Annotated in this window: 48 protein-coding genes and 1 rRNA gene (1 of these 49 running past the window's edge); 33 read left to right on the forward strand and 16 right to left on the reverse strand. The window is 51.9% G+C overall.

What is annotated here, in order from left to right:
* Positions 1–4 precede the first annotated feature (4 nt).
* Positions 5–120 (forward strand): 5S ribosomal RNA (gene rrf / locus C0K55_RS12555).
* A gap of 125 nt (positions 121–245) precedes the next feature.
* Here rrf and C0K55_RS12560 read toward each other — a convergent pair.
* Positions 246–689 carry an acetyltransferase gene (locus C0K55_RS12560; protein ID WP_061090588.1) on the reverse strand — a complete coding sequence of 148 codons (444 nt, stop codon included), beginning with the start codon at positions 687–689 and terminating at the stop codon, positions 246–248.
* A gap of 156 nt (positions 690–845) precedes the next feature.
* Here C0K55_RS12560 and metA point away from each other — a divergent pair, with 156 nt between their 5' ends.
* From metA to aceK, 4 genes are all read left to right on the forward strand, one after another.
* Positions 846–1,775, forward strand: coding sequence for a homoserine O-acetyltransferase MetA (gene metA / locus C0K55_RS12565; RefSeq protein ID WP_001122799.1), 930 nt, complete (start codon positions 846–848; stop codon positions 1,773–1,775).
* Between the two features lie 268 nt (positions 1,776–2,043).
* Positions 2,044–3,645 (forward strand): malate synthase A, encoded by a 1,602-nt coding sequence (aceB, locus tag C0K55_RS12570; protein WP_105267017.1) that lies wholly within the window; start codon positions 2,044–2,046, stop codon positions 3,643–3,645.
* 29 nt (positions 3,646–3,674) lie between these two features.
* Complete coding sequence (gene aceA / locus C0K55_RS12575; protein ID WP_000857846.1) at positions 3,675–4,979, forward strand: isocitrate lyase; 1,305 nt, start codon at positions 3,675–3,677, stop codon at positions 4,977–4,979.
* A 676-nt stretch (positions 4,980–5,655) separates the two neighbouring features.
* Complete coding sequence (gene aceK / locus C0K55_RS12580; protein ID WP_061090589.1) at positions 5,656–7,380, forward strand: bifunctional isocitrate dehydrogenase kinase/phosphatase; 1,725 nt, start codon at positions 5,656–5,658, stop codon at positions 7,378–7,380.
* Between the two features lie 15 nt (positions 7,381–7,395).
* On the opposite strand, the gene iclR is transcribed toward aceK, so the two are convergent.
* Positions 7,396–8,220 (reverse strand): glyoxylate bypass operon transcriptional repressor IclR, encoded by an 825-nt coding sequence (gene iclR, locus C0K55_RS12585; RefSeq protein ID WP_000226393.1) that lies wholly within the window; start codon positions 8,218–8,220, stop codon positions 7,396–7,398.
* Between the two features lie 199 nt (positions 8,221–8,419).
* On the opposite strand from iclR, the gene metH reads away from it, so the two are divergent.
* Complete coding sequence (metH, locus tag C0K55_RS12590) at positions 8,420–12,103, forward strand: methionine synthase (protein ID WP_000095945.1); 3,684 nt, start codon at positions 8,420–8,422, stop codon at positions 12,101–12,103.
* Between the two features lie 158 nt (positions 12,104–12,261).
* Entirely contained in the window at positions 12,262–13,893 is a 1,632-nt protein-coding gene (locus C0K55_RS12595; RefSeq protein WP_001517548.1) for a Na/Pi cotransporter family protein, read from the forward strand.
* A 90-nt stretch (positions 13,894–13,983) separates the two neighbouring features.
* On the opposite strand, the gene pepE is transcribed toward C0K55_RS12595, so the two are convergent.
* A complete protein-coding gene (pepE, locus tag C0K55_RS12600; RefSeq protein ID WP_000421749.1) occupies positions 13,984–14,673 on the reverse strand; it encodes a dipeptidase PepE in 690 nt (229 codons plus the stop codon).
* Positions 14,674–15,006: 333 nt separating this feature from the next.
* On the opposite strand from pepE, the gene C0K55_RS27140 reads away from it, so the two are divergent.
* Positions 15,007–15,222, forward strand: coding sequence for a CcdB family protein (locus tag C0K55_RS27140; protein ID WP_372340147.1), 216 nt, complete (start codon positions 15,007–15,009; stop codon positions 15,220–15,222).
* Positions 15,223–15,310: 88 nt separating this feature from the next.
* Positions 15,311–16,183: a 23S rRNA pseudouridine(2604) synthase RluF gene (rluF, locus tag C0K55_RS12615; protein ID WP_001517551.1), complete on the forward strand. Its 873-nt coding sequence runs from the start codon at positions 15,311–15,313 to the stop codon at positions 16,181–16,183.
* Here rluF and C0K55_RS12620 read toward each other — a convergent pair whose 3' ends face one another.
* Positions 16,184–16,456 (reverse strand): DUF3811 domain-containing protein, encoded by a 273-nt coding sequence (locus C0K55_RS12620; protein ID WP_001207629.1) that lies wholly within the window; start codon positions 16,454–16,456, stop codon positions 16,184–16,186.
* Between the two features lie 304 nt (positions 16,457–16,760).
* On the opposite strand from C0K55_RS12620, the gene C0K55_RS12625 reads away from it, so the two are divergent.
* Positions 16,761–17,549, forward strand: coding sequence for a nucleotidyltransferase domain-containing protein (locus C0K55_RS12625; protein ID WP_016262764.1), 789 nt, complete (start codon positions 16,761–16,763; stop codon positions 17,547–17,549).
* Between the two features lie 37 nt (positions 17,550–17,586).
* Here the strand turns inward: C0K55_RS12625 and lysC are convergent, their stop codons facing one another.
* Entirely contained in the window at positions 17,587–18,936 is a 1,350-nt protein-coding gene (lysC, locus tag C0K55_RS12630; RefSeq protein ID WP_001517553.1) for a lysine-sensitive aspartokinase 3, read from the reverse strand.
* A 294-nt stretch (positions 18,937–19,230) separates the two neighbouring features.
* On the opposite strand from lysC, the gene pgi reads away from it, so the two are divergent.
* From pgi to C0K55_RS12655, 5 genes are all read left to right on the forward strand, one after another.
* Positions 19,231–20,880, forward strand: coding sequence for a glucose-6-phosphate isomerase (gene pgi / locus C0K55_RS12635; protein WP_105266221.1), 1,650 nt, complete (start codon positions 19,231–19,233; stop codon positions 20,878–20,880).
* Positions 20,881–21,390: 510 nt separating this feature from the next.
* Entirely contained in the window at positions 21,391–21,633 is a 243-nt protein-coding gene (gene yjbE / locus C0K55_RS12640) for an exopolysaccharide production protein YjbE (protein ID WP_000757338.1), read from the forward strand.
* A 113-nt stretch (positions 21,634–21,746) separates the two neighbouring features.
* The gene (locus C0K55_RS12645) at positions 21,747–22,385 is read left to right on the forward strand and encodes a YjbF family lipoprotein (protein ID WP_001517554.1); all 639 of its coding nucleotides are present in this window, start codon (positions 21,747–21,749) and stop codon (positions 22,383–22,385) included.
* A complete protein-coding gene (locus C0K55_RS12650; protein ID WP_061090594.1) occupies positions 22,382–23,119 on the forward strand; it encodes a capsule biosynthesis GfcC family protein in 738 nt (245 codons plus the stop codon). The genes C0K55_RS12645 and C0K55_RS12650 overlap by 4 nt, the downstream gene beginning before the upstream one ends.
* Positions 23,119–25,215, forward strand: a complete 2,097-nt coding sequence (locus tag C0K55_RS12655; RefSeq protein WP_105266222.1) for a YjbH domain-containing protein — start codon at positions 23,119–23,121, stop codon at positions 25,213–25,215. Before C0K55_RS12650 ends, C0K55_RS12655 begins: the two co-directional genes overlap by 1 nt.
* A gap of 46 nt (positions 25,216–25,261) precedes the next feature.
* Here the strand turns inward: C0K55_RS12655 and C0K55_RS12660 are convergent, their stop codons facing one another.
* Positions 25,262–25,540 carry a hypothetical protein gene (locus C0K55_RS12660; RefSeq protein ID WP_000804022.1) on the reverse strand — a complete coding sequence of 93 codons (279 nt, stop codon included), beginning with the start codon at positions 25,538–25,540 and terminating at the stop codon, positions 25,262–25,264.
* A 256-nt stretch (positions 25,541–25,796) separates the two neighbouring features.
* Here C0K55_RS12660 and psiE point away from each other — a divergent pair, with 256 nt between their 5' ends.
* On the forward strand, positions 25,797–26,207 hold the full coding sequence (gene psiE / locus C0K55_RS12665; protein ID WP_000202902.1) for a phosphate-starvation-inducible protein PsiE: 411 nt from the start codon (positions 25,797–25,799) through the stop codon (positions 26,205–26,207).
* A 94-nt stretch (positions 26,208–26,301) separates the two neighbouring features.
* Here the strand turns inward: psiE and malG are convergent, their stop codons facing one another.
* From malG to malE, 3 genes are all read right to left on the reverse strand, one after another.
* On the reverse strand, positions 26,302–27,192 hold the full coding sequence (gene malG / locus C0K55_RS12670) for a maltose ABC transporter permease MalG (protein ID WP_001252091.1): 891 nt from the start codon (positions 27,190–27,192) through the stop codon (positions 26,302–26,304).
* A 14-nt stretch (positions 27,193–27,206) separates the two neighbouring features.
* Entirely contained in the window at positions 27,207–28,751 is a 1,545-nt protein-coding gene (gene malF / locus C0K55_RS12675; RefSeq protein WP_061090595.1) for a maltose ABC transporter permease MalF, read from the reverse strand.
* Positions 28,752–29,268: 517 nt separating this feature from the next.
* Positions 29,269–30,459, reverse strand: coding sequence for a maltose/maltodextrin ABC transporter substrate-binding protein MalE (gene malE, locus C0K55_RS12680; RefSeq protein ID WP_000695404.1), 1,191 nt, complete (start codon positions 30,457–30,459; stop codon positions 29,269–29,271).
* Between the two features lie 364 nt (positions 30,460–30,823).
* Here malE and malK point away from each other — a divergent pair, with 364 nt between their 5' ends.
* From malK to ubiA, 5 genes are all read left to right on the forward strand, one after another.
* Positions 30,824–31,939, forward strand: a complete 1,116-nt coding sequence (gene malK, locus C0K55_RS12690; RefSeq protein WP_000179158.1) for a maltose/maltodextrin ABC transporter ATP-binding protein MalK — start codon at positions 30,824–30,826, stop codon at positions 31,937–31,939.
* A 71-nt stretch (positions 31,940–32,010) separates the two neighbouring features.
* A complete protein-coding gene (lamB, locus tag C0K55_RS12695; RefSeq protein WP_105266223.1) occupies positions 32,011–33,351 on the forward strand; it encodes a maltoporin LamB in 1,341 nt (446 codons plus the stop codon).
* A 242-nt stretch (positions 33,352–33,593) separates the two neighbouring features.
* Entirely contained in the window at positions 33,594–34,514 is a 921-nt protein-coding gene (gene malM, locus C0K55_RS12700; RefSeq protein WP_105266224.1) for a maltose operon protein MalM, read from the forward strand.
* A gap of 178 nt (positions 34,515–34,692) precedes the next feature.
* The gene (gene ubiC, locus C0K55_RS12710; RefSeq protein WP_000019214.1) at positions 34,693–35,190 is read left to right on the forward strand and encodes a chorismate lyase; all 498 of its coding nucleotides are present in this window, start codon (positions 34,693–34,695) and stop codon (positions 35,188–35,190) included.
* Between the two features lie 12 nt (positions 35,191–35,202).
* On the forward strand, positions 35,203–36,075 hold the full coding sequence (gene ubiA / locus C0K55_RS12715) for a 4-hydroxybenzoate octaprenyltransferase (protein WP_000455236.1): 873 nt from the start codon (positions 35,203–35,205) through the stop codon (positions 36,073–36,075).
* A gap of 212 nt (positions 36,076–36,287) precedes the next feature.
* Here the strand turns inward: ubiA and plsB are convergent, their stop codons facing one another.
* A complete protein-coding gene (plsB, locus tag C0K55_RS12720; RefSeq protein ID WP_001517568.1) occupies positions 36,288–38,711 on the reverse strand; it encodes a glycerol-3-phosphate 1-O-acyltransferase PlsB in 2,424 nt (807 codons plus the stop codon).
* Between the two features lie 170 nt (positions 38,712–38,881).
* On the opposite strand from plsB, the gene dgkA reads away from it, so the two are divergent.
* The 4 genes from dgkA (at position 38,882) to C0K55_RS12740 (ending at position 41,692) form a co-directional block, all read left to right on the forward strand.
* Positions 38,882–39,250 (forward strand): diacylglycerol kinase, encoded by a 369-nt coding sequence (gene dgkA, locus C0K55_RS12725; protein ID WP_000002905.1) that lies wholly within the window; start codon positions 38,882–38,884, stop codon positions 39,248–39,250.
* Positions 39,251–39,360: 110 nt separating this feature from the next.
* The gene (gene lexA / locus C0K55_RS12730) at positions 39,361–39,969 is read left to right on the forward strand and encodes a transcriptional repressor LexA (RefSeq protein WP_000646076.1); all 609 of its coding nucleotides are present in this window, start codon (positions 39,361–39,363) and stop codon (positions 39,967–39,969) included.
* A 72-nt stretch (positions 39,970–40,041) separates the two neighbouring features.
* Positions 40,042–41,367, forward strand: coding sequence for an MATE family efflux transporter DinF (gene dinF / locus C0K55_RS12735; protein ID WP_001517569.1), 1,326 nt, complete (start codon positions 40,042–40,044; stop codon positions 41,365–41,367).
* 115 nt (positions 41,368–41,482) lie between these two features.
* Positions 41,483–41,692: a CsbD family protein gene (locus C0K55_RS12740; protein WP_001030602.1), complete on the forward strand. Its 210-nt coding sequence runs from the start codon at positions 41,483–41,485 to the stop codon at positions 41,690–41,692.
* Positions 41,693–41,733: 41 nt separating this feature from the next.
* Here the strand turns inward: C0K55_RS12740 and zur are convergent, their stop codons facing one another.
* The gene (gene zur / locus C0K55_RS12745; RefSeq protein WP_000416265.1) at positions 41,734–42,249 is read right to left on the reverse strand and encodes a zinc uptake transcriptional repressor Zur; all 516 of its coding nucleotides are present in this window, start codon (positions 42,247–42,249) and stop codon (positions 41,734–41,736) included.
* A 153-nt stretch (positions 42,250–42,402) separates the two neighbouring features.
* Between zur and dusA the strand changes: the two genes are divergently transcribed.
* Together dusA and pspG are read left to right on the forward strand one after the other, a co-directional pair.
* On the forward strand, positions 42,403–43,398 hold the full coding sequence (gene dusA / locus C0K55_RS12750) for a tRNA dihydrouridine(20/20a) synthase DusA (RefSeq protein WP_001272039.1): 996 nt from the start codon (positions 42,403–42,405) through the stop codon (positions 43,396–43,398).
* 135 nt (positions 43,399–43,533) lie between these two features.
* On the forward strand, positions 43,534–43,776 hold the full coding sequence (pspG, locus tag C0K55_RS12755; RefSeq protein WP_000891405.1) for an envelope stress response protein PspG: 243 nt from the start codon (positions 43,534–43,536) through the stop codon (positions 43,774–43,776).
* 163 nt (positions 43,777–43,939) lie between these two features.
* On the opposite strand, the gene C0K55_RS12760 is transcribed toward pspG, so the two are convergent.
* The 5 genes from C0K55_RS12760 to C0K55_RS12780 form a co-directional block, all read right to left on the reverse strand.
* Complete coding sequence (locus C0K55_RS12760; RefSeq protein WP_000235536.1) at positions 43,940–44,923, reverse strand: quinone oxidoreductase; 984 nt, start codon at positions 44,921–44,923, stop codon at positions 43,940–43,942.
* Positions 44,924–45,006: 83 nt separating this feature from the next.
* Positions 45,007–47,076 (reverse strand): FAD-dependent oxidoreductase, encoded by a 2,070-nt coding sequence (locus C0K55_RS12765; protein ID WP_105225012.1) that lies wholly within the window; start codon positions 47,074–47,076, stop codon positions 45,007–45,009.
* Positions 47,066–48,466 carry an MFS transporter gene (locus C0K55_RS12770; protein ID WP_016249467.1) on the reverse strand — a complete coding sequence of 467 codons (1,401 nt, stop codon included), beginning with the start codon at positions 48,464–48,466 and terminating at the stop codon, positions 47,066–47,068. The genes C0K55_RS12765 and C0K55_RS12770 overlap by 11 nt, the downstream gene beginning before the upstream one ends.
* 89 nt (positions 48,467–48,555) lie before the next feature.
* The gene (locus tag C0K55_RS12775; protein ID WP_105266225.1) at positions 48,556–49,335 is read right to left on the reverse strand and encodes an enoyl-CoA hydratase/isomerase family protein; all 780 of its coding nucleotides are present in this window, start codon (positions 49,333–49,335) and stop codon (positions 48,556–48,558) included.
* Positions 49,328–50,899, reverse strand: a complete 1,572-nt coding sequence (locus C0K55_RS12780) for an acyl CoA:acetate/3-ketoacid CoA transferase (protein WP_000337274.1) — start codon at positions 50,897–50,899, stop codon at positions 49,328–49,330. Before C0K55_RS12780 ends, C0K55_RS12775 begins: the two co-directional genes overlap by 8 nt.
* A 254-nt stretch (positions 50,900–51,153) precedes the next feature.
* Here C0K55_RS12780 and C0K55_RS12785 point away from each other — a divergent pair, with 254 nt between their 5' ends.
* The 6 genes from C0K55_RS12785 to C0K55_RS12810 all read left to right on the forward strand — a co-directional run.
* Positions 51,154–52,188: a LacI family DNA-binding transcriptional regulator gene (locus tag C0K55_RS12785; protein ID WP_001129779.1), complete on the forward strand. Its 1,035-nt coding sequence runs from the start codon at positions 51,154–51,156 to the stop codon at positions 52,186–52,188.
* A 72-nt stretch (positions 52,189–52,260) separates the two neighbouring features.
* Positions 52,261–53,676 (forward strand): replicative DNA helicase, encoded by a 1,416-nt coding sequence (gene dnaB, locus C0K55_RS12790; protein WP_001517572.1) that lies wholly within the window; start codon positions 52,261–52,263, stop codon positions 53,674–53,676.
* A 52-nt stretch (positions 53,677–53,728) separates the two neighbouring features.
* Positions 53,729–54,808 carry an alanine racemase gene (gene alr, locus C0K55_RS12795; protein ID WP_001147291.1) on the forward strand — a complete coding sequence of 360 codons (1,080 nt, stop codon included), beginning with the start codon at positions 53,729–53,731 and terminating at the stop codon, positions 54,806–54,808.
* Between the two features lie 242 nt (positions 54,809–55,050).
* On the forward strand, positions 55,051–56,244 hold the full coding sequence (gene tyrB, locus C0K55_RS12800; protein ID WP_105266226.1) for an aromatic amino acid transaminase: 1,194 nt from the start codon (positions 55,051–55,053) through the stop codon (positions 56,242–56,244).
* A gap of 229 nt (positions 56,245–56,473) precedes the next feature.
* Entirely contained in the window at positions 56,474–57,187 is a 714-nt protein-coding gene (gene aphA, locus C0K55_RS12805) for an acid phosphatase AphA (RefSeq protein WP_010377498.1), read from the forward strand.
* A gap of 110 nt (positions 57,188–57,297) precedes the next feature.
* Positions 57,298–57,671: the 5' portion of a secondary thiamine-phosphate synthase enzyme YjbQ gene (locus C0K55_RS12810; protein WP_000270380.1), read on the forward strand. 43 nt of this gene lie beyond the right edge of the window; the window shows 374 of its 417 coding nt (coding positions 1–374); its start codon is at positions 57,298–57,300; its stop codon lies beyond the right edge, outside the window.

The following is a 57,671-nucleotide window of genomic DNA, read 5'->3' on the forward strand; positions in this document are numbered from 1 at the left end:
TTTGCCTGGCGGAGATAGCGCGGTGGTCCCACCTGACCCCATGCCGAACTCAGAAGTGAAACGCCGTAGCGCCGATGGTAGTGTGGGGCCTCCCCATGCGAGAGTAGGGAACTGCCAGGCATCAAATTTAGCGAAAGGCCATCCGTAAGGATGGCCTTTTTGCGCTGGTGCGGAAAAAAGGCCGGATGCGATGCTGGCGAGCCTTATCTGTCCTGCGCAGGGTTACGGTAGGGGTCAGCAGCGCATTATTCCCCCCCATACGCCAGATTCAGTAGCGGATACGGTTTCCCCAGCTCGTCGACTTCCGAACGCCCGGTAACTTTAAATCCCATCTTCTTATAGAATCCTACTGCTTGATCATTTTGCTCATTAACGTTGGTTGTCAGTTCCGTGGCCATCGAGAGCGCATGTTCCACCAGTAGTCGACCTACGCCATACCCGCGCGCATCAGAATCGACAAATAGCGCATCCATATGCTGCCCGCTTAGCAACATAAACCCAATCGGTTGATCCCGCTCATTAACCGCAACCCACAGCGGCGCTTCTGGCAGAAACGAACTCACCAGCTCTTCCAGTTCGACCCGATAGTCTGCAGACAAAAAATGGTGGGTAGCATCGACAGAACGACCCCAGATCGAAACCAGTTTTTCCCCTTCCTCATGCCGTGAACGGCGAATTCTAATAACCATTTCCACTCCTTTTATTCATGCTTATATTCTAACTCAGCCTTTTTCTTGAAACTTTCTCACCTTGAACATGCAGGCTCGACATTGGCGAATTTTCTGGTTATCTTCAGCTATCTGGATGTCTAAACGTTTGAACGTATGTAGTGAGGTAATCAGGTTATGCCGATTCGTGTGCCGGACGAGCTACCCGCCGTCAATTTCTTGCGTGAAGAAAACGTCTTTGTGATGACAACTTCGCGCGCGTCTGGTCAGGAAATTCGTCCGCTAAAGGTGCTTATCCTTAACCTGATGCCGAAGAAGATCGAAACTGAAAATCAGTTTTTACGCCTGCTTTCAAACTCTCCTTTGCAGGTCGATATTCAGTTGTTGCGCATTGATTCTCGCGAGTCGCGCAACACGCCTGCAGAGCATCTGAACAACTTCTACTGCAACTTTGAAGATATACAGGAACAGAACTTTGATGGTCTGATTGTAACTGGCGCGCCGCTGGGTCTGGTGGAGTTTAATGACGTCGCTTACTGGCCGCAGATCAAACAGGTATTGGAGTGGTCGAGAGATCACGTCACCTCGACATTATTTGTCTGTTGGGCGGTTCAGGCCGCGCTTAATATTCTCTACGGTATACCCAAGCAAACCCGCACCGATAAACTTTCGGGTGTATACGAGCACCACATTCTCCATCCTCATGCGCTTCTGACGCGTGGATTTGATGATTCATTTCTGGCACCGCATTCGCGATATGCAGACTTTCCGGCAGCGTTGATTCGTGATTACACCGATCTGGAGATTCTGGCAGAGACAGAAGAAGGGGATGCGTATTTGTTTGCCAGCAAAGACAAGCGCATTGCCTTTGTGACGGGCCATCCCGAATACGATGCGCAAACACTGGCGCAGGAATATTTCCGCGATGTAGAAGCCGGACTAACTCCGGATGTACCCTATAACTATTTCCCGCATAACGATCCGCAAAACAAACCGTGTGCGAGCTGGCGTAGTCACGGTAATTTGCTGTTTACCAACTGGCTCAACTATTACGTCTACCAGATTACGCCATACGATCTACGCCACATGAATCCAACGCTGGATTAATCTTCTGCGGCGATCGATCGTTAAGCGATTCAGCACATTACATCAGGCACCTTCGGGTGCCTTTTTTATTTCTGAAACGTCACTCATCAAGTGAATTAATTTTATTATTATTGTTATCAATAAGTTAATTGATAATTAAATTAAAAATGGAAATTGTTTTTGATTTTGCATTTTAAATGAGTAGTCTTAGTTGTGCTGAACGAAAAGCGCACAACGATCCTTCGTTCACAGTGGGGAAGTATTCGGATCCATGACGAGGAGCTGCACGATGACTCAACAGGCAACAACAACCGATGAACTGGCTTTCATAAGGCCGTATGGCGAGCAGGAGAAGCAAGTTCTCACCGCCGAAGCGGTAGAATTTCTGACTGAGCTGGTGACGCATTTTACGCCACAACGCAATAAACTTCTGGCAGCGCGCATTCAGCAACAGCAGGATATCGATAACGGGACGTTGCCTGATTTTATTTCGGAAACAACTTCCATTCGAGAAAGTAATTGGAAGATTCGCGGAATTCCTGCGGACTTACAAGATCGCCGGGTAGAGATAACCGGACCCGTTGAGCGCAAGATGGTGATTAACGCGCTAAACGCTAATGTGAAAGTCTTCATGGCTGACTTCGAGGATTCACTGGCCCCGGACTGGAACAAAGTGATCGACGGGCAAATTAACCTGCGCGATGCGGTTAACGGCACCATCAGTTACACCAACGAAGCAGGTAAAATTTATCAACTCAAGCCCAATCCGGCGGTTTTGATTTGTCGGGTACGCGGCCTGCACTTGCCGGAAAAACATGTTACCTGGCGTGGTGAAGCAATCCCTGGCAGCCTGTTTGATTTTGCTCTCTACTTCTTCCACAACTACCAGGCGCTGCTGGCAAAGGGCAGTGGTCCTTATTTTTATCTGCCAAAAACTCAGTCCTGGCAGGAAGCTGCATGGTGGAGCGAAGTCTTCACTTACGCAGAAGGTCGCTTTAACCTGCCGCGCGGCACCATCAAGGCAACGTTACTCATTGAAACCTTGCCTGCTGTATTCCAGATGGATGAAATCCTTCACGCACTGCGCGACCATATTGTCGGTCTGAACTGCGGTCGCTGGGATTACATCTTTAGCTATATCAAAACATTAAAAAACTATCCCGATCGCGTCCTGCCAGACCGCCAGGCAGTGACAATGGATAAACCGTTCCTCAGTGCCTATTCACGTCTGCTGATTAAAACCTGCCATAAACGCGGTGCATTCGCGATGGGCGGCATGGCGGCCTTTATCCCGAGTAAAGATGAAGAGCGCAATAATCAGGTGCTCAACAAGGTAAAAGCGGATAAAGCACTAGAAGCCAGCAACGGTCACGATGGTACGTGGATCGCCCATCCAGGCCTTGCTGATACCGCAATGGCGGTATTTAACGACATCCTCGGCTCTCGTAAAAACCAGTTAGAAGTCCTGCGCGAGCAAGATGCACCGGTTACTGCCGAACAACTGCTGGCTCCTTGTGACGGTGAGCGTACCGAAGAAGGCATGCGCGCCAATATTCGTGTGGCCGTGCAGTACATCGAAGCATGGATCTCCGGCAACGGCTGTGTGCCGATTTATGGTCTGATGGAAGACGCAGCAACGGCAGAGATTTCCCGCACCTCTATCTGGCAATGGATCCACCATCAAAAAACGTTGAGCAATGGCAAACCGGTGACCAAAGCACTGTTCCGCCAGATGTTGGCTGAAGAGATGAAAGAGATTGCCCATGAATTGGGCGAACAACGTTTCAATAGTGGGCACTTCGATGATGCTGCTCGCCTGATGGAACAGATCACCACTTCCGATGAGTTAATTGATTTCCTGACCCTGCCAGGCTACCGCCTGTTAGCGTAAACCACCACATAACTATGGAGCATCTGCACATGAAAACCCGTACACAACAAATTGAAGAATTACAGAAAGAGTGGACTCAACCGCGCTGGGAAGGTATTACCCGCCCATACAGCGCGGAGGACGTGGTGAAATTACGCGGCTCGGTCAATCCGGAATGCACGCTGGCACAACTGGGCGCGGCAAAAATGTGGCGACTGCTGCACGGTGAATCGAAAAAAGGCTATATCAACAGCCTCGGCGCACTGACTGGCGGTCAGGCGCTGCAACAGGCGAAAGCGGGTATTGAAGCGGTTTACCTGTCTGGCTGGCAGGTAGCGGCGGATGCTAACCTGGCGGCCAGCATGTATCCGGACCAGTCACTTTATCCGGCAAATTCAGTGCCAGCGGTAGTGGAGCGGATCAATAACACCTTCCGTCGAGCTGATCAGATCCAGTGGTCCGCAGGTATTGAGCCGGGCGATCCGCGTTATGTTGATTATTTCCTGCCGATCGTTGCCGATGCTGAAGCCGGTTTTGGTGGTGTCCTGAATGCTTTTGAACTGATGAAAGCGATGATTGAAGCCGGTGCAGCGGCAGTTCACTTCGAAGATCAGTTGGCGTCAGTGAAAAAATGCGGTCACATGGGCGGTAAAGTGCTGGTGCCAACCCAGGAAGCGATCCAGAAACTGGTCGCGGCGCGTCTGGCTGCGGATGTTACAGGAGTTCCGACCCTGTTGGTTGCTCGTACCGATGCCGATGCAGCAGACCTGATCACCTCCGATTGCGATCCGTACGACAGCGAATTCATCACTGGTGAACGCACTAATGAAGGTTTCTTCCGTACCCATGCGGGCATTGAACAAGCTATCAGCCGTGGCCTGGCTTATGCGCCATATGCTGACCTGGTTTGGTGTGAAACCTCCACGCCAGATCTGGAACTGGCGCGCCGTTTTGCCGACGCTATTCATGCGAAATATCCAGGTAAGCTGTTAGCCTACAACTGCTCGCCGTCGTTCAACTGGCAGAAAAATCTCGACGACAAAACTATTGCCAGCTTCCAGCAGCAATTGTCGGATATGGGTTACAAATTCCAGTTTATCACCCTGGCGGGTATCCACAGCATGTGGTTCAACATGTTCGACCTGGCAAACGCCTATGCGCAGGGCGAGGGGATGAAGCATTATGTTGAGAAAGTGCAGCAGCCGGAATTTGCTGCTGCGAAAGATGGCTACACCTTCGTTTCTCACCAGCAGGAAGTGGGTACGGGTTATTTCGATAAAGTGACGACCATTATTCAGGGTGGCACATCGTCGGTTACCGCACTGACCGGCTCTACCGAAGAATCGCAGTTCTAAGCAACCGACAATTGTTGTTGGCTGTAGACCGGATAATGCGTTTACGCCGCATCCGGCAATGAGCGCCTGATGCGACGCTGACGCGTCTTATCAGGCCTACAAATGTTGCAGACGCGTAGGCCGGATAAGGCGTTTACGCCGCATCCGGCAATGAGCGCCTGATGCGACGCTTGCGCGTCTTATCAGGCCTACAAATGTTGCAGACTCGTAGACCGGATAAGGCGTTTACGCCGCATCCGGCAATGAGCGCCTGATGCGACGCTGACGCGTCTTATCAGGCCTACAAATGTTGCAGACGCGTAGACCGGATAAGGCGTTTACGCCGCATCCGGCAATGAGCGCCTGATGCGACGCTTGCGCGTCTTATCAGGCCTACAAATGTTGCAGACGCGTAGACCGGATAATGCGTTTACGCCGCATCCGGCAATGAGCGCCTGATGCGACGCTTGCGCGTCTTATCAGGTCTACAAATGTTGCAGACGCGTAGGCCGGATAATGCGTTTACGCCGCATCCGGCAATGAGCGCCTGATGCGACGCTGACGCGTCTTATCAGGCCTACAAATGTTGCAGACGCGTAGGCCGGATAAGGCGTTCACGCCGCATCCGGCAATCAACGCCTGATGTGACGCTTGTGCGTCTTATCCGGCAATTCACAGCTCCCGATGAGGGCAACAAATGCCGCGTGGCCTGGAATTACTGATTGCACAAACAATTTTGCAGGGTTTCGATGCCCAGTATGGTCGATTCCTCGAAGTGACTTCCGGGGCGCAGCAGCGTTTCGAACAGGCCGACTGGCACGCTGTCCAGCAGGCGATGAAAAATCGTATCCATCTTTACGATCATCACGTGGGTCTGGTGGTGGAGCAGTTACGCTGCATTACCAACGGCCAAAGCACGAATGCGGCATTTTTACTGCACGTCAAAGAGCATTACACCCGGCTATTGCCGGACTACCCGCGCTTCGAGATTGCGGAGAGTTTTTTCAACTCCGTATACTGTCGGTTATTTGACCACCGCTCGCTTACTCCCGAGCGGCTTTTTATCTTTAGCTCCCAGCCGGAACGCCGCTTTCGTACCATTCCGCGCCCGCTGGCCAAAGACTTTTACCCCGATCACGGCTGGGAATCACTGCTGATGCGCGTTATTAGCGACTTGCCGCTACGCCTGCGCTGGCAGAATAAAAGCCGTGATATCAACTATATCATTCTTCATCTGACGGAAACGCTGGGGACAGATAACCTCGCTGAAAGTCATCTACAGGTGGCGAACGAACTGTTTTACCGTAATAAAGCCGCCTGGCTGGTGGGCAAACTGATAACGCCTTCCGGCACGTTGCCATTTTTGCTGCCGATCCACCAGACGGACGACGGCGAGTTGTTTATTGATACCTGCCTGACGACGACCGCCGAAGCGAGCATCGTCTTTGGCTTCGCGCGATCCTATTTTATGGTTTACGCGCCGCTGCCTGCCGCACTGGTCGAGTGGCTACGGGAGATTCTGCCGGGTAAAACTACCGCAGAACTGTATATGGCTATCGGTTGCCAGAAGCATGCCAAAACCGAAAGTTACCGTGAATATCTCGTTTATTTACAAGGATGTAATGAGCAGTTTATTGAAGCGCCGGGCATTCGTGGGATGGTCATGCTGGTGTTCACGCTGCCGGGCTTTGATCGGGTATTCAAAGTCATCAAAGACAAATTCGCCCCGCAGAAAGAGATGTCAGCGGCTCACGTCCGCGCCTGCTATCAACTGGTAAAAGAGCACGATCGCGTAGGAAGGATGGCGGATACCCAGGAGTTTGAAAACTTTGTACTGGAGAAGCGACATATTTCCCCGTCATTAATGGATTTGCTGCTTCAGGAAGCGCCAGAAAAAATCACCGATCTGGGCGAACAAATTGTGATTCGCCATCTCTATATCGAACGGCGGATGGTGCCTCTCAATATTTGGCTTGAACAGGTTGAGGGTCAGCAACTGCGTGATGCTATAGAAGAGTACGGCAACGCTATTCGCCAGCTTGCCGCCGCCAATATTTTCCCCGGTGATATGCTGTTTAAAAACTTTGGCGTCACCCGACACGGGCGCGTGGTGTTTTATGATTACGATGAAATTTGCTACATGACGGAAGTGAATTTCCGCGACATCCCACCGCCGCGCTACCCGGAAGACGAACTCGCCAGCGAACCGTGGTATAGCGTCTCGCCGGGCGATGTTTTCCCGGAAGAGTTCCGCCACTGGCTATGCGCCGACCCACGCATTGGTCCACTGTTCGAGGAAATGCACGCCGACCTGTTCCGCGCCGATTACTGGCGCGCTCTACAAAACCGCATCCGCGAAGGACATGTGGAAGATGTTTATGCATATCGGCGCAGACAGCGGTTTAGCGTGCGGTTTGTATAAATCAGAGGCGAAAAGTCACCGCATTCCACCATACGCCAGCGTCACTTCCTTCGCCGCTTTAATTACCATCGCGCCAAACTCAGTCACGCGGTCATCGGTAATACGTGAAATCGGCCCGGAAATTGAAATTGCGGCAAACGGTTCGCGGTGTTCATCGAAAATACACGCAGCCAGGCAACGCAGTCCCAGCGCATGTTCTTCATCATCAAATGAATAACCGCGTTTGCGTGTCTGCGCGAGGTCTTCTTTTAAATGCACAGGAGAAACCAGCGTCGCGTGGGTATAGGCATGTAACCCTTTGCGATGTAGCAGCTTTGTCACCTGTTCTTCACTCAGTTGAGCCAAAAAGGCTTTACCGGCACCGGAAGCATGCATCGGCAATTTACCGCCAATAGGGGCGGACATTCGCATCAGATGCGTACACTGCACCTGATCGATAATAATCGCCTCGTGATCGCTTTGATCGAGCACCGCCATATTGACCGTTTCGCCAGATTCTTCCATCAGATCGCGCAGTATAGGATGGACAATAGCTAACAAATTACGGCTCTGGAGAAAACTGCTACCGACCATAAATGCATGCGCGCCGATCGCCCAGTGACCCAGCTCACCGACCTGACGCACAAAGCCCTGTTGTTGCATAGTGGTTAGCAGACGGTGGGTGGTGGAATTGGGTAATCCGGCTTGCTGTGCCAGTTCGGTTAGTGCCACACTGCCATTGGATTCGGCAATCCACTCCAGTAATTTCAGGCCACGCGTTAAAGACTGAACCTGTCCAGTCGCGGGGGCGCTGGTTGCGGCAGGTTTTCTACCGCGTTTTGCGGGAATGGGTGCGACCATGACAGCCTCCTTTTTCTGTATCGTGGAAATCATTTTCATTTTTATTGTTAACTAATGCAACAGTTGCTGTACTGATCCGATGAGTTAATGTTGAACAAATCTCATGTTGCGTAGTGGTCGCTTTTACCACTGATGCGTTTGTGCCAGTATGGTTTGTTGAATTTTTATTAAATCTGGGTTGAGCGTGTCGGGAGCAAGTGTGAGCAGCAAAGTTGAACAACTGCGTGCGCAGTTAAATGAACGTATTCTGGTGCTGGACGGCGGTATGGGCACCATGATCCAGAATTATCGTCTGAACGAAGCCGATTTTCGCGGTGAGCGTTTTGCCGACTGGCCGTGCGATCTAAAAGGCAACAACGACCTGCTGGTACTCAGTAAACCTGATGTGATTGCCGCGATCCACAACGCTTACTTTGAAGCGGGCGCGGATATCATCGAAACCAACACCTTCAACTCCACGACTATTGCGATGGCGGATTACCAGATGGAATCCCTGTCAGCAGAAATCAACTTTGCAGCAGCGAAACTGGCACGTGCCTGCGCTGACGAGTGGACCGCCCGCACGCCGGGGAAACCACGCTACGTTGCTGGTGTTCTCGGCCCAACCAATCGCACAGCATCTATTTCTCCGGATGTAAACGATCCGGCATTTCGCAATATCACCTTTGACCAACTGGTGGCGGCTTATCGTGAATCCACCAAAGCGCTGGTGGAAGGCGGTGTAGACCTGATTCTGATTGAAACTGTTTTCGACACTCTTAACGCGAAAGCGGCGGTCTTTGCGGTGAAAACCGAGTTTGAAGCGCTGGGTGTGGAGTTGCCGATTATGATTTCCGGCACCATTACCGACGCCTCCGGGCGCACGCTCTCCGGTCAGACAACCGAGGCATTTTACAACTCCCTGCGGCATGCCGAAGCGCTGACCTTTGGCCTCAACTGCGCACTGGGGCCAGACGAACTGCGTCAGTACGTGCAGGAACTTTCGCGTATTGCCGAATGCTACGTCACCGCGCACCCGAATGCCGGGCTGCCAAACGCCTTTGGTGAATACGATCTCGATGCTGACACAATGGCGAAACAGATTCGCGAATGGGCTGAATCGGGTTTCCTGAATATTGTCGGCGGCTGCTGTGGCACGACGCCACAACATATTGCTGCGATGAGCCGTGCAGTTGAAGGATTAGCACCGCGCAAACTGCCTGATATCCCCGTAGCCTGCCGTTTGTCCGGACTGGAGCCGCTGAACATTGGCGACGATAGTTTGTTTGTTAACGTTGGTGAACGAACTAATGTAACCGGTTCCGCTAAGTTCAAACGCCTGATCAAAGAAGAGAAATATAGCGAGGCGCTGGACGTGGCGCGTCAGCAGGTGGAAAACGGCGCGCAGATTATCGATATCAACATGGATGAAGGGATGCTCGACGCCGAAGCGGCGATGGTGCGTTTCCTCAGTCTGATTGCTGGCGAGCCGGATATCGCTCGCGTGCCGATTATGATCGATTCTTCGAAATGGGACGTCATCGAAAAAGGACTGAAGTGTATTCAGGGCAAAGGCATTGTTAACTCTATCTCGATGAAAGAGGGCGTTGAAACCTTTATCCATCATGCCAAATTATTACGCCGTTACGGTGCGGCGGTGGTGGTAATGGCCTTTGACGAACAGGGCCAGGCCGATACCCGCGCACGGAAAATCGAGATTTGCCGTCGGGCGTACAAAATCCTCACCGAGGAAGTCGGCTTCCCGCCGGAAGATATCATTTTCGACCCGAACATCTTCGCTGTCGCCACCGGGATTGAAGAGCATAACAATTACGCGCAGGATTTCATCGGCGCGTGCGAAGACATCAAACGCGAACTGCCGCACGCACTCATCTCCGGTGGCGTCTCCAACGTTTCCTTCTCGTTCCGTGGCAACGACCCGGTGCGCGAAGCTATTCACGCGGTGTTCCTCTACTACGCCATCCGTAACGGTATGGATATGGGGATCGTCAACGCCGGACAACTGGCGATTTACGACGATCTGCCTGCGGAACTGCGCGACGCGGTGGAAGATGTGATCCTTAACCGTCGCGACGATGGTACAGAGCGTTTACTGGAACTTGCCGAAAAATATCGCGGCAGTAAAACCGACGACACCGCCAACGCCCAACAGGCGGAGTGGCGCTCGTGGGACGTGAAGAAACGCCTGGAGTACTCGTTGGTCAAAGGCATTACTGAGTTTATCGAACAGGACACCGAAGAAGCTCGTCAACAAGCCGCTCGCCCGATTGAAGTGATTGAAGGGCCGCTGATGGACGGAATGAACGTCGTCGGTGACCTGTTTGGTGAAGGGAAAATGTTTTTGCCGCAGGTGGTGAAATCGGCACGCGTTATGAAGCAGGCGGTGGCGTATCTCGAACCGTATATTGAAGCCAGCAAAGAGCAGGGTAAAACCAACGGTAAGATGGTGATCGCCACCGTGAAGGGTGACGTGCACGATATCGGTAAAAATATTGTTGGTGTGGTGCTGCAATGTAACAACTATGAAATTGTTGATCTCGGCGTGATGGTGCCAGCGGAAAAAATCCTCCGCACTGCCAAAGAGGTGAATGCTGATTTGATTGGTCTTTCGGGGCTGATCACGCCGTCGCTGGACGAAATGGTCAACGTGGCGAAAGAGATGGAGCGTCAGGGCTTCACCATTCCGCTACTGATTGGCGGCGCGACTACCTCAAAAGCGCATACAGCGGTGAAAATCGAGCAAAACTACAGCGGCCCGACGGTTTACGTGCAAAACGCCTCGCGCACCGTTGGTGTTGTGGCGGCGCTGCTTTCCGACACTCAGCGTGACGACTTTGTCGCTCGTACCCGCAAAGAGTACGAAACCGTACGTATTCAGCACGGGCGCAAGAAACCGCGCACGCCACCGGTCACGCTGGAAGCGGCGCGCGATAACGATTTCGCTTTTGACTGGCAGGCCTATACGCCGCCTGTAGCGCACCGTCTCGGCGTGCAGGAAGTCGAAGCCAGCATCGAAACGCTGCGTAACTATATCGACTGGACGCCGTTCTTTATGACCTGGTCGCTGGCCGGAAAGTATCCGCGCATTCTGGAAGATGAAGTGGTGGGCGAAGAGGCAAAACGCCTGTTTAAAGACGCTAACGACATGCTGGATAAATTAAGCGCTGAAAAATCGCTGAATCCGCGCGGCGTGGTTGGCCTGTTCCCGGCAAACCGGGTGGGTGACGACATTGAAATCTATCGTGATGAAACACGCACGCATGTGATTAATATCAGCCACCATCTGCGCCAACAGACGGAAAAAACCGGCTTTGCTAACTACTGCCTCGCTGATTTTGTGGCACCGAAACTCTCCGGCAAAGCGGATTACATCGGTGCATTTGCCGTAACTGGCGGGCTGGAAGAGGACGCGCTGGCTGATGCCTTCGAAGCGCAGCACGATGATTACAATAAAATCATGGTGAAAGCGCTTGCCGACCGTTTAGCCGAAGCCTTTGCAGAATATCTTCATGAGCGCGTGCGTAAAGTCTACTGGGGCTACGCGCCGAATGAAAATCTCAGCAACGAAGACCTGATCCGCGAAAACTATCAGGGCATCCGCCCGGCACCAGGATATCCGGCCTGCCCGGAACATACGGAAAAAGCCACCATCTGGGAGCTGCTGGAAGTGGAAAAACACACCGGCATGAAACTCACGGAATCTTTCGCTATGTGGCCTGGCGCATCAGTTTCGGGTTGGTACTTCAGCCATCCGGACAGCAAGTACTACGCAGTGGCACAAATTCAGCGCGATCAGGTTGAAGACTATGCCCGCCGTAAAGGTATGAGCGTTTCTGATGTTGAACGCTGGCTGGCGCCGAATCTGGGGTATGACGCGGACTGATTCACAAATCTGTCACTTTTCTTTACAACAAACAGGGCACTCACGGAGTGCCCTGTCTCTTTATTGATAGTAAACACATATACTGGACTTATATCAGACCGGAAAAGCGCTTCCGGAACTGTTTCAGGCACATATAACGATAAGGAGAACCTGAACTCGTGTTAACACTGCTTCACCTGCTTTCTGCCGTCGCCCTGTTGGTCTGGGGGACGCATATTGTTCGAACAGGCGTAATGCGTGTCTTTGGCGCACGACTGCGTACTGTCCTTAGCCGGAGCGTCGAAAAAAAGCCGCTCGCCTTCTGTGCGGGGATTGGCGTTACGGCACTGGTGCAGAGCAGTAATGCCACCACCATGCTGGTGACGTCGTTTGTTGCCCAGGATCTGGTTGCTCTCGCGCCTGCGCTGGTGATTGTGCTGGGGGCCGACGTCGGAACGGCGCTGATGGCGCGGGTTCTCACCTTCGATTTATCCTGGTTGTCGCCGCTACTTATTTTTATCGGCGTAATTTTTTTCCTCGGACGCAAGCAGTCGCGCGCCGGGCAACTGGGCCGCGTCGGTATTGGCCTTGGGTTGATTTTGCTGGCACTGGAGTTGATTGTGCAGGCCGTAACGCCGATCACCCAGGCGAACGGTGTTCAGGTGATCTTTGCCTCGCTGACCGGCGATATTCTGCTGGATGCGCTGATTGGCGCGATGTTCGCCATTATCAGCTACTCCAGCCTTGCCGCGGTACTGCTGACTGCGACTCTGACTGCTGCGGGCATTATCTCTTTCCCGGTGGCGCTCTGCCTGGTTATTGGCGCTAACCTTGGTTCCGGCTTGCTGGCGATGCTCAACAATAGCGCCGCTAATGCTGCCGCACGTCGTGTCGCGTTGGGCAGCCTGCTTTTTAAGCTGGTGGGGAGCCTGATTATCCTGCCGTTTGTCCACGTTCTGGCAGAATCAATGGATAAACTGCCTTTGCCGAAAGCGGAACTGGTTATCTATTTCCACGTCTTCTATAACCTTGTGCGCTGTCTGGCGATGCTGCCATTTGTCGACCCGATGGCACGGTTTTGCAAAACCATTATTCGCGATGAACCCGAACTGGATGCCCATCTGAAACCAAAACATCTGGATGTCAGCGCGCTGGATACGCCGACCCTTGCTCTGGCGAATGCCGCCCGTGAAACACTGCGCATCGGTGACGCGATGGAACAGATGATGGAAGGGCTGAATAAAGTGATGCACGGCGAACCGCGTGAAGAGAAGGAGTTGCGCAAGCTGGCGGATGATATCAACGTCCTCTACACCGCGATTAAACTTTATCTGGCGCGGATGCCAAAAGAAGAGTTGGCGGAAGAAGAATCACGTCGCTGGGCGGAGATTATCGAAATGGCGCTCAACCTTGAGCAGGCTTCCGATATTGTCGAGCGCATGGGCAGCGAAATTGCCGACAAATCACTGGCAGCACGGCGGGCGTTTTCGCTTGATGGGTTGAAGGAACTGGATGCGCTCTATGAGCAATTGCTCAGCAATTTAAAACTGGCAATGTCGGTGTTCTTCTCTGGCGATGTCACCAGCGCTCGCCGTTTACGTCGCAGTAAGCATCGCTTTCGCATTCTTAATCGCCGCTATTCCCATGCCCACGTCGATCGCCTGCATCAGCAAAACGTGCAGAGTATTGAAACCAGTTCGCTACATTTAGGTTTATTGGGAGATATGCAGCGTCTGAACTCGCTGTTTTGTTCGGTGGCTTACAGCGTACTGGAACAGCCAGATGAAGATGAGGGACGGGACGAGTATTAATATTGTGAATCCTGTAGGCCTGATAAGACGCGTTAAGCGTCGCATCAGGCACTATGTACAAGATGCCGGCTCATGCATCCGGCAATTCACTTAAAAACGGTGACCCGCTTCCAGCGGCACGGCTTCTTCACCGGCCTTAAACACATAAGTGGTATTCGGGCCGCCAAGCGTAGCGTGACCTTTACTTACGGTGATCCAGTTACCTTCCGGCAGACCAATAATCGTCAGTTCTGGCGCTACCACCAGTAATTCGCGAATACGCTGCTCGCGCGTTTCACCTTTGTGACCTTCCGGCAGCGCGTTGGTGAAGTGCGGGTTGATTTGCAGCGGGAACAGATTCAGCGCATCGAAGCCCTGCGGATCGACAATCGGCATATCGTTGGTCGTGCGAATGGTTGGGCAAGCGAGGTTAGCGCCTGCGCTCCAGCCAATATACAGCGCGCCGCGTTTCACTACGTCAACAATCGGTGCCAGCAGACCGCGCACACGGCATTCTTTCAGTAACTGGAAAGTGTTGCCACCGCCGACAATCACGATCTCCGCATTTTCAATCGCGGCAACAGGATCGGCAACGCTATGAATACCGGTGACAGAAATGCCAAGTGGGGCAAGAACTGCAGCCGTTTTGGCGGTGTAATCATCCCAGGTTTGCGTTACGCCAGCGAAAGGAATAAACACCGCGGAACGGCGACCCTGCAACTGTTCAGCAATCAGCGGCAGCGCATGTTCCAGCCAGGCTTTTCCCGGCAGCGTCGAGTTACTCAATAAAAGCAGTTCCATTACTTCTCCGGTTAGTAAGAAATCACGGAAGGCATGCTACCACTGTGGATTTAACCGCTTACTGACATGGCTCACGATGTCGCGTATTGCTTCTGGAAAGCGTCTCGCAAGTTTGAATGTTCAGGCGTGACAGGTATTCGCAACAGCGGTATTTTCCGACAAATTTTTAAGGAAACTGGAGGAAAAATGCTCGCTAATTACGCTACTTTTAGACAGAGTATGCGCATCATGATGGAGGGAATTATGCGCACAATGTCGAAGGTGAAAAAATCTGTCAATGTTTCGCTGCCCCCCGAGATTCTGGAAGAGGCACGTAAATCCTGTCGCTGATGTATTAAAGAATGCCATTGTTGTCCGGCGGTCAGACTTGCTCAGCTATCTGGCGGTAAACCACCTGTAAAAGTTTGTCCGGTGGTTTCAATTGCTGGCCTGGACCACATGGTGATGACAGGAATACCGCTAAAAGAGTTGGGAGAACGTATAGCTGATCTTAGTCAACAGCGAATCGAACTGCGTGATGCTATCGATTTTCTATTAAACGGCTATTAATGCTGGTACGTAACTTATCGTATTCCGCATAAATCCTGTTTTTCCTCGCTAAGAGGTAAGGTATATTCCGCGTTTCAGAGGAGAATTTATGCTGCCCGACTCATCAGTCCGTTTAAATAAATACATCAGCGAAAGCGGAATTTGCTCACGCCGCGAAGCGGATCGCTATATCGAGCAAGGCAATGTGTTCCTTAATGGCAAGCGTGCCACTATTGGCGATCAGGTAAAGCCCGGTGACGTTGTAAAAGTAAACGGTCAGTTGATCGAGCCGCGGGAAGCCGAAGATTTAGTGCTTATCGCCCTGAATAAGCCCGTGGGCATTGTCAGCACTACGGAAGATGGCGAGCGCGATAACATCGTCGATTTCGTCAATCACAGCAAGCGCGTGTTCCCGATTGGTCGCCTGGATAAAGACTCCCAGGGGCTGATTTTCCTCACTAATCACGGCGATCTGGTCAATAAGATCCTTCGTGCTGGCAACGACCATGAAAAAGAATATCTGGTGACGGTCGATAAACCGATTACCGAGGAGTTTATTCGCAGCATGAGTGCGGGGGTGCCAATCCTCGGGACAGTGACCAAAAAGTGCAAAGTTAAAAAAGAAGCGCCGTTTGTCTTTCGTATTACCCTGGTGCAAGGGTTGAACCGTCAGATCCGTCGTATGTGTGAACATTTTGGCTACGAAGTGAAAAAGCTGGAACGTACGCGCATTATGAACGTCAGCTTAAGCGGCATTCCGCTGGGTGAATGGCGTGATTTAACCGACGATGAGCTTATCGATCTCTTTAAACTCATTGAAAATTCCTCTTCCGAGGCGAAGCCCAAAGCGAAGGCCAAACCGAAAACGGCAGGCATCAAACGCCCGGTGGTGAAGGTGGAGAAAACAGCGGAAAAAGGTGGCCGCCCGGCATCAAACGGCAAGCGTTTCGCCTCGCCGGGGCGGAAGAAAAAAGGTCGTTAATCAGCGTTTGCCACGCGTCGACGTATTTGCCGACCAACTGAATGACGCTTCAGGATCCGGTTTATAAGCCTGCTTTTTCTTCAACTGGCGGGCTTTTTTCGCTTCAGCCTCACGCTCAACCATTAATTTATCGATGTACTCTTTCTTAATGCTGTTGGTTTCGGCGTTGGTCAGCACGCGGCCATGTGCAATACGCGCTCGATCCAGCAGCGTCTTCAGTTCGCGCTGTTCACGCTCAGTCATCTCTTTTTGAGTAATGCGGGGGAGTGCCATGATGGTGCCCTCTGTTAATCGGATAGCTCAGTGTACGGGAATTCATTTGCGAGCAGAACCGATAAGATTCATTTGCGTTCTCTTTTATTTTTATGTTTTTAGCTAATTAGCGATAAATACATATAAAAATTTAACGGAAATAATTCACTGGTAACTGTTCAAATTTAATTAATCTTTTATTATTCAATGTGTTAAATCTTAGGGTCCATTTCTGGCTCGTTTCTCGCAATAACGCTATCGCATTGATAACATTTCTGTTTTCAGTGGTCTGGCGCGGGTGAGTTAATATCAAAGGATGAGTCAAATGCCATTAAATGGAGTCAGTGCTGCGATGCGTGAACGGGTATCGCAGCAGTTAAAGGAAATTGAATGGCGGTATGGCGTGAAAGTGCTGTACGCCTGCGAATCGGGGAGTCGCGGCTGGGGATTTGCCTCGCCAGACAGCGATTACGATGTGCGTTTTTTGTATGTTCACCCGCTGGAATGGTATCTGCGGGTAGAGTCACCACGCGATGTTATCGAACTGCCCATCGACGACGAGCTGGATGTTTCAGGTTGGGAGTGGCGCAAGGCGCTGGGATTATTGAAAGGCGCGAACCCGACGCTGATTGAATGGCTGGATTCGCCGGTGGTCTATCAGCAGGATGAAGAAACGATAACGGCGCTTAAGGCGATGGTGCCGAAGTGGTTTTCTCCGCTACGTGCACGCTGGCATTACTATTCGATGGCGCAGAAAAACTTCCGAGGCTATTTGCAGGGCGACGAAGTTCGGCTGAAAAAATATTTTTACGTGCTGCGCCCGCTGCTGGCCGTGCGCTGGGTCGAAGCGGGTAAAGGCGTACCGCCAATGCGCTTTGCTGAGTTACTGGCGGGAAGTGAGTTGGATGCGGCCTTACGTGCAGAAATAGATGAATTGCTGGAACGTAAACAGCGCGCGGGAGAAGCGGAATATGGACCGCGCCGTCCATTGCTACATGTGTTTATTCGTGCGGAACTGGCGCGCGGGGAAATTCCACCAGTGTTACCGGACAGCAGGGAAGGCGATGTCAGGGAGTTGGATCGTCTGTTGATGACGACAGTGATGGGGAAATAAATACGGCCCGGGGCATATCATCCGGGCCGTACTGTTTTTACTCAAACAAATTACTATGCAGTTTCTGCACCACCTGATCGGCGTCTGCGCCTGGCACCAGGAAGCACAGGTTATGGCTGGAAGCGCCGTAGCAAATCATGCGGATGTTGAACGGTTCCAGTACGCCAAAGACCTCTTTGCCGACGCCGCAGGCTTTTGACAGGTCGTTGCCAATCAGTGCCACCAGCGCCAGGCCTTCTTCCACTTCTACCCGGCACAGTGCCGAAAGCTCCATCAGTAAGGATTGCGTCAGCAACGTATCGCCGGTAGATGTTGATCCGGTAGTGTCGAGAGTTAACGCCACGCTTACTTCTGACGTCGTAATTAAATCTACCGAAATATTATGTCGCGCGAGGATGCCGAAAACCTCCGCGAGAAAGCCGCGGGAATGCAGCATATTCAGGCTATGTAGGGTTAATAGCGTTTGTTTACGGCGCAGGGCCAGTGCGCGAAATAGCGGTGGATTTTCGGTGGTATTACACACCAGCGTACCGCCAGCGCGCGGATCTTTGCTGGAGCCGACAAATACCGGAATATCGCTGCGTACTGCAGGCAACAACGTTGCCGGATGCAGCACTTTCGCGCCAAAGGTCGCCATTTCAGCGGCCTCTTCAAAAGCAATTTCATCTATGCGTTTTGCTGCGGGCACCACGCGCGGATCGGTGGTGTAGATGCCGGGGACGTCAGTCCAGATATCCACACGAGATGCGTGTAAAGCTTCCGCCAGCAAGGCTGCCGTATAATCGCTGCCGCCACGACCAAGTGTTGTGGTACGGCCTTTACTTTCTCTGCCAATAAATCCCTGAGTGATGATTAAACTTTCACTGAGTCGTGGGGCCAACTGCAACGCAGCCAGTTCCGCCAGTGCAGTAACATCCGGCTCCGCACGGCCAAATCGGTCATTGGTACGCATCACTTTACGCACATCAAACCACTGTGCCTGAACATTGCGTTCGCGCAGGATCTCAACAAACAGCAGAGTAGACATCAGCTCGCCGTGGCTGACCAGTTCATCTGTTAACGCCGGAGAGGTTGCCAGTGCCGCTGCTTCGGCCAGAATGGTAATGTTCTCCAGTAGACGTTCAATCTCTTCACGGACGACGTTCGGGTAACGCAGGCGTTCCAGAATAGCGAACTGAATATTGCGAATGGCATCGAGTTTTTCGAAACGCTCAGCCGGTTCCAGACCTTCGGCTAGTGCTACCAGCAGATTGGTGATCCCTGCGGAAGCGGAAAGCACAACTAAACGCACATTCACATCAGAAAGCACAATGTCGGCGCTGCGGTTCATGGCGTCGAAATCAGCCACGCTAGTACCACCAAATTTGGAGACAACAATATCGGGCATAACAACCTCGTGTCAGGGAATGAAAGAAGCGACCATGGCACAAAGGCAAAACAGAAACCGGTGCAGGCGCAGACCGTATTTATAAATAAAAGGTGTAGCGGAGTGTGTCAACGCTGGGATTATGCGGATTATTCATGCAGCGCTGGTGGCCAGAAATTGTGCTTATAACAGCTATACTGTTTTATCCATTTCGGCGGTTGAACGAGCTAAAGACACTAAAACCATCACATTTTTCTGTGACTGGCGCTACAATCTTCCACAGTCACAATTCTCAATATCAGAAGAGTATTGCTAATGAAAAATATCAATCCAACGCAGACCGCTGCCTGGCAGGCACTACAGAAACACTTCGATGAAATGAAAGACGTTACGATCGCTGAGCTTTTTGCTAAAGACGGCGATCGTTTTTCTAAGTTCTCCGCAACCTTCGACGATCAGATGCTGGTGGATTACTCCAAAAACCGCATCACCGAAGAAACGCTGGCGAAATTACAGGATCTGGCGAAAGAGTGCGATCTGGCTGGCGCGATTAAGTCGATGTTCTCTGGCGAGAAGATCAACCGTACCGAAAACCGCGCTGTACTGCACGTGGCGCTGCGTAACCGTAGCAATACGCCGATTCTGGTTGATGGCAAAGACGTGATGCCGGAAGTCAACGCGGTGCTGGAGAAGATGAAAACCTTCTCGGAAGCGATTATTTCTGGTGAGTGGAAAGGTTATACCGGCAAGGCAATCACTGACGTGGTAAACATCGGTATCGGTGGGTCTGACCTTGGTCCGTACATGGTGACTGAAGCGCTGCGCCCGTACAAAAACCACCTGAACATGCACTTCGTTTCTAACGTCGATGGGACTCACATCGCAGAAGTACTGAAAAAAGTGAATCCGGAAACCACCCTGTTCCTGGTGGCGTCTAAAACCTTCACTACTCAGGAAACTATGACCAACGCCCACAGTGCGCGTGACTGGTTCCTGAAAGCGGCTGGCGATGAGAAGCACGTTGCGAAACACTTTGCGGCGCTCTCCACCAACGCGAAAGCTGTTGGCGAGTTTGGTATTGATACCGCTAACATGTTCGAGTTCTGGGATTGGGTCGGCGGTCGTTACTCTCTGTGGTCAGCGATTGGTCTGTCGATTGTTCTCTCCATCGGTTTTGATAACTTCGTTGAACTGCTTTCCGGTGCACACGCCATGGACAAGCATTTCTCCACTACTCCGGCAGAGAAAAACCTGCCTGTACTGCTGGCGCTGATCGGCATCTGGTACAACAATTTCTTTGGCGCGGAAACTGAAGCGATTCTGCCATACGACCAGTATATGCACCGTTTTTCGGCGTACTTCCAGCAGGGCAATATGGAATCCAACGGTAAGTACGTTGACCGTAACGGTAACGTGGTGGATTACCAGACTGGCCCGATTATTTGGGGTGAACCAGGTACGAACGGTCAGCACGCGTTCTACCAGTTGATTCACCAGGGAACCAAAATGGTGCCGTGCGATTTCATCGCCCCGGCTATCACCCATAACCCGCTCTCTGATCACCACCAGAAACTGCTGTCTAACTTCTTCGCTCAGACCGAAGCTCTGGCGTTTGGTAAATCCCGCGAAGTGGTTGAGCAGGAATACCGTGATCAGGGTAAAGATCCGGCGACGCTCGATTATGTTGTGCCGTTCAAAGTGTTCGAAGGCAACCGCCCGACCAACTCCATTCTGCTGCGCGAAATCACCCCGTTCAGTCTGGGTGCCTTGATTGCGCTGTATGAGCACAAAATCTTTACTCAGGGCGTGATCCTGAACATCTTCACCTTTGACCAGTGGGGCGTAGAGCTGGGTAAACAACTGGCGAACCGCATTCTGCCGGAGCTGAAAGATGATAAAGAAATCAGCAGCCACGATAGCTCGACCAATGGTCTGATTAACCGCTATAAAGCGTGGCGCGGTTAATCATCGTGCATTTCTGATGCCGATATGTAGGCCGGATAAGGCGTTCACGCCGCATCCGGCAACCGGTGCCTGATGCGACGCGGTCGCGTCTTATCAGGCCTACAGGTCGATGCCGATATGTACATCGCATTCGGCAATTAATACATAGCTCGATTGACTAAATAGCCTTAAAAACAATGTCGACTATAAGTCGGCATTGTTTTATCAGATAAATCCCCTTGCCGATGATTTAACGAAAATCATACCGTGAGGTTAATCCTAAAATATATTTTTAGTCTGTGTTAATTTCAGAAAATACGCAGGGAATTTATTTTTATATTTATTTTAACTGAATGATTTAACTGACTGTTTTCATATTATAAAAATATATAGTTGATATTCATTCCAATTATCCTAAAACCCCTTCACTAATTCCCCGCGGCGTAATTCGTATGCTTTAGTTGTGTATACTCGATCCCGCCCGAAATGTTTTTGGGTAAATCTCCATTCATTCAATGAAGGGAAATTATTATGAAAAAAGTTCTGTATGGCATTTTTGCCATATCTGCGCTTGCGGTGACTTCTGCGTGGGCTGCACCTGTACAGGTGGGCGAAGCGGCAGGGTCAGCAGCAACGTCGGTTTCAGCGGGTAGTTCCTCTGCGACCAGCGTCAGCACCGTAAGCTCGGCGGTGGGCGTCGCGCTCGCGGCAACCGGTGGCGGTGATGGTTCTAATACCGGGACCACAACAACCACGACCACCAGTACTCAGTAATAAAGTATGTATCCCCAAAATAATTCGAGTCATCGCATCTGTGGCTTGAGGTATGAAGGGATTTACCATAACCACACTCCGGTGTGGTTATTCTGCCCCTCTGGAGAAGAGTCGTGAAGCGACCTGCACTCATTCTTATCTGCCTGTTATTACAGGCCTGTTCAGCCACTACTCAAGAACTGGGCAACTCACTGTGGGACAGCCTGTTCGGTACGCCGGGCGTTCAGCTTACGGACGATGATATTCAAAATATGCCCTACGCCAGCCAGTATATGCAGCTTAATGGCGGTCCACAGTTATTTGTCGTTTTGGCCTTCGCTGAAGACGGACAACAAAAATGGGTTACTCAGGATCAGGCCACCCTCGTTACGCAACATGGTCGTCTGGTGAAAACCCTGCTCGGTGGCGACAACCTGATTGAAGTAAATAATCTTGCTGCCGATCCGCTGACCAAACCCGCACAAATCGTTGATGGCACAACCTGGACTCGCACGATGGGCTGGACCGAGTATCAGCAGGTGCGCTACGCCACAGCTCGTTCAGTCTTTAAATGGGATGGTACTGACACCGTCAAAGTCGGCAGCGATGAAACCCCGGTTCGCGTGCTGGATGAAGAAGTCTCCACCGATCAGGCGTGCTGGCATAACCGTTACTGGATCGACAGCGAAGGACAAATTCGCCAGTCGGAACAGTATCTCGGTGCAGATTATTTCCCGGTGAAAACCACGCTCATCAAGGCAGCAAAACAATGATTAAACAAACAATTGCAGCGTTGCTTTTGAGCGTAGGGATGTCATCGGTCTTGGCGGCGGGAACCGTCAAGGTGTTTAGCAATGGTAGTCGCGAGGCAAAAACGCTGACGGGCGCAGAGTATTTAATCGATCTGGTGGGGCAACCACGACTGGCAAATAGCTGGTGGCCCGGTGCGGTGATTAGCGAAGAGCTGGCAACGGCGGCGGCATTGCGTCAACAGCAGGCGTTGCTGGCACGACTGGCGGCGTTGGCCGCAGATTCCAGCGGTGATGATGCCGCCGCCATTAACACCTTACGCCAGCAAATTCAGGCGTTGAAAGTGACGGGCAGGCAAAAAATCAATCTTGATCCCGATATGGTGCGCGTTGCCGAACGCGGTAACCCGCCGTTGCAGGGCAACTACACGCTGTGGGTCGGATCTCCGCCGTCAACGGTCACGTTGTTTGGGCTTATTAGTCGTCCAGGCAATCAGCCATTTACCCCAGGTCGTGACGTGGCGAGTTACCTCTCCGGTCAGAACCTGCTTAGTGGTGCGGATCGCAGCTACGCATGGGTTATTTATCCAGACGGTCACACGCAAAAAGCGCCGGTGGCTTACTGGAACAAGCGTCACGTAGAGCCGATGCCCGGCAGCATTATTTATGTTGGCCTGGCGGACTCCGTTTGGAGTAAGACGCCAGACGCCCTGAACGCCGACATTCTTCAGATTCTGACGCAGCGGATACCCCAATAATGAAAAAAAGACATCTGCTTAGCGTACTGGCGCTGGGCATTAGCGCGGCCTGCTACGGCGAAACGTATCCTGCGCCTATCGGGCCGTCGCAATCAGATTTCGGCGGCGTCGGTTTGTTGCAAACGCCCACCGCCCGTATGGCGCGGGAAGGGGAGCTTAGTCTCAACTACCGCGATAACGATCAGTACCGTTATTACTCAGCTTCAGTGCAACTCTTCCCGTGGCTGGAAACGACGCTGCGCTATACCGACGTGCGTACCAGACAGTACAGCAGCGTCGAAGCGTTCTCTGGCGACCAAACGTATAAAGATAAAGCCTTCGATCTTAAACTGCGTTTGTGGGAAGAGAGTTACTGGATGCCGCAGGTGGCTGTTGGCGCGCGGGATATCGGCGGTACGGGGCTGTTTGATGCGGAATATCTGGTCGCCAGCAAAGCCTGGGGGCCGTTCGATTTCACGCTCGGCCTGGGGTGGGGATATCTGGGCACCAGCGGTAACGTGAAAAATCCGCTCTGTTCAGCCAGTGACAAATATTGCTATCGCGATAACAGCTATAAACAGGCGGGTTCTATCGACGGCAGCCAGATGTTCCACGGCCCGGCCTCGCTGTTTGGGGGAGTGGAATACCAGACGCCCTGGCAGCCGCTGCGCCTGAAACTGGAGTATGAAGGCAATAATTATCAGCAGGATTTTGCTGGGAAGCTGGAGCAAAAAAGTAAGTTTAACGTCGGGGCGATTTATCGCGTTACCGATTGGGCCGACGTTAACCTTAGCTATGAACGTGGCAACACCTTTATGTTTGGCGTCACGCTGCGCACCAACTTTAACGATCTGCGCCCGTCGTACAACGATAACGCCCGACCGCAATACCAGCCGCAGCCGCAGGATGCCATTTTGCAGCATTCGGTGGTGGCGAATCAGTTAACGCTGTTGAAATACAACGCCGGGCTTGCTGATCCGCAGATCCAGGTGAAAGGCGATACGCTGTATGTTACCGGCGAGCAGGTGAAATATCGCGATTCGCGCGAAGGGATCATTCGTGCCAATCGGATCGTGATGAACGATCTGCCGGATGGGATCCGCATGATCCGTATAACGGAAAATCGGCTTCATATGCCGCAGGTGACCACTGAAACGGATGTCGCCAGCCTGAAAAATCATCTTGCCGGAGAGCCGCTGGGTCATGAAACAACGTTGGCACAAAAACGCGTCGAACCGGTGGTGCCGAAGTCCACTGAACAAGGCTGGTATTTTGACAAATCGCGCTTTGATTTCCATATCGATCCAGTACTGAATCAGTCAGTTGGTGGCCCGGAAAATTTCTATATGTACCAGCTTGGCGTGATGGGGACGGCGGATTTGTGGCTAACGGATCATCTGCTGACTACCGGCAGCCTGTTTGCTAACCTGGCGAATAACTACGACAAGTTTAACTACACTAACCCGCCGCAGGACTCCCATCTGCCGCGTGTGCGTACTCATGTTCGTGAATATGTGCAGAACGATGTTTACGTCAATAACCTGCAAGCCAACTACTTCCAGCATCTGGGCAACGGCTTCTATGGCCAGGTCTACGGCGGCTATCTCGAAACCATGTTTGGCGGTGCGGGGGCAGAAGTGTTGTATCGTCCGCTGGATAGCAACTGGGCGTTTGGGCTGGATGCTAACTATGTGAAACAGCGCGACTGGCGTAGCGCGAAAGATATGATGAAGTTTACCGATTACAGCGTGAAAACCGGACATCTGACCGCGTACTGGACGCCATCTTTCGCCCAGGATGTGTTAGTCAAAGCGAGCGTCGGGCAGTATCTGGCAGGGGATAAAGGCGGTACGCTGGAGATTGCCAAACGTTTTGATAGCGGCGTGGTGGTGGGTGGTTATGCCACGATCACTAACGTTTCGAAAGAGGAGTACGGGGAAGGGGATTTCACCAAAGGCGTGTATGTCTCTGTACCGCTGGATCTCTTCTCGTCCGGCCCGACCCGCAGTCGTGCGGCAATTGGTTGGACACCGCTGACGCGCGACGGTGGTCAGCAACTTGGGCGTAAGTTCCAGTTGTATGATATGACCAGCGATCGTAGCGTAAATTTCCGTTAAGTCATGGGAAAGGTGCCAGCTTTCGCAATCACTGGCACCCTCATTCTTAATGGCCTGTCGAGCCATCAGGAACGCAGTTCACCCCCGGTTTACGATCTGGTGTGTAAAGGCGAAAACATTCTGTCTTCCTGTCCGTCGATATAGGTTGCAGGTCTGGTTGCCTGAGCGACTGAGCCATCATTGGGCTGGAGACATTGCTTTGCGGAAGGTCGGCTTTATCAGCAGTACCGAGCGGACCGGCAAAAGCAGGAAGAACAGAGACTGATAACAACAAAGCAGCAAAATAAGGCTTCATTTTTACCACCTTTATCAGGTTAGGTTTTATTTGTTCCAGAGGAACATTGTCGATTTTTCGCGCTTTGTTGGTGGCTGGGAATCACCTGAATGGGTGATTTTTTGGGGGCGCGTGTCTTGCCGGAGGCACAGTCAGGCGCGGTTTATCCGGCCTACGGGGAGCCGCATCCGGCGCTGGCGGGAGGAGCCATCTAAATCCAGGTTGAACAAAACATACACAAAAAATATAGATCTCCGTCACATTTTTACGTTATACAGGAAGCTCGCCACTGAGTTGGAGGGCTGTTATGACGTCGCTATCTCGTCCCCGCGTGGAGTTTATCTCCACTATTTTGCAGACCGTACTCAATCTTGGCCTGTTGTGCCTGGGCTTGATTCTGGTTGTCTTTCTCGGCAAAGAAACGGTGCATCTGGCTGATGTGCTGTTCGCACCAGAACAAACCAGCAAATATGAGCTGGTGGAAGGGCTGGTGGTTTACTTTCTCTATTTCGAATTTATCGCCCTGATTGTGAAGTATTTTCAGTCCGGATTTCACTTTCCCTTACGTTACTTTGTCTATATCGGGATCACCGCCATTGTGCGCTTGATCATCGTCGATCATAAATCGCCACTGGATGTGTTGATCTACTCTGCAGCGATCCTGTTACTGGTGATCACTCTATGGCTGTGTAATTCGAAACGGCTGAAGCGGGAGTAAAAAAGAGGCGCTCCGAAGAGCGCCGAATAACAGTCACAAGTTAGGATAACGTAAGTTGAGGGTGCAGCGGCATAACATTGGCATAACAACATCTTTAACCTTTCACACCACCCGCCGTCAGGCCGTTGACCAGCCAGCGTTGAGCCAGCAAGAAGACGAGGGTGATCGGTAATGCAGACATCACAGCAGCGGCAGCAAAGTCACCCCACAGGTAGTTTTGTGGGTTGAGGTATTGCTGCATACCCACGGCCAGGGTGTAACTGTTCACATCACGCAGTAACAGCGACGCGACCGGAACTTCAGTAATAGCAGCGATAAATGACAGGATGAACACCACTGCCAGAATCGGTACTGACAGCGGCAGCAGGACGAGGCGGAAGGCCTGCCACGGCGTCGCGCCATCCAGCGCCGCCGCTTCTTCCAGCGAGCCATCGATAGTTTCGAAATAACCTTTGATCGTCCAGACGTGCAGCGCAATCCCCCCCAGGTAAGCAAAGATAACGCCGCCGTGGGTATTCAGGCCGATGAACGGAATGTACTCACCCAGGCGGTCAAATAACGCATACAACGCGACCAGTGAGAGTACCGCCGGGAACATCTGGAAAATCAGCATCCCTTTCAGCAGCGTCGCTTTGCCAGGGAAGCGCATACGGGCAAAGGCGTAGGCGCAGGTAGTGGAGAGCGCCACAATACCAATCGCAGAAATCCCCGCGACTTTCACCGAGTTCCACAGCCACAGCAGTACCGGGAACGGCGGTGGCGTAACGCGACCATCCGCCTGTTCAACGCTAAAACCTAACGCCAGTTTCCAGTGATCCCACGAGATTTGCTCCGGGATCAGGCTGCCGGTCGCGAAGTTCCCCTGGCGCAGCGAGATGGCGACGACCATTAGCAGCGGGAACATAATCGCCGCGATAAAAAGTAGCAGTAGCAGGTGAGTAATAAATAAACGTACTTTTTGCGATTTCGGTTGGACCATTGCCATTTTTGTTATCTCCCTTAATCAAACTTCATTCGCGTGGCTTTCAGGTTCACTATCGCCAACGCACCCACCAGCAGGAAGATCAGCGTGGCAATCGCTGCCGCCAGACCGAAGTCCTGACCACCGCCGCCTTCAAAGGCGATACGGTAGGTGTAGTTAACGAGCAGGTCGGTATAACCGGCTGGTGTGGTGGTGCCAAGACGATCCGGGCCGCCATTGGTCAACAGTTGAATTAGTACGAAGTTGTTAAAGTTAAAGGCGAAGCTGGCGATCATCAGCGGTGTTAGCGGCTTGATCAGCAGCGGCAGCGTGATTTTAAAGAAGTTCTGGAATGGGCCTGCGCCATCCATCGCAGAGGCTTCATACAGATCGTCTGGAATCGCTTTCAGCAAGCCCATGCAGAGGATCATCATGTACGGATAACCCAGCCAGGTGTTGACGATAATCAGCATCGTCCGCGCAGTGGTTGGATCGCTGAACCAGGCGGGCTTCACGCCAAACAGTGCGCTCAACATCATGTTGATTTCACCGAAGCTCTGGTTGAACAACCCTTTGAAAATCAAAATTGAAATAAATGAGGGGACGGCGTAGGGCAGAATCAGCAGTACGCGGTAGATAGCTTTGCCGCGCAACGCTTCCCATTGCACCAGACAAGCCAGCACCATGCCGACTGCCACCGTTAAAAAGACAGTGATCAGTGAGAACATCACGGTCCAGACGAAAATCGCGAGGAACGGTTTCTGAATGCCTTCGTCGGTGAAGACGCGGGTAAAGTTTTTCCAGCCGGTGGTTACGGTATAACCCGGACTTAACTTTTCGTCGCCCCAGTTGCCGTCGGCGGTAATGGACTGGTAAAAGCCTGTCTGGTCATTAGGGCGATACTTTACACCACTCTGGTTATTGGTCAGCGTACCATCATCGCCCAGCGTGTAGAGCGGCTGCGTACCGGAGAACTGGCGCAGGGAGCTCATCATCACTTTGTTGTCATCCGGGAGAATGGCGGTAATGTTGCTCAGTGCCTGACGATTTTGGGTAATCACGCGCAGATTTGCGCGCTCGCCTTCAGGCAGTGTGACGCTTTCTTTCAACTGTAGCTTTTGCTCGCCGCCAAATTTAAAGGCGTCGGAGAGATAATTCTTGCCGGTTTCACCATCGGTAAGCGCCAGTTGCCACTCATCACCTGCCGGATAAAGACCGAAGTTATAGGTTTTTCCCGCTTGCCAGGAACGATCCAACAGAACTTCCTGGGCGCGTTCAAAAGTAAGCTGGTTGGTGCTGCTGTAGTTGGTGAAGGCGATGGCGATGGTGCAGACCAGAGGGAAGAGGACGAATAAGCCCATTCCGGCCATTCCCGGATAGACATAGCGCCAGGCATAGGCTTTACGGTTGGCGAAAATATACAGCCCCGCTGAACTCAAAATCAGCGTGGTAATGGCGAACAGGTATTCCCCTTGTGCGTACATTAAAACTACAAGGTAACCCACCAGCAGGCCAAGCAGACCTAACACTGACCATTTCAGCGCGTCGCTTTGCCACCAATGTTTCTTTTTAATGACATCCATGGGGTTCTTCCTCATTCCAGGACGGATAAATGATTACACCGCATCCGGCAACAACTGCCTGATGCGACGCTGGCGCGTCTTATCAGGCCTACATACGTTTCGTTTTTTCGGTCGGATAAGGCGTTTACGCCGCATCCGACAACAACTGCCTGATGCGACGCTAAGGCGTCTTATCAGGCCTACATAGGTTTCGTTTTTTCGGTCGGATAAGGCGTTTACGCCGCATCCGGCAACAACTGCCTGATGCGACGCTGAGGCGTCTTATCAGGCCTACATAGGTTTCGGCTTCGTAGGTCGGATAAGGCGTTCACGCCGCATCCGGCAATCAATGCCTGATGCGACGCTGAGGCGTCTTATCAGGCCTACATACGCTTCGGCTTTGTAGGTCGGATAAGGCGTTCACGCCGCATCCGGCAATCAATGCCTGATGCGACGCTGGTGCGTCTTATCAGGCCTACATAGGTTTCGTTTTCCAGGCCGGATAAGGCGTTCACGCCGCATCCGGCATTTAACGGCATTACTTGGTGATACGACCCTGTGCATCTTTCAGCGCGGCATCAACAGTCTGGCGACCGCTGGCAGCGTTGATCACTGCGGTACGCACGGCATACCAGAAGGCGGACATCTGCGGGATGTTCGGCATGATTTCGCCGTTTTTGGCGTTATCCATGGTGGCGGCAATGCGTTGATCTTTCGCCAACTGATCCTGGTAAGACTTCAGCGCCACGGCACCCAGCGGTTTATCTTTATTTACCGCTTCCAGACCTTCGTCGGTCAGCAGGTAGTTTTCGAGGAACTCTTTCGCCAGTTCTTTGTTCGGGCTGGCAGCGTTAATGCCTGCACTCAGAACACCAACGAATGGTTTGGAAGGTTGTCCCTTGAAGGTCGGCAGCAGCGTCACGCCGTAGTTCACTTTGCTGGTATCGATGTTGGACCATGCCCACGGACCGTTGATGGTCATCGCAGTTTCACCTTTGTTAAAGGCTGCCTCTGCGATGGAGTAATCAGTATCCGCATTCATGTGTTTGTTTTTAACCAGATCAACCAGGAAGGTCAGACCCGCTTTCGCGCCAGCGTTATCCACACCAACGTCTTTCACGTTGTATTTATCGTTTTCATACTTGAACGCATAACCACCGTCGGCGGCAATCAGTGGCCAGGTGAAGTACGGTTCTTGCAGGTTGAACATCAGCGCGCTCTTACCTTTCGCTTTCAGTTCTTTATCCAGAGCCGGGATTTCTTCCCAGGTTTTCGGTGGGTTCGGCAGCAGGTCTTTGTTATAAATCAGCGATAACGCTTCAACTGCGATCGGATAAGCAATCAGTTTGCCGTTATAACGAACAGCATCCCAGGTGAAAGGATACAGTTTGTCCTGTAACGCTTTGTCTGGGGAGATTTCAGCCAACAGACCAGATTGGGCATAGCCGCCAAAGCGGTCGTGCGCCCAGAAAATAATGTCCGGACCATCGCCAGTTGCCGCAACCTGGGGGAATTTCTCTTCCAACTTATCTGGATGCTCAACGGTAACTTTAATTCCGGTATCTTTCTCGAATTTCTTACCCACTTCTGCGAGGCCGTTGTAGCCTTTATCGCCGTTGATCCAGATAACCAGTTTACCTTCTTCGATTTTGGCGAGAGCCGAGGCGGAAAACATCATCGTCGTTAAAACAGATAATGCGAGGATGCGTGCACCTGTTTTTATTTTCATAATCTCTGGTCCTTGTTGGTGAAGTGCTTGTGAAAACGCCTGAACGGACTCTAGTTTCTTTATACGGCAACCTCTTTCCATCCTCCTTGCCCCTACGCCCCACCCTCGCTTTGTGTGATCTGCGTCGCAGAAATAGCAGTATTGCGGGGAGGCGCACACAAAATTGCCATGTTTTTTGCAAGCAATATCACGAATTTCCTTACTTCTCCTCGGATTAGTATGCAGACACCATCTTCTCATCCTCCCGCCTCCTCCCCCATAAAAAAGCCAGGGGGTGGAGGATTTAAGCCATCTTCCGATGACGCATAGTCACTGCATCATGAATGTTGCTGTCGATGACAGGTTGTAACGAAGGGAGAAGGGCATGGCGAGCGTACAGCTACAAAATGTAACGAAGGCCTGGGGGGATGTGGTGGTATCGAAAGATATCAATCTCGACATCCACGAAGGTGAGTTCGTGGTGTTTGTCGGACCATCTGGCTGCGGTAAATCCACTTTACTGCGCATGATTGCCGGTCTTGAGACGATCACCAGCGGCGACCTGTTCATCGATGAAAAACGAATGAACGACACCCCGCCAGCAGAACGCGGCGTCGGCATGGTGTTCCAGTCCTATGCGCTCTATCCCCATCTGTCTGTGGCAGAAAATATGTCGTTTGGCCTGAAATTAGCAGGCGCAAAGAAAGAGGTCATCAACCAGCGTGTTAACCAGGTAGCGGAAGTGCTGCAACTGGCGCACTTGCTGGATCGCAAACCGAAGGCGCTCTCCGGTGGCCAGCGTCAACGTGTGGCGATTGGTCGTACGTTGGTGGCCGAGCCAAGCGTGTTTTTACTCGATGAACCACTTTCCAACCTCGATGCAGCGCTGCGCGTACAGATGCGTATCGAAATTTCCCGTCTGCATAAACGGTTGGGTCGCACAATGATTTACGTCACTCACGATCAGGTCGAAGCGATGACGCTGGCCGACAAAATCGTGGTGCTGGATGCCGGTCGCGTGGCGCAAGTCGGGAAGCCTCTTGAACTGTATCACTATCCGGCAGACCGCTTTGTCGCCGGTTTTATTGGTTCACCGAAGATGAACTTCCTGCCGGTGAAAGTAACCGCTACCGCAATCGATCAGGTCCAGGTTGAGCTGCCGATGCCAAACCTCCAGCAAGTCTGGCTTCCGGTTGAAAGCCGCGATGTTCAGGTCGGTGCCAACATGTCGCTGGGCATTCGCCCGGAACATTTACTGCCAAGCGATATCGCTGACGTCATCCTTGAGGGTGAGGTTCAGGTGGTCGAACAGCTTGGCAACGAAACGCAAATTCATATCCAGATCCCTTCTATTCGTCAAAACCTGGTGTACCGCCAGTCTGACGTGGTGTTGGTAGAAGAAGGTGCCACATTCGCTATCGGCCTGCCGCCAGAGCGTTGCCATCTGTTCCGTGAGGATGGCACTGCATGTCGTCGACTGCATCAGGAACCGGGCGTTTAAGCATCCTACAAAAGACACAGAGCCTGTGACAGGTGATGTGAAAAAAGAAAAGCAATGACTCAGGAGATAGAATGATGATTACTCTGCGCAAACTTCCTCTGGCGGTTGCCGTCGCAGCGGGCGTAATGTCTGCTCAGGCAATGGCTGTGGATTTCCACGGTTACGCTCGTTCCGGTATCGGCTGGACAGGGAGCGGCGGTGAACAACAGTGTTTCCAGACCACTGGCGCTCAAAGTAAATACCGTCTTGGCAACGAATGTGAAACTTATGCTGAATTAAAATTGGGTCAGGAAGTGTGGAAAGAGGGCGATAAGAGCTTCTATTTCGACACTAACGTGGCCTATTCCGTAGCACAACAGAATGACTGGGAGGCCACCGATCCGGCTTTCCGTGAAGCGAATGTGCAGGGGAAAAACCTGATTGAATGGCTGCCAGGTGCCACCATTTGGGCTGGTAAGCGTTTCTATCAGCGTCATGACGTTCATATGATCGACTTCTACTACTGGGATATTTCTGGTCCTGGTGCCGGTCTGGAAAACATCGACGTTGGTTTCGGTAAACTTTCCCTGGCAGCAACGCGTTCTTCTGAAGCGGGCGGTTCTTCCTCTTTCGCCAGCAACAATATTTATGACTATACCAACGAAACTGCGAACGACGTCTTTGACGTGCGTTTAGCGCAGATGGAAATTAACCCGGGCGGAACCTTAGAGCTGGGGGTCGACTACGGTCGTGCCAACCTGCGTGATAACTATCGTCTGGTTGATGGCGCATCGAAAGATGGCTGGATGTTCACTGCCGAGCATACCCAGAGCATCCTGAAAGGCTTTAACAAGTTTGTTGTTCAGTACGCAACAGACTCTATGACCTCACAGGGCAAAGGGCTGTCGCAAGGGGCTGGCGTCGCATTTGATAACGAACACTTTGCTTACAACATCAACAACAACGGTCACCTGCTGCGTATCCTGGATCACGGTGCGATTTCTATGGGTGACAATTGGGACATGATGTACGTGGGTATGTATCAGGACATCAACTGGGATAACGACAACGGCACCAAATGGTGGACCGTCGGTATTCGTCCGATGTACAAGTGGACGCCTATCATGAGTACCTTGATGGAGATCGGCTACGACAACGTCGAATCCCAGCGCACTGGCGACAAGAATAACCAGTACAAAATCACCCTCGCACAACAATGGCAGGCTGGCGACAGCATCTGGTCACGCCCGGCTATTCGTGTCTTCGCAACCTACGCCAAGTGGGATGAGAAATGGGGTTATGACTACAACGGTAGTTCCTCTTCTAACCCGAACTACGGCAAAGCTGTTCCGGCGAACTTCGAAGGCGGTAGTTTCGGTCGTGGCGATAGCGATGAGTGGACCTTCGGTGCCCAGATGGAAATCTGGTGGTAATAGCAAAACCTGGGCCGGATAAGGCGTTTACGCCGCATCCGGCAACCAACGCCTGATGCGACGCTGTCGCGTCTTATCAGGCCTACAACCGCTGTCGAATGTAGGCCGGATAAGGTGCTTGCACCGCATCCGGCATAAAAACAGGTTGTCATTATCTATAAAGGGCGTAAGCCCCTCTGTTTATCGGGTTTAGCGCGCTATTGCCTGGCCACCGCTGAACTCCAGATTTTGAGGTGAAAACAATGAAAATGAATAAAAGTCTCATCGCCCTCTGTTTATCAGCAGGGGGGCTGGCGAGTGCGCCTGGAATCAGCCTGGCCAACGTCAACTACGTACCGCAAAACACCAGCGACGCGCCAGCCATTCCATCTGCCGCGCTGCAACAATTAACCTGGACACCGGTCGACCAATCTAAGACTCAGACGACCCAACTGGCGACCGGCGGCCAACAACTGAACATCCCTGGTATCAGTGGCCCGGTTGCCGCATACAGCGTTCCGGCCAATATTGGCGAGCTTACTCTGACGCTGACCAGTGAAGTGAACAAACAAACCAGCGTATTTGCGCCGAATGTGCTGATTCTTGATCAAAACATGACGCCATCGGCCTTCTTCCCCAGCAGTTATTTCACCTATCAGGAACCCGGCGTCATGAGTGCCGATCGCCTGGAAGGGGTTATGCGCCTGACGCCAGCACTGGGGCAGCAAAAACTTTATGTTCTGGTCTTTACCACTGAAAAAGATCTCCAGCAGACGACCCAACTGCTCGACCCGGCAAAAGCCTATGCCAAAGGCGTTGGTAACTCGGTGCCGGATATTCCAGATCCGGTTGCCCGTCATACCACTGATGGCTTGCTGAAGCTGAAAGTGAAGACCAACTCCAGCTCCAGCGTGTTGGTAGGGCCGCTGTTTGGTTCTTCCGCTCCTGCTCCGGTTACGGTAGGCAACACGGCAGCGCCAGCCGTAGCTGCGCCTGCTCCAGTGTCAGCGAAGAAAAGCGAACCTATGCTCAACGACACGGAAAGTTATTTTAATACCGCGATCAAAAACGCTGTCGCGAAAGGTGATGTTGATAAGGCGTTAAAACTGCTTGATGAAGCTGAACGTCTGGGATCGACATCTGCCCGTTCCACCTTTATCAGCAGTGTAAAAGGCAAGGGGTAATTACGCCCCACAGTGCTGATTTTGCAACAACTGGTGCGTCTTCTGATGCACCTTTTTTTCTCTCCCTTGGTGATTGTTGCGTTATTGTTGCGTATTAGATCACTTAATATGCTTTACATCTCCCGTTAACGCTTTTCTGCGATACAATGCCTTTACGTTATGTAACGGAGAGTTCGGCATGTCACACCCCGCGTTAACGCAACTGCGTGCGCTGCGCTATTTTGCAGAGATCCCTGCGCTGGAACCGCAACTGCTCGACTGGTTGTTGCTGGAAGATTCCATGACCAAACGTTTTGAACAGCAGGGAAAAACGGTGAGTGTGACGATGATCCGCGAAGGGTTTGTCGAGCAGAATGAAATCCCCGAAGAATTGCCGCTGCTGCCGAAAGAGTCTCGTTACTGGTTACGTGAAATTTTGTTATGTGCTGATGGTGAACCCTGGCTTGCCGGGCGTACCGTCGTTCCTGTGTCAACGTTAAGTGGCCCTGAGCTGGCGTTACAAAAATTGGGTAAAACGCCGTTAGGGCGCTATCTGTTCACATCATCGACATTAACCCGGGACTTTATTGAGATAGGCCGTGATGCCGGACTGTGGGGACGACGTTCCCGCCTGCGATTAAGCGGTAAGCCGCTGCTGCTGACCGAACTATTTTTACCGGCATCACCGTTGTACTAAGAGGAAAAAAATATGGAGTGGAGTCTGACGCAAAATAAGCTGCTGGCGTTTCACCGCTTAATGCGTACGGATAAGCCAATTGGCGCGTTACTGCTGCTCTGGCCAACTTTGTGGGCGCTGTGGGTGGCGACACCAGGTGTTCCCCAGCTCTGGATCCTGGCGGTGTTTGTTGCTGGCGTCTGGCTAATGCGCGCCGCCGGTTGTGTAGTGAATGACTATGCTGACCGTAAGTTTGACGGTCATGTTAAGCGCACGGCAAACCGACCGCTTCCCAGTGGCGCGGTGACTGAGAAAGAGGCGCGCACACTGTTTGTGGTGCTGGTGCTAATTTCGTTCTTACTGGTGCTGACGCTGAATACGATGACCATTCTGTTGTCGATTGCTGCGCTGGTGCTGGCATGGGTTTACCCATTTATGAAACGTTATACCCATCTACCGCAAGTGGTGCTGGGCGCGGCGTTTGGCTGGTCGATTCCAATGGCTTTTGCCGCAGTGAGTGAGTCAGTACCGTTAAGCTGCTGGCTGATGTTCCTCGCCAATATTCTCTGGGCGGTGGCTTACGATACTCAGTACGCGATGGTTGACCGTGACGACGACGTAAAGATTGGCATTAAGTCCACGGCAATCTTGTTTGGTCAATACGATAAGTTGATTATCGGCATTTTGCAGGTCGGCGTACTGGTACTGATGGCGATTATTGGCGAGTTAAATGGCTTAGGCTGGGGATATTACTGGTCAATTCTGGTAGCGGGCGCGCTGTTTGTTTATCAACAAAAACTGATTGCCAATCGCGAGCGTGAAGCCTGCTTTAAAGCGTTTATGAATAATAACTATGTTGGCCTGGTACTATTTTTAGGGCTGGCAATGAGTTACTGGCATTTCTGATGATGTAAAAAAAGTCGGATGATTATGGACTGCACCTTAATCAGTTGGGTGTCCAACTTTTGGGGTGCAGTCCATTATCCGGCTTTTTTCTGTGAAAAGCTGCCTGATGCGCTGCGCTTATCAGCTCTACATAACACATCGCAATTTATTGAATTTGCAGGTCATGGTAGGCCAGATAAGGCGGTTTCGCCGCATCCGGCAACGCTCACCAATTACCCTTCGCCCTGCGTCGCACTCTCAATCGTCAAACGCACATCGGATGTAATCAACTCCGCCAGCAACTGGTACACCTTCATCGTCTCTGCCGGTTCGGCGTCGCCGCTGTCGCTGATATACCCTTCATCACGCAGCGTCAGCACCAGAGAACTGAACACCGCTTTGTCGAAGAACTCCGGTGCGTTGATGCCGTGTAGCACAGAGAGACGTTGTGCCACGGTGCGGCTCTCTTTTTCCAGCGTACCGCGGTTGATTGACGGGTTGGCGCTCAGCAGCCAGAAAGTGATGGCATAACGTTGCAGCGTTTCGCGCGCACCTGCGGCAAGCAACTGAAGCGTGCGGGAATGCGCCGGGTTGATATGCAATTCATCATCTTGCAGCGTAATCAGCCCCTGACGTTGCATCTCATTCGCCAGCGCATCAATCACACCCGGTAATTCGTCGCGATCCCAGCGTAGGAACAGCTCTGCTTTCAGCATTGGATACAGCACATTGACGTGCTCCATCAATACGTCGCGGGAGATGTGGCGATGCTGCGTTACAATTGCCGCCATCAGTGAAGGCAGAACCAACATATGCGCAATATTGTTGCGATAGTAGGTCATCAGCACCGCTTGCTCACGCGGCAGAATGATGATGTCACCGATGGTGTCTTTCTCGACTTCAAACTTGTTCATCTGCAGCGCGTGATCGATAAGCTCACTGGCGCTGGCTGAAGGCACCGTTGAATCCGCGGAGTAAGGCACGTTGCGCATCAAATCGAGATAACAGTTGAGTTGCTCGGTTAACTGCTCGCGGGTGAGTGAGCGCTGACGTGACGCCAGAAGCGCAGTACAGCACAGGTTCATGGCGTTTGCCGCCCCTGCGTTGTTAATGCGTACCATCAGATCGGCGGCAATGTTATTCACCGTCGGCGTTAACCAGGCTGGACGCACCGCTTCGATGGGGTCGATTGATTCGCGCCAGTCCGGCACATGCTGGTTGAGATAGGTCATCAACGGCATTGGTTCACCGAAGTTGACATAGCCCTGTCCAAGATTACGCAGTTTGCTTAAGCCGCGCAGCATCTGTGGCAGGCTCTCTTTCTCTTTCGTCGCGCCGCGCAGTTCTTTGGCGTAAGTCCCCACTTCCATGACGTGCTCATAACCGATGTAGATCGGAATCAGCGTAATCGGGCGTGTACCGCCACGCAGCATCGCCTGAATGGTCATCGACAGGGTGCCGGTTTTTGGATCAAGCAGACGCCCCGTTCGCGAACGTCCACCCTCCACAAAGTACTCAACGGAATAACCACGGCTGAACAGTTCACCGAGATATTCGCGGAAAACTGTGGAGTAGAGTTTATTGCCTTTAAACGTACGGCGAATAAAGAACGCACCCAGACGGCGGAAAATCGGCCCGGCAGGCCAGAAGTTCAGGTTGATCCCAGCGGCGATATGCGGCGGCACCAGCCCCTGGTGATAAAGCACGTAAGAGAGCAGCAGGTAGTCCATGTGACTGCGATGGCAAGGCACATATACCAGCTCATGACCGTCGTGGGCCAACTGGCGAACGCGCTCGGCGTTATGGACGTTGATGCCCTGATAAAGCCGGTTCCAGGTGAAGCCCAGAATACGGTCAGTCAGGCGGATCATCTCGTAAGAGAAGTTCGCCGCAATCTCTTCCATCAGCGCAATAGCGTTTTGCTGCGCTTTTTCATGGGAGATTTTTTTGCTGCGGGCTTCATCTTCTACCGCTTTGGCAATGGCGCGGGAGGCAAGTAGCTTATTGAACAAGTCCTGACGGGCAGGCAGGCGTGGACCCACGGCAGCAAGGCGCTGGCGGGCAAAGTGCATACGTGCCACGCGCGCCAGTTTCTGGGCGATAATTTTATCCGTGCCGTGTTCATCAGCCATGCGACGCAGCGAAACTGACGGCGAGAAACGCACAAAACTGTCGCGACCAAGCCACAGTACGGCGAAAAATTTCTGCACGCCGTTGAGTATACGCAACGGTGGGTTTACTTCGCCTTTTTCGCGCCCCGGTGCACGACCAAACATCACCGATACCGGCACCATCTGCACATCCAGATTCGGGTTGCTGCGGTGCAGGTCGAGATAATCGTGGAACAGCTTAATGGATTCTTCTTTTGGCGTGTAATAGGTGAAAACACGCGGCCCGCCGTGAATAAACACATAGCGTGGCAGCAGCGTGCCGTCGATCTCCAGCGGCTCTAATGGGTCGGGCAGATCATGTGCCAGACACTGGGCGCGCAACGTCAGCAAATCCGCTTTTGAGTTGTACGGTAAAACGTACATAATTGGACGAGAGGTATCGAGTCCCAGTTCCGGGGCAGGATCTGCCGGAATAGACTTGCTTTTTACCAGGATGCTTAATGGTAAATTCAGTAATTTGTAGTAAATTCGTGGCCAGCCGGACATAAACGATGTAAAGCCTCTGGTTAATAATGCAAATGCGCGGCAAGGATAGCAGAAAGTCATGGGAAATTCTGTGGTATCCGCTCATGTTTCGCGCGGCGTTATGCAAACCCGAGTCATCGGATTTAACGGTACACTGATATTGACGCTCATAATGTAAAAAGGTTCTTTCAATGGCCAATAATACCACTGGATTCACTCGAATTATCAAAGCTGCTGGCTATTCCTGGAAAGGGTTACGCGCAGCATGGATCAACGAAGCGGCATTCCGTCAGGAAGGCGTTGCGGTATTGTTGGCGGTGATCATCGCCTGCTGGCTGGATGTGGACGCGATAACCCGCGTACTGCTTATTAGCTCCGTCATGTTGGTCATGATCGTAGAAATTCTCAATAGCGCCATCGAGGCCGTAGTTGACCGTATTGGCTCCGAATACCATGAGCTTTCCGGGCGAGCGAAAGATATGGGGTCCGCGGCGGTGTTGATCGCGATTATCGTCGCAGTGATTACCTGGTGCATCCTGTTATGGTCGCATTTTGGATAACCCTTCCAGAATTCGATAAATCTCTGGTTTATTGTGCAGTTTATGGTTCCAAAATCACCTTTTGCTGTATATACTCACAGCATAACTGTATATACACCCAGGGGGGCGGAATGAAAGCGTTAACGGCCAGGCAGCAAGAGGTGTTTGATCTCATTCGTGATCACATCAGCCAGACAGGTATGCCGCCGACGCGTGCGGAAATCGCGCAGCGTTTGGGGTTCCGTTCCCCAAATGCGGCTGAAGAACATCTGAAGGCGCTGGCACGCAAAGGCGTTATTGAAATTGTTTCCGGCGCATCGCGCGGGATCCGTCTGTTGCATGAAGAGGAAGAAGGGCTGCCGCTGGTAGGCCGTGTGGCTGCTGGTGAACCGCTTCTGGCGCAACAGCATATTGAAGGTCATTATCAGGTCGATCCTTCCCTGTTCAAACCGAATGCCGATTTCCTGCTGCGCGTCAGCGGGATGTCGATGAAAGATATCGGCATTATGGATGGCGATCTGCTGGCAGTGCATAAAACCCAGGATGTACGTAATGGTCAGGTCGTTGTCGCGCGTATTGATGACGAAGTTACCGTTAAACGTCTGAAAAAGCAGGGTAATAAAGTCGAACTGCTGCCAGAAAACAGTGAGTTTAAACCGATTGTCGTTGACCTTCGTCAGCAGAGCTTCACTATTGAAGGGCTGGCAGTTGGGGTTATTCGCAACGGCGACTGGCTGTAATATATCTCTGATACCGCGATGCCGCCTGGCGTCGCGGTTTGTTTTTCATCTCTCTTCATCAGGCTTGTCGGCATGGCATTCCTCACTTCATCTGATAAAGCGCTCTGGCATCTCGCCTTACCCATGATCTTCTCCAATATTACCGTTCCCTTGCTGGGGTTGGTTGATACGGCGGTTATTGGTCATCTTGATAGTCCGGTTTATCTGGGCGGCGTGGCGGTTGGTGCAACGGCGACCAGCTTTCTCTTTATGCTGTTGCTGTTTTTGCGTATGAGTACTACCGGGCTTACTGCACAGGCTTTTGGTGCTCAAAATCCTCAGGCATTAGCGCGGGCGCTGGTGCAGCCGTTGCTGTTGGCGTTGGGGGCTGGGGCGTTGATTGCTCTACTGCGTACGCCGATTATCGATCTGGCGCTGCATATTGTTGGCGGTAGCGAAGCAGTGCTGGAACAGGCGCGGCGCTTTCTTGAAATCCGTTGGCTAAGCGCCCCGGCGTCGCTGGCGAATCTGGTGCTGCTTGGCTGGTTGCTCGGTGTGCAATATGCCCGTGCGCCAGTGATTTTGTTAGTGGTTGGCAATATCCTCAACATTGTGCTGGATATCTGGCTGGTGATGGGACTGCATATGAACGTGCAGGGCGCAGCGCTGGCGACGGTTGTTGCAGAATATGCGACGTTGCTGATTGGTCTGCTCATGGTACGTAAAATCCTCAAACTGCGCGGTATCTCCGGCGAAATGCTGAAAACAGCCTGGCGAGGAAACTTCCGTCGCTTACTGGCGCTTAACCGCGACATCATGCTTCGCTCATTGCTGTTGCAACTCTGCTTTGGCGCAATAACGGTTATTGGCGCGCGGCTGGGGAGCGATATTATCGCTGTTAACGCGGTTCTGATGACGTTACTCACCTTCACCGCCTATGCGTTGGATGGCTTTGCCTACGCCGTTGAAGCGCATTCTGGTCAGGCGTATGGCGCGCGTGACGGTAGTCAATTGCTGGATATCTGGCGCGCAGCGTGCCGCCAGTCAGGTGTCGTGGCACTGTTGTTTTCTGTAGTTTATCTGCTGGCAGGGGAACACATTATCGCGTTGCTGACCTCGTTAACCCAAATTCAGAATCTGGCCGATCGTTACCTTATCTGGCAGGTCATTTTGCCGCTGGTGGGAGTCTGGTGTTATCTGCTGGATGGCATGTTTATTGGCGCAACGCGCGCCGCCGAAATGCGAAACAGCATGGCAGTGGCAGCGGCAGGTTTTGCACTTACGTTACTCACATTGCCGTGGTTGGGTAATCATGGGTTGTGGTTGGCATTAACCGTCTTTCTGGCTCTGCGCGGGCTTTCTCTGGCGGCTATCTGGCGGCGTCACTGGCGCAATGGAACCTGGTTTGCTGAAACGTGATGGTTAAAAATTCTGAATAAATAATCCTGAGCCAAATTCCTGACTACACTTAATCCCACGTTCAGAAGAAAAGCGAGCGTACTCTCATTCACCACCTAACGATGAGGACTTGAATATGAATAAAGACGAAGTCGGCGGTAACTGGAAACAGTTCAAAGGTAAAGTGAAAGAGCAATGGGGAAAACTGACCGATGATGATATGACGGTCATTGAAGGTAAACGTGACCAGTTAGTGGGTAAAATCCAGGAACGTTACGGTTACCAGAAAGATCAGGCAGAGAAAGAGGTTGATAGCTGGGAAAAACGCCATGATTACCGCTGGTAATTAATCCCTCCTGCCCGATGTGTACAAGGACGTACGCCCTCTTAACGTGGTTTCTTTTTCACCTGTACAGAGTGGTCATGCTGGCACTGATCATGATGGCGACACGCTTCTACTTCCACGCACGCTGCACATAATCCGTGCGCTTCAATCACATTATGCCGCAGGGCAAAACCCATTTTTGCAGCCAGTGTATGCATGATGTCTTCTACACCTTCCGCACACTCTTCTTTCACTGCGCCGCAGCGATCGCAAATAAACATTGCGGAGGTATGAGTTGGTTGATCAAACAGGTGGCAGAGCACATAGCTGTTGGTGGATTCCACCTTATGTACAAAACCCTGCTCAAGCAGAAAATCTAGTGCGCGATAAACCGTTGGCGGCTTGGCTTGCGGCTCGGCTTCACGCAGCAAATCAAGCAGATCGTAGGCGCTGATTGCCCCTTCCTGCAGGCTCATCAAACGCAACACTTCCAGGCGCTGCGGGGTCAGGCGCACATTTCGCTGCGCACAGAGTTTCTCAGCCTGCGCTAATAACTCCTGCGTTGTGGTCTTTTCCATTGGGCACCTCAAAGTGGGGTTAAGAATGTCCTTACTTTACCATAGTTCTCACTTAAACGCCGAGAACAGGGGACATAGCTGTCACATTGCCTGATCGCATATTCGTTATGCTATAGTAGCGCCCCAAATTCACCGGATGCTTAAAAAATCGCCATGTCAGCAGAATCACAAACCGCTTATCCCGCACACCGTTTCTCGATTGCTCCTATGCTCGACTGGACGGACAGACACTGCCGCTATTTCCTGCGTCTGCTTTCCCGCAATACGTTGCTCTATACCGAAATGGTGACCACCGGGGCGATTATTCACGGTAAAGGTGATTACCTGGCGTACAGTGAAGAAGAGCATCCGGTGGCGTTGCAGTTGGGTGGAAGCGATCCGGCGGCGCTGGCGCAATGTGCGAAGCTGGCACAAGCGCGCGGATACGATGAGATCAACCTGAATGTTGGCTGCCCATCTGACCGGGTGCAGAACGGGATGTTTGGCGCGTGCCTGATGGGCAATGCGCAATTGGTAGCCGACTGCGTGAAAGCGATGCGCGATGTGGTGTCGATTCCGGTGACGGTGAAAACGCGTATTGGCATTGATGATCAGGACAGTTATGAATTTCTCTGTGACTTCATCAACACCGTTTCCGGCAAAGGCGAATGCGAGATGTTTATCATCCACGCGCGTAAAGCCTGGCTTTCTGGTTTAAGTCCGAAAGAAAACCGTGAAATCCCGCCGCTCGATTACCCGCGCGTCTATCAACTGAAGCGTGATTTCCCGCATCTGACGATGTCGATTAACGGTGGTATTAAGTCGCTGGAAGAGGCTAAAGCGCATTTGCAACATATGGATGGTGTGATGGTCGGGCGCGAGGCGTATCAAAACCCCGGCATTCTGGCGGCGGTGGATCGTGAGATTTTTGGTTCCTCGGATACCGATGCCGATCCGGTGGCGGTGGTACGAGCCATGTATCCGTACATTGAACGCGAGCTTAGCCAGGGTACGTATCTCGGTCATATCACCCGCCATATGTTGGGGTTGTTCCAGGGGATCCCTGGCGCGCGGCAGTGGCGGCGTTATTTAAGTGAAAATGCCCATAAAGCAGGTGCCGATATTAACGTGCTGGAACACGCGCTCAAACTGGTGGCGGACAAGCGTTAATTTTTCACCATAAAGTAGTCAAATTCACTACGCCCTGCGCACGGTCGCGGGGCGTTTTCTTTGATAAATCAATATATTAGTTTTTGGCATGATTCTTGTAATGGCAGCAAGAGATTTCATTTTTGGGAGAACATCATGCTGGAACTACTTTTCGTTATTGGCTTTTTTGTCATGTTGATGGTCACTGGTGTTTCGTTGCTGGGTATTATCGCCGCGCTGGTTGTGGCGACGGCCATTATGTTCCTCGGCGGTATGCTGGCATTGATGATCAAGTTGTTGCCGTGGCTGTTGTTGGCGATTGCAGTAGTGTGGGTAATCAAGACGATTAAAGCACCAAAAGTGCCGAAATATCAGCGCTATGACCGCTGGCGTTACTAAGGGATTGTGCGGATGATCACAACCTAAGGTTTTATCCTTAGAACAAAATAGGAATTGATAATCAAATCTGTCACTATTGCGCGTCAAACAAATTCATCGAGCTGTACCCTACATACAGCCGAACTATAAAAGAAAGGGCTTCCCAGGTGGAAGCCCAATTTCTTTATGGGATCAGTAGACTGGAACCCTGCGTTGCCCGGCTTTCCAGAATCTCATGCGCGCGCCGCGCATCCTTCAGCGGATATTTTTGTTGCTCCGCGACATCGACCTTAATCACGCCGCTGGCAATTAATGAAAACAGTTCATTACTGGCTTCGGTTAACTCATCTCGCGTAGTGATATAGCCTTGCAAGGAAGGGCGCGTCACATACAGCGAGCCTTTCTGATTGAGAATGCCTAAGTTCACACCGGTAACCGCGCCTGATGAGTTGCCAAAACTGACCATTAAACCGCGACGTTGCAGACAATCCAGCGACCGTTCCCAGGTATCTTTGCCTACGGAATCGTATACCACGCGCACTTTCTTGCCGTCGGTGATCTCTTTTAATCGCTCGACCAGATTTTCGTCGCGATAGTTAATCACCTGCCATGCCCCGGCTTTTATGGCACTTTGTGCTTTTTGCGCGGTGCTCACGGTGCCAATAAGTTTCGCCCCTAAGGCTTTCGCCCACTGACAGGCTATCAGGCCCACACCACCCGCCGCGGCATGAAACAGGAATTGCTCGTCAGGTTTGATTTCATAGGTTTTACGCAGCAGATAATAAACCGTTAAGCCTTTCAGGAACGAGGCGGCAGCTTGCTCAAAAGAGATCGCTGCTGGCAGAATCGCTGCTTTATCAGCATTGACGTTATGCACAGAACTGTAAGCCCCTAATGCCGCCTGCGCATAGACCACGCGATCGCCTGCTTTAATATGTTTCACACTACTGCCGACTTTACTTACTATGCCAGCCGCTTCGGTGCCTAATCCACTGGGCAGTGATGGCGGCGGATAAAGGCCGCTGCGGATATACGTGTCGATAAAATTGATGCCAATCGCTTTATTTTCGACCTGGATTTCATTCTCTGCTGGATCGGCAGGAGTAAACTCCACGGCTTGCAGTACTTCCGGGCCACCATGCTTGTGAAATTCGATGCGCGTTGCCATTTAAACTCCTTTACTGAGCGACATATCTGTTTTAAGCCTAACAGTAGTCGCCAGGCCACGCGGGGATTTTTTCCGGTCTGCGGTCACAACCCGGAATATCTCTGGTCAGTATGAAACAGCGTCGCCAAAATCCAGTTTTGCCACTGGTGCTCAAAGTTGGTTAGCGTTAATACGCCTCGCTCACGGCACGGGCGAGTCCAGGTTTGGTAACTATTAGCATCCAGACAAACACAAATCATAAATTGCCGGGCATCCTGATTTTCAGGCCGAAAACGCCAGGTCAGGAGTGGCCCACCGGGTGTTTGCGGTGCGATACCGGCTTCACCATCATAGATCGCTCTGGCACCACGACTTCCTCCACCGTTTTCGATATAGCATTGTAAAGAGCGCAGTACCGCCAGCGCCAGTTGCGCACTTTGCCGCCACTGGAAAGATTGGGCGAGGCTGTTTTCATCGCTTTGAATACCTTCCCGGCGAATATCTTCACAGAGTGTTGCTATGGTTTGCGCGGCAGCGTTGATCCCCTGTGTATGACACAAAATTGCAGCATGGTGGCTCATGGTATTTTGTATCGCTTCTCGCACGTCGTCGCGCAGCAGTCCTTGATTCAGGTACTGTTGCGCCTCGTTAATCGTACTGAGAATTTGTTGCCTCTCGAGAGGGAGGTTTTGGCTTTTCTGATGAGCAATATGCAATGCACAGCGGCGGGCAAAAACTTGCCCGGCATTGAGCGCTGATCCACCAGGGCGCGTGACACCATGTGTTCCGGCATTTTCTCCGACAGCATAACAACCAATTAGCGAGGTACGCCCCCAAATATCAACATCAATTCCGCCATTAAGATGTTGATTGTTTAACGTAAATTTTAGTGGTGAGGCAGTCAGGTCATGACCATGCATCTGATACAAACGAAGAGCCAGTGGATTCATCTGTGTTAATCGCGCCAGTGGTTGCGCCAACAGAGCGTGATTTTCTTGCAGATAGCCGATGACATCATCATCCAGTTCCTGCAGGTTGAATGGCGTTCCGTCCGCTGCGGGGGCCGGTTCCTGCAGAAAATCGAGGAAAACATCGCGCCCTTTTTGTGTCTCCTCATATACCGCGACATCTAGCAGGCTGGAGCCATAGTCCAGCATTCGTTCCGCGTGAAACGGCCATTGGTAACCTTTGCGAAATATAGCGGAGGCCAGCATACGAGTCGTGGGGTAATAAGCTGCCAGAAAATTATACTGACGTCCGGAGTGGTCCTGCGAGTAGATGCGCGGCATTGCTTGCATGTAAGTACCGGAAAGATTCCACGGAAACTGGCTGCGCGGTGTACCGATACCAAACTGACTTTCCGTAAGATTCACCAGGGTTATACCTGCTTCCAGTGCCATGCCCAACGCACTAAAGCAGTTCACCGGATAGACACTGTCACGATAAAGTTCACCAGGCCCGCCCGTGGCTAAAACCAGATGTTGGCAGCGAATCACTACCATTCGCCAGGGATTATCCCGACAGGCTTTATCGATTGCGATCACCCCTGCGACTCGTCTATTTTCTCCTTCATCACTGGTCAGGATACGAATCGCTGTTGTGTGATCGCAAAGAGGGATATTAAGGCGCATTGCCTCCTGAGCCAGCACCTTAACCATCAGGCGCGATGTGCGTGGGCCGCAACTGGTTGCGCGGCCAAACTCATCGTGATCGGTTTGATAACGCAACGTTGCGCCAAAGAGATCTTCTGGCAGATCCAGACCCAGATATTTCAGTACTTCACAGGTGTTCACTGATCCGACGGCCTCAACATATGCAGTGTCATAATCCATCGAACCACCCGCCGCCAGAGAGTCACTTAATGCCAGAAAATGGTCACCATTTGCACGAGTATTGGCGGTGTGAAGCGTTTGTTTATCAGAACCAGAACAGGCGGAAGTGCCCCAGAAGGCTTTGCTGGAGGCTACCATCACATCGACATTCTGTCGCTTGAGCTCAACTGCGGCACGCCACCCGGCGGCACCGCTTCCCAAAACCAGAGTGTTGCAAAGGTACTCTGGCAATAGTGAACCGTTGAGGTCGATATACCCGCTGGTCTGAGCCAGCGGTGCGTAATGGGGCATTTTCACGTCTATCAGGGAATCGATAATGGATTCAGAGACATTATGCGTCATGGTATGACCCCGTAGTTTGATTGCGTCGGGAGACGGTGATCACGCTTGCATCGGCCAGATCATCAAGATCACGATCGCGTGTTTCTGGCGCAAAAAAGGTCGCAATGATCGTGCCAACGGTCAACAGACTGAGGTAAATCGCAATTGGCATCCAGGCGGCAATACCGCTTGGATCGTTGGTGTGAATTACCCAGGAGATGATGGCTGAGCCAACCAGCGGGGCGATCCCACCCGCGATAACTGCAGAAACTTCCCTTGCCAGTGCTACGCCAATATAACGATGGCGGGCACCAAACAATTCCGGCAGGAAAGCGCCCTGAGCGCCGAACATCCCCCATGCCCCAACACCCAACGCCAGAGAAAGAGAGACAATCGTGACCGGAACATTGCCGTGGCTGAAAGACCACCATACCGGAAAGGTGATCAATAGCTGAAAAATTGCCAGGCTGCGATAGACAATAACCCTGCCGAAGCGGTCTGTCAGCCAACCAGCAACGGGCACCATAATTGCGCCTACCACCACCGCGGACATTAGACACAGTGTGCCGACCGATTTATCCAGCCCAACCACACCAACGATATAGCTAATAGCTAAAGCCTGATAAATCGAAGAGCCGCCGTTTTCTGCCAGGCGCAAACCAATCCCCACGAAGACGTTGCGGCGTGACGTTTTCAGCAAATTGCGTAAAGGTGATTCTGTAACTTGTTGGCGAGCTTCAAGTTTGGCGAATGACGGTGACTCTTTAAGATGCAGACGAATATAAATGGCCACCGCGATAATCACCACGCTGGAGAGGAAGGGCAGACGCCACCACCAGGTTTCGGCAAGATTTGTCACATTGTGGAGCAGGATGAAGTAAACGGCAGATGCCATAAACGTGCCAATCTGAATACCAAGGAACGGCAGCGCAGCGTAATAACCCCGTTTGCCGTTGGGGGCATATTCGGTCATCAGTACAGCCGCTCCAGCCTGTTCCGCACCCGCGCCAAGCCCTTGTAACAGGCGTAATGCGATAAGCATGATCGGTGCCCAGATCCCTGCTGTTTCGTAGGTGGGTAAAACCCCAATCAACGTGCTGGCGATCCCCATTAACAACACCGTTGCGAGCAGGACAAATTTACGTCCCAGACGATCACCTAATGAGCCGAAGAGAATGCCGCCTACCGGTCTGACGGCAAACCCGAGAAAGTAAGTACCAAAACTGGCGATAAGCGCCATTCCCGGTTCCTGATTAGGAAAAAAGAGTGGCCCAAAAATAATGGCGGAGGCCAGGCTGTAAAGTGCGAAATCGTAGTATTCCAGTGCGCTGCCGAGAGAGCAGGTCCACGCCGCGCGACGTAGATCTGCTGATGAAACATTCGTTTTTTCAGCTAGTTGTGTAGGTTGCATGATGTATCTCCTTTCAGACGGATAAAAGAGATCCGCCCAAAATCAATGGGATTCTGCGTTGTTGTTAAAATCCAAAATGAAACGTTAAGTTATCGGGCGCTAAAGTTCGGTTGACGCTTCTCGGCAAATGCCTGACTGCCTTCACGAGCATCTTGAGTAGTGGAGGAAAAAGCGCCAGCCAGTGCTTCAAGCGTTGAGGCCACGGCAATACCTTCACCGGCATCAATAACCTGTTTGGCTAGCTGCACAGCAATGGGAGCGCGCTGGGCGATACGTTGTGCCAGTTGCTGCCCGGCATCGTGTAACGCTTCTCTGGCGACAACACGATTTACCAGTCCGCAGGACAGTGCACGTTGCGCATCCAGTGGTTCGCCCGTAAATATCAATTCTTTCACCAGTGAGCGCCCAATCAGTGCCGTCAGCCGCTGAGTACCTGACCAGCCAGGCACGGTCGCCAGCCCGGTTTCTGGTAGCGCCATCCGTGCTTCGTCGCTACAAATACGGATATCGGCGGTAGCAGCCAGTTCCAGGCCACCGCCATAGGCGAGGCCGTGCATCAGAGCAATTACGGGCTGTGGCAGTTGTGCCAGTGCGTCAAATGCCTGATGACTGCGACGGATCCAGTTGCGCCACATATCGAGCGCAGAAAGAGAGGACCAGCGATGAATATCCGCGCCGACACAAAATGCTTTTTCACTGGCACAGGTCAGTAGTACCACGCGGATCTCCGAATCAGTTTCCAGCGTATGGCAATGTGTCAGTAGCTGTTCAAGCATCTCCGGAGTTAATGCGTTGAGTTTCGCCGGGCGGTTAATCACCAGTGTGGCAACGAAATCGTTGCGCAGGAGGTCAATGGTGCCGTTACTCATGGTCACTTCCTTGTTGAAAATAGAGGGGATTCATTAACTTGAGATCGTCTGCCAGACGGAGTGGGGCATCGCTTTGGGAGAGAATGTCGCGTTCAGGCTCAATACCCGGGGCAATTTCCGTGACCAGTAACCCGTCTGGTGTTAATTCCAACACGCAGCGTTCAGTGATGTATTGCACTTGTTGACCTCGCGCCATCGCGCGTTTGCCAGAGAACGTCACGTGGGCGACTTCTTGCACCAGTTTTTTGGCTTTGCCTTCTTTAATGATACGTAGTTGGCCATCTTCCAGTTGTAGCTGTGCACCCGCATTGAAAAAGCCAGAGAAAATAATCCGCTTCGCATGTGAAGTGATATCAATAAAACCACCGCATCCGGCAGTCACATGTGGACGAGCGGGCAGATGCGAGACGTTTACTGAGCCATCTGCGCCGATTTGTAAAAATGACATCAGAGTGAGATCAAAGCCACCGCCCTGGAAATAGGTGAATTGCTGGGGAGAGGGCAAAAATGCTTCCGCATTAGAAGCGCAGCCGAACTGAAATTCCAGCAGTGGAACTCCGCCAATCGCCCCTTGTTCCAGCAGCCAGGTGACGTCACCGTGGCGACCTTGTTCCAGCAAAATACGCGGCACGTTGGCAGAAATACCAAAGCCAATATTTACCGCATCACCACGTTGTAGTTCTTGCGCGACTCGCTGGGCAATAACCCGCGCCGGGCTATGTTCCATATAACTAAAGTCTGACAGCGGACGACTGATTTCGCCGGAAATAGCAGGTTCGTATTGCGTTTGCGTGGTTTGTGTTTGTTCCGGTGCAATTACGATGTAATCCACCAATACACCAGGAATACGCACCTCTTTTGGTTTCAGGCTTCCGGCAGCAACCTGCCGTTTTACTTGCGCAATTACGATTCCACCGTTATTGCGAACGGCGGTGGCTTGTTCCAGTGGCCCAAGATAAGCCCCTTCATGTTCATAAGTCAGATTGCCGCGTTCATCGGCAGTAGTAGCGCGAATGATAGCCACCTGGGGCACGATACTGGGGAAAAACAGCCAGTCGTCGTTAGCAAATCGAACACGTTCAACCAGAGATTGTTGCGCCGCTTTTTCATTCATTGCACCGCCCTGCAACAGGGGATCTACATAAGTATCCATACCTGTTTGTGTCAGCACGCCAGGGCGATGAGCCGCGGCTTCCCGGTGCATATCAAATAAGATCCCGGAAGGCAGATTCCAGGCGGGGATCGCGTTGTCATTGATCATTTGCCAGATTAACGGAGGCGTCATTGATGATGGCCCGGAGGGGTAGGAGCCTGCGATCACTTTTGCCAGTAAGCCCGGTTGCGCCAGATGATCGACACCTTTTACGCCATACATATCACCTGCAGCGATAGGGTGGATGGTAGTGATGTTTTGCGGATGTCCGGCACGTTGAAAGCGTTCACCTATTGCCGCCAGCACGACATCCGGGCAACCCATTCCACTGGAGGAGGAGACGGTGACAACTGCGCCATCAGCAATCAAATCTGCAGCTTCCGATGCAGTGATCGTGCGTACAGAGCACATAATAATTTCCTTATTTCGATATAAAAATAATTAAAAATATGCATGTATAACAATGTAATAGTGATTATAAATTAATTGGAACGATCTAATTTATGCGTAATTTGTACGATTGGTGTGCAAAAAAAACAATAAGCGAAGTGTGAATCTGTGATCGAAACGACGATCTCCTGCGATCCCGGGGGTAACGGATCGCATGAGCAAAAGGAGATTATGATAAAGTAAATGCCTTGATCTTATGGGGGATTGGAGTAGTCATGGCGAAGTCGGATACAGGAAGAAAGCGGGTAACATTAACCGATGTTGCACGTGCGGCTGGCGTTTCGAAATCGACCGTGTCGCTGGTACTCAACGACAGTCCGTTGATCAAAAAAGAGACTCAACAAAAAGTCCAACAAGCCATTGAGCAATTAGGCTATGTCTATAACCGTTTTGCCGCCAATTTACGTTCGCAAAAATCACTGACTATCGGCGTGGTGATTGATGATTTGACCAACCCTTTCTTCGCTGAATTTACAATGGGCCTTGAGATGACGCTGGCGGAGCACGGTTTTATCACCGTAATGTCCAATACCTCCCAGCGTAGCGATCGGCAAAAACAGGTACTTGATACCTTGCTGGAACACCACGTCGCGGGCATTGTCCTCTGTCCAGTAAACAGCACCTCAGAAGCCGATTTACAGCGTTATGCCAACAGTTCCACACCCTTATTAATCACGATGCGCCCTCTTGACTGGCAACAATTGCCCGTCGATTACGTTGGCGTGGACAGCCACGCAGGTGTCCGGGAAGCTACGGAATATCTCATTCAACAAGGACACCGGGACATCGTGTTTATTGGGGGGCTTACGCACCATATGCGTTATCAGGGATATCTGGAGGCGATGAACCATCATGGTTTACAACCGTGGAGTACTGATGCTTTTTCGCTGCGTGCTGAACCGACTCAGGCCAACGGCTACCAGTTGATGCAACAACTGTTAGATATGCCTTCGCCACCGACAGCAGTAATTTGTTATAACGATCTCATGGCTTTTGGCGCGGAATCGGCGTTAGGCGAAAGAGGGGTGCTTGCCGGAAAAGATATTTCGCTGATTGGTAATGACGGCGTGGCGGCTTGCGCTTACAGTAACCCGCCGTTAACCACCATTGCGGTAGAACCACTGGCGCTGGGGAAACAAGCGGCGCAGCAAATTCTACGGCGTATCGCGCAACCTGATGCGCCGCTCAGCCATTACGTTTATCGCCCAACCCTGCAAATTCGCGCTTCCACCGGAAAGCAGGGGCGTTAAATGCTGTAGCGAGAAACCGTTTCTCGCTATACTCTCTTGTCCCCCGTTCAACATCAGGTAACACCATTCGTTATGGCAGGCAATAAACCCTTCAACAAACAACAAACTGAACCCCGCGAACGCGATCCACAAGTTGCCGGGCTGAAAGTGCCTCCGCACTCGATCGAAGCGGAGCAGTCGGTGTTGGGCGGTTTAATGCTGGATAACGAACGCTGGGATGATGTGGCCGAGCGTGTGGTGGCAGACGATTTCTACACCCGTCCGCACCGTCATATCTTTACCGAAATGGCGCGTTTGCAGGAAAGCGGTAGCCCCATCGACCTGATCACCCTGGCAGAATCGCTGGAGCGCCAGGGGCAACTCGACAGCGTTGGTGGTTTTGCCTATCTGGCGGAACTGTCAAAAAATACGCCAAGTGCGGCAAACATCAGTGCATATGCCGACATCGTGCGCGAACGTGCCGTTGTCCGTGAGATGATCTCGGTTGCTAATGAGATTGCCGAAGCCGGTTTTGATCCGCAAGGACGCACCAGTGAAGACCTGCTCGACCTTGCTGAGTCTCGCGTCTTTAAAATTGCCGAAAGTCGTGCCAATAAAGACGAAGGACCGAAGAACATCGCTGATGTGCTCGACGCCACGGTGGCACGTATTGAGCAACTTTTCCAGCAGCCGCACGATGGTGTAACCGGTGTTAATACCGGCTACGACGATCTCAACAAAAAAACCGCGGGTTTGCAGCCGTCGGATTTGATCATCGTCGCGGCACGTCCGTCGATGGGTAAAACGACATTTGCGATGAACCTCGTTGAAAATGCGGCGATGTTGCAGGATAAACCGGTATTGATCTTCTCGCTGGAGATGCCATCAGAACAGATTATGATGCGTTCTCTGGCGTCACTGTCACGTGTTGACCAGACCAAAATCCGTACCGGGCAGCTTGATGATGAAGACTGGGCGCGCATTTCCGGCACGATGGGCATTTTGCTCGAAAAACGTAATATCTATATCGATGATTCCTCCGGCCTGACGCCAACGGAAGTGCGCTCCCGCGCGCGCCGTATTGCCCGTGAGCACGGCGGCATCGGGCTTATCATGATCGACTACCTGCAATTGATGCGCGTACCGGCGCTTTCCGATAACCGTACGCTGGAAATTGCAGAAATCTCCCGCTCGCTAAAAGCGCTGGCAAAAGAGCTGAACGTGCCGGTGGTGGCACTCTCGCAGTTGAACCGCTCTCTGGAACAACGTGCCGACAAACGCCCGGTCAACTCTGACCTGCGTGAATCCGGCTCCATCGAGCAGGATGCGGACTTGATCATGTTTATCTATCGTGATGAGGTTTATCACGAAAACAGTGATTTAAAAGGCATCGCGGAAATTATTATCGGTAAACAACGTAACGGCCCAATCGGGACGGTACGGCTGACCTTTAACGGTCAATGGTCGCGCTTTGATAATTACGCAGGGCCGCAATACGACGACGAGTAATAATTATTTTATAAATCAGGTAATTAAAGCAAACACTTATCAAGGAACACAAATGCAAGCGGCAACTGTTGTGATTAACCGCCGCGCTCTGCGACACAACCTGCAACGTCTGCGTGAACTGGCACCTGCCAGTAAACTGGTTGCGGTGGTGAAAGCGAACGCCTACGGTCACGGTCTGATTGAGACCGCGCGAACGCTCCCCGATGCTGACGCTTTTGGCGTCGCCCGTCTCGAAGAAGCTCTGCGGCTTAGAGCGGGGGGCATCACGCAACCTATTTTGTTACTGGAAGGTTTTTTTGAAGCAGACGATTTGTCGACGATCTCCGCTGAACATCTGCATACCGCCGTGCATAACGAAGAACAGCTTGCTGCTCTGGAAGAGGCTAATCTGGAGGAGCCAGTTACCGTCTGGATGAAACTCGACACCGGTATGCACCGACTGGGCGTGTTACCGGAACAAGCTGAGGCGTTTTATCAACGACTTACGCAATGCAAAAACGTCCGTCAGCCGGTGAATATTGTCAGCCACTTTGCTCGCGCTGATGAGCCAAAATGCGGCGCGACTGAGAAACAACTCGATATCTTCAATACCTTTTGCGAAGGCAGGCCCGGCAAGCGTTCAATCGCCGCATCGGGTGGAATCTTGTTATGGCCACAGTCGCATTTTGACTGGGTGCGCCCCGGCATCATTCTTTACGGTGTATCGCCGCTGGAAGATGGCTCCACCGGTGCTGATTTCGGTTGCCAGCCAGTGATGTCTCTGACCTCCAGTCTGATTGCTGTGCGTGGGCATAAAGCCGGGGAGCCTGTAGGTTATGGCGGAACATGGATCAGCGAACGTGATACCCGTCTTGGCGTTGTGGCGATGGGTTATGGCGATGGCTACCCTCGCGCAGCTCCGTCCGGTACGCCAGTGCTGGTCAATGGCCGCGAAGTGCCAATCGTCGGGCGAGTTGCGATGGATATGATCTGCGTAGACTTAGGCCCAGAGGCGCAGGATAAAGCGGGTGATCCGGTGATTCTGTGGGGTGAAGGTCTGCCGGTTGAGCGAATCGCTGCAATGACAAAAGTAAGTGCTTACGAACTTATCACGCGCCTGACGTCAAGGGTGGCGATGAAATACGTCGATTAATCGTTCAGCAATATTTGATTGTCTGTGCCGGGTGTGGTGTGAAAGCCTTATCCGGCCAGCAACGCAATGTAAATTCAATAAATTGATACACTCTTGTCGTTTGTGTCACTGGAGGTTTTGCGTTTTTCATCAGCCGCGCTACGTTATTAATTGCCGCTTATTGCTAAACATCCTCTCGATCTTCCCCATCTTCCGGTTTATTGTGTTTTAACCACCTGCCTGTAAACCTGGAGAACCATCGCGTGTTTCAAAAAGTTGACGCCTACGCTGGCGACCCGATTCTTTCGCTTATGGAGCGTTTTAAAGAAGATCCTCGCGGCGACAAAGTGAATTTAAGTATCGGCCTGTACTACAACGAAGACGGGATTATCCCGCAACTAAAAGCCGTCGCAGAAGCGGAAGCGCGCCTGAATGCGCAGCCTCACGGCGCTTCGCTTTATTTGCCGATGGAAGGGCTTAACAGCTATCGCCATGCTCTTGCGCCGCTGTTGTTCGGTGCGAACCATCCGGTGTTGCAACAACAGCGTGTGGCGACCATTCAAACCCTCGGCGGCTCGGGGGCATTAAAAGTGGGCGCTGACTTCCTGAAACGCTATTTCCCTGAATCAGGCGTCTGGGTCAGCGATCCTACCTGGGAAAACCACGTAGCAATATTCGCCGGTGCAGGATTCGAAGTGAGCACTTACCCCTGGTATGACGAAGCGACCAACGGTGTGCGTTTTAGCGACTTGCTGGCGACGCTGAAAACACTGCCCGCCCGCAGTATTGTGCTGTTGCATCCGTGTTGCCATAACCCAACAGGCGCCGATCTCACCAATGACCAGTGGGATGCGGTGATTGAAATCCTCAAGACACGTGAGCTTATCCCATTCCTTGATATCGCCTATCAAGGATTTGGTGCTGGTATGGACGAGGATGCCTACGCCATTCGCGCCATTGCCAGTGCCGGATTGTCCGCTCTGGTGAGCAATTCACTCTCGAAAATTTTCTCGCTGTACGGCGAACGTGTCGGCGGTCTTTCGGTAGTGTGTGAAGATGTCGAAGCCGCAGGCCGCGTGCTGGGGCAATTGAAAGCCACTGTGCGCCGTATTTACTCCAGTCCGCCGAATTTTGGTGCGCAGGTGGTGGCAACGGTGCTGAATGATGAGGCGTTGAAAGCCAACTGGCTGGCAGAAGTAGAAGAAATGCGTACCCGTATTCTGGCAATGCGTCAGCAACTGGTGCAGGTGCTGAGTACTGAGATGCCGGAGCGTAATTTCGATTATCTGCTTAAGCAACGCGGTATGTTCAGCTATACCGGTTTAAGCGCCGCCCTGGTTGACCGACTGCGTGAAGAGTTTGGTGTTTACCTGATCGCCAGCGGGCGTATGTGCGTGGCGGGGCTTAACTCTGCAAACGTGCAGCGTGTGGCAAAGGCATTTGCTGCGGTGATGTAAGGTTCGCCAGCAGGCGGTTGAATAGCCGCCTGCTCTATTATTCTATGGAAATACATTAAGTTATTAAATATTAACAAACATGGGCTGGTCTCATGTGATCCTGCTCCCTTTCTTCACAAAAGCCGCAGATAATCCTTCCTTTCTCACACTGCTGGCGTTATGGTCAGATGGTTTTTTCAACAAATATCACAATAAAAAGTTTCAACTTACTGACTATTTAGGGAAAAATATGCGCAAGATCACACAGGCATTGAGTGCCGTTTGCTTATTGTTCGCTCTAAACAGTTCCGCTGTTGCACTGGCCTCTTCACCTTCACCGCTTAATCCCGGCACTAACGTTGCCAGACTTGCTGAACAGGCACCTGTCCATTGGGTATCGGTCGCACAAATTGAAAATAGCCTCGCAGGGCGTCCACCAATGGCGGTTGGGTTCGATATTGATGACACGGTTCTGTTTTCCAGCCCCGGATTCTGGCGCGGCAAGAAAATATTCTCGCCAGAAAGCGAAGATTATCTGAAAAACCCGGCCTTCTGGGAAAAGATGAACAACGGTTGGGATGAATTCAGCATTCCAAAAGAGGTTGCACGTCAGCTAATTGATATACATGTCCGCCGCGGCGACGCTATCTTCTTTGTGACTGGCCGTAGTCCAACGAAAACAGAAACGGTTTCAAAAACATTAGCTGATGACTTTCATATCCCGGCAACCAGTATGAACCCGGTCATTTTTGCGGGCGATAAACCAGGACAAAACACAAAAACGCAGTGGTTGCAGGATAAAAATATCCGAATGTTTTATGGTGATTCTGATAACGATATCACTGCCGCGCGTGATGTTGGCATTCGTGGTATCCGTATTCTGCGAGCCTCCAACTCTACCTACAAACCCTTGCCACAAGCGGGTGCTTTTGGCGAAGAGGTGATCGTCAATTCAGAATACTGACAGAGCGGGAGAGTATGACACTCTCCCGAATGCTGTTTTTTTAATCAAACCTTTATCCTTTCGCTGTCTTGCTGCAAACTGATTAAGAGAGTTTTATCAAGGAGCAGCACATGTGGTATCAAAAAACGCTCACGCTTAGCGCCAAATCTCGTGGATTCCATCTGGTAACGGATGAAATTCTGAATCAACTGGCTGATATGCCGCGTGTTAATGTTGGTTTACTGCACCTGTTGCTGCAACACACCTCCGCCTCTCTGACACTTAATGAGAATTGCGACCCCACTGTACGCCATGACATGGAGCGTTTTTTCCTCCGTGCGGTTCCCGATAACGGTAGCTATGAGCATGACTATGAAGGAGCAGACGATATGCCTTCTCATATCAAATCCTCAATGCTGGGGGTATCGCTCGTATTGCCTGTGCATAAAGGGCGTATTCAGACCGGCACCTGGCAGGGGATCTGGCTGGGGGAACATCGCATCCA

It is taken from the genome of Escherichia sp. MOD1-EC6098 (assembly GCF_002965865.1).
Lineage (GTDB): Bacteria > Pseudomonadota > Gammaproteobacteria > Enterobacterales > Enterobacteriaceae > Escherichia > Escherichia marmotae.

Bases quoted from the DNA above. Each gene is read 5' to 3' on its own strand.
- C0K55_RS12560 (WP_061090588.1), bottom strand. From the start codon at position 689: ATGGTTATTAGAATTCGCCGTTCACGGCATGAGGAAGGGGAAAAACTG.
- metA (WP_001122799.1), top strand. From the start codon at position 846: ATGCCGATTCGTGTGCCGGACGAGCTACCCGCCGTCAATTTCTTGCGT.
- aceB (WP_105267017.1), top strand. From the start codon at position 2,044: ATGACTCAACAGGCAACAACAACCGATGAACTGGCTTTCATAAGGCCG.
- aceA (WP_000857846.1), top strand. From the start codon at position 3,675: ATGAAAACCCGTACACAACAAATTGAAGAATTACAGAAAGAGTGGACT.
- aceK (WP_061090589.1), top strand. From the start codon at position 5,656: ATGCCGCGTGGCCTGGAATTACTGATTGCACAAACAATTTTGCAGGGT.
- iclR (WP_000226393.1), bottom strand. From the start codon at position 8,220: ATGGTCGCACCCATTCCCGCAAAACGCGGTAGAAAACCTGCCGCAACC.
- pepE (WP_000421749.1), bottom strand. From the start codon at position 14,673: ATGGAACTGCTTTTATTGAGTAACTCGACGCTGCCGGGAAAAGCCTGG.
- rluF (WP_001517551.1), top strand. From the start codon at position 15,311: ATGCTGCCCGACTCATCAGTCCGTTTAAATAAATACATCAGCGAAAGC.
- C0K55_RS12620 (WP_001207629.1), bottom strand. From the start codon at position 16,456: ATGGCACTCCCCCGCATTACTCAAAAAGAGATGACTGAGCGTGAACAG.
- C0K55_RS12625 (WP_016262764.1), top strand. From the start codon at position 16,761: ATGCCATTAAATGGAGTCAGTGCTGCGATGCGTGAACGGGTATCGCAG.
- lysC (WP_001517553.1), bottom strand. From the start codon at position 18,936: ATGCCCGATATTGTTGTCTCCAAATTTGGTGGTACTAGCGTGGCTGAT.
- pgi (WP_105266221.1), top strand. From the start codon at position 19,231: ATGAAAAATATCAATCCAACGCAGACCGCTGCCTGGCAGGCACTACAG.
- yjbE (WP_000757338.1), top strand. From the start codon at position 21,391: ATGAAAAAAGTTCTGTATGGCATTTTTGCCATATCTGCGCTTGCGGTG.
- C0K55_RS12650 (WP_061090594.1), top strand. From the start codon at position 22,382: ATGATTAAACAAACAATTGCAGCGTTGCTTTTGAGCGTAGGGATGTCA.
- C0K55_RS12655 (WP_105266222.1), top strand. From the start codon at position 23,119: ATGAAAAAAAGACATCTGCTTAGCGTACTGGCGCTGGGCATTAGCGCG.
- psiE (WP_000202902.1), top strand. From the start codon at position 25,797: ATGACGTCGCTATCTCGTCCCCGCGTGGAGTTTATCTCCACTATTTTG.
- malG (WP_001252091.1), bottom strand. From the start codon at position 27,192: ATGGCAATGGTCCAACCGAAATCGCAAAAAGTACGTTTATTTATTACT.
- malF (WP_061090595.1), bottom strand. From the start codon at position 28,751: ATGGATGTCATTAAAAAGAAACATTGGTGGCAAAGCGACGCGCTGAAA.
- malE (WP_000695404.1), bottom strand. From the start codon at position 30,459: ATGAAAATAAAAACAGGTGCACGCATCCTCGCATTATCTGTTTTAACG.
- malK (WP_000179158.1), top strand. From the start codon at position 30,824: ATGGCGAGCGTACAGCTACAAAATGTAACGAAGGCCTGGGGGGATGTG.
- lamB (WP_105266223.1), top strand. From the start codon at position 32,011: ATGATGATTACTCTGCGCAAACTTCCTCTGGCGGTTGCCGTCGCAGCG.
- malM (WP_105266224.1), top strand. From the start codon at position 33,594: ATGAAAATGAATAAAAGTCTCATCGCCCTCTGTTTATCAGCAGGGGGG.
- ubiC (WP_000019214.1), top strand. From the start codon at position 34,693: ATGTCACACCCCGCGTTAACGCAACTGCGTGCGCTGCGCTATTTTGCA.
- ubiA (WP_000455236.1), top strand. From the start codon at position 35,203: ATGGAGTGGAGTCTGACGCAAAATAAGCTGCTGGCGTTTCACCGCTTA.
- plsB (WP_001517568.1), bottom strand. From the start codon at position 38,711: ATGTCCGGCTGGCCACGAATTTACTACAAATTACTGAATTTACCATTA.
- dgkA (WP_000002905.1), top strand. From the start codon at position 38,882: ATGGCCAATAATACCACTGGATTCACTCGAATTATCAAAGCTGCTGGC.
- lexA (WP_000646076.1), top strand. From the start codon at position 39,361: ATGAAAGCGTTAACGGCCAGGCAGCAAGAGGTGTTTGATCTCATTCGT.
- dinF (WP_001517569.1), top strand. From the start codon at position 40,042: ATGGCATTCCTCACTTCATCTGATAAAGCGCTCTGGCATCTCGCCTTA.
- C0K55_RS12740 (WP_001030602.1), top strand. From the start codon at position 41,483: ATGAATAAAGACGAAGTCGGCGGTAACTGGAAACAGTTCAAAGGTAAA.
- zur (WP_000416265.1), bottom strand. From the start codon at position 42,249: ATGGAAAAGACCACAACGCAGGAGTTATTAGCGCAGGCTGAGAAACTC.
- dusA (WP_001272039.1), top strand. From the start codon at position 42,403: ATGTCAGCAGAATCACAAACCGCTTATCCCGCACACCGTTTCTCGATT.
- pspG (WP_000891405.1), top strand. From the start codon at position 43,534: ATGCTGGAACTACTTTTCGTTATTGGCTTTTTTGTCATGTTGATGGTC.
- C0K55_RS12760 (WP_000235536.1), bottom strand. From the start codon at position 44,923: ATGGCAACGCGCATCGAATTTCACAAGCATGGTGGCCCGGAAGTACTG.
- C0K55_RS12765 (WP_105225012.1), bottom strand. From the start codon at position 47,076: ATGACGCATAATGTCTCTGAATCCATTATCGATTCCCTGATAGACGTG.
- C0K55_RS12770 (WP_016249467.1), bottom strand. From the start codon at position 48,466: ATGCAACCTACACAACTAGCTGAAAAAACGAATGTTTCATCAGCAGAT.
- C0K55_RS12775 (WP_105266225.1), bottom strand. From the start codon at position 49,335: ATGAGTAACGGCACCATTGACCTCCTGCGCAACGATTTCGTTGCCACA.
- C0K55_RS12780 (WP_000337274.1), bottom strand. From the start codon at position 50,899: ATGTGCTCTGTACGCACGATCACTGCATCGGAAGCTGCAGATTTGATT.
- C0K55_RS12785 (WP_001129779.1), top strand. From the start codon at position 51,154: ATGGCGAAGTCGGATACAGGAAGAAAGCGGGTAACATTAACCGATGTT.
- dnaB (WP_001517572.1), top strand. From the start codon at position 52,261: ATGGCAGGCAATAAACCCTTCAACAAACAACAAACTGAACCCCGCGAA.
- alr (WP_001147291.1), top strand. From the start codon at position 53,729: ATGCAAGCGGCAACTGTTGTGATTAACCGCCGCGCTCTGCGACACAAC.
- aphA (WP_010377498.1), top strand. From the start codon at position 56,474: ATGCGCAAGATCACACAGGCATTGAGTGCCGTTTGCTTATTGTTCGCT.